General features: G+C 59.9%; 51 protein-coding genes and 2 pseudogenes (2 of these 53 cut by a window edge). 21 read left to right on the top strand and 32 right to left on the bottom strand.

Features of this window, described 5'->3' with window-relative positions; genetic code table 11:
• The 7 genes from F8N43_RS07020 to F8N43_RS06990 form a co-directional block, all read right to left on the bottom strand.
• A protein-coding gene (locus tag F8N43_RS07020; RefSeq protein ID WP_150653467.1) for an NAD(P)-dependent oxidoreductase crosses the window boundary here: on the bottom strand, positions 1-770 show its 5' portion. The gene continues 208 nt to the left of window position 1, outside the view; the window shows 770 of its 978 coding nt (coding positions 1-770); its start codon is at positions 768-770; the stop codon falls past the left edge of the window.
• Positions 771-784: 14 nt separating this feature from the next.
• On the bottom strand, positions 785-2,080 hold the full coding sequence (locus F8N43_RS07015; RefSeq protein ID WP_150629814.1) for an MFS transporter: 1,296 nt from the start codon (positions 2,078-2,080) through the stop codon (positions 785-787).
• 86 nt (positions 2,081-2,166) lie between these two features.
• Positions 2,167-3,171: a sugar kinase gene (locus F8N43_RS07010; RefSeq protein WP_150629812.1), complete on the bottom strand. Its 1,005-nt coding sequence runs from the start codon at positions 3,169-3,171 to the stop codon at positions 2,167-2,169.
• A complete protein-coding gene (locus F8N43_RS07005) occupies positions 3,164-3,946 on the bottom strand; it encodes a sugar phosphate isomerase/epimerase family protein (protein ID WP_150653466.1) in 783 nt (260 codons plus the stop codon). The genes F8N43_RS07010 and F8N43_RS07005 overlap by 8 nt, the downstream gene beginning before the upstream one ends.
• 163 nt (positions 3,947-4,109) lie before the next feature.
• Positions 4,110-5,135, bottom strand: a complete 1,026-nt coding sequence (locus tag F8N43_RS07000; RefSeq protein WP_150629808.1) for a LacI family DNA-binding transcriptional regulator — start codon at positions 5,133-5,135, stop codon at positions 4,110-4,112.
• Between the two features lie 138 nt (positions 5,136-5,273).
• Entirely contained in the window at positions 5,274-5,882 is a 609-nt protein-coding gene (locus tag F8N43_RS06995; protein ID WP_150653465.1) for a LysE family translocator, read from the bottom strand.
• A 52-nt stretch (positions 5,883-5,934) separates the two neighbouring features.
• Positions 5,935-6,774: an AraC family transcriptional regulator gene (locus F8N43_RS06990; protein WP_150653464.1), complete on the bottom strand. Its 840-nt coding sequence runs from the start codon at positions 6,772-6,774 to the stop codon at positions 5,935-5,937.
• Between the two features lie 213 nt (positions 6,775-6,987).
• On the opposite strand from F8N43_RS06990, the gene F8N43_RS06985 reads away from it, so the two are divergent.
• Positions 6,988-8,925 (top strand): fibronectin type III domain-containing protein, encoded by a 1,938-nt coding sequence (locus F8N43_RS06985; protein WP_150653463.1) that lies wholly within the window; start codon positions 6,988-6,990, stop codon positions 8,923-8,925.
• 38 nt (positions 8,926-8,963) lie between these two features.
• On the opposite strand, the gene F8N43_RS06980 is transcribed toward F8N43_RS06985, so the two are convergent.
• The 3 genes from F8N43_RS06980 to F8N43_RS06970 form a co-directional block, all read right to left on the bottom strand.
• Positions 8,964-9,605 carry a DUF1345 domain-containing protein gene (locus tag F8N43_RS06980; protein WP_150629800.1) on the bottom strand — a complete coding sequence of 214 codons (642 nt, stop codon included), beginning with the start codon at positions 9,603-9,605 and terminating at the stop codon, positions 8,964-8,966.
• A 130-nt stretch (positions 9,606-9,735) separates the two neighbouring features.
• Positions 9,736-12,828 (bottom strand): efflux RND transporter permease subunit, encoded by a 3,093-nt coding sequence (locus F8N43_RS06975; RefSeq protein ID WP_150653462.1) that lies wholly within the window; start codon positions 12,826-12,828, stop codon positions 9,736-9,738.
• A 15-nt stretch (positions 12,829-12,843) separates the two neighbouring features.
• On the bottom strand, positions 12,844-14,001 hold the full coding sequence (locus F8N43_RS06970) for an efflux RND transporter periplasmic adaptor subunit (protein WP_150653461.1): 1,158 nt from the start codon (positions 13,999-14,001) through the stop codon (positions 12,844-12,846).
• A 294-nt stretch (positions 14,002-14,295) separates the two neighbouring features.
• Between F8N43_RS06970 and F8N43_RS06965 the strand changes: the two genes are divergently transcribed.
• Together F8N43_RS06965 and F8N43_RS06960 are read left to right on the top strand one after the other, a co-directional pair.
• Entirely contained in the window at positions 14,296-14,997 is a 702-nt protein-coding gene (locus F8N43_RS06965) for a response regulator transcription factor (RefSeq protein ID WP_109631796.1), read from the top strand.
• A 4-nt stretch (positions 14,998-15,001) separates the two neighbouring features.
• Complete coding sequence (locus F8N43_RS06960) at positions 15,002-16,303, top strand: ATP-binding protein (protein ID WP_150629794.1); 1,302 nt, start codon at positions 15,002-15,004, stop codon at positions 16,301-16,303.
• A gap of 528 nt (positions 16,304-16,831) precedes the next feature.
• On the opposite strand, the pseudogene F8N43_RS29480 reads toward F8N43_RS06960, so the two are convergent.
• A pseudogene (locus F8N43_RS29480) lies at positions 16,832-17,372 on the bottom strand (RHS repeat-associated core domain-containing protein); the annotation flags it as partial.
• A 221-nt stretch (positions 17,373-17,593) separates the two neighbouring features.
• Between F8N43_RS29480 and F8N43_RS06950 the strand changes: the two are divergent.
• Complete coding sequence (locus tag F8N43_RS06950; protein WP_150653460.1) at positions 17,594-17,872, top strand: hypothetical protein; 279 nt, start codon at positions 17,594-17,596, stop codon at positions 17,870-17,872.
• Between the two features lie 122 nt (positions 17,873-17,994).
• Here the strand turns inward: F8N43_RS06950 and F8N43_RS06945 are convergent, their stop codons facing one another.
• Genes F8N43_RS06945 through F8N43_RS06935 form a run of 3 tightly spaced genes read right to left on the bottom strand, consistent with a single transcriptional unit; the run spans position 17,995 to position 19,833 of the window.
• The gene (locus F8N43_RS06945; protein ID WP_150629790.1) at positions 17,995-18,762 is read right to left on the bottom strand and encodes an anti-sigma factor family protein; all 768 of its coding nucleotides are present in this window, start codon (positions 18,760-18,762) and stop codon (positions 17,995-17,997) included.
• Positions 18,759-19,256 carry an RNA polymerase sigma factor gene (locus F8N43_RS06940; protein ID WP_191630117.1) on the bottom strand — a complete coding sequence of 166 codons (498 nt, stop codon included), beginning with the start codon at positions 19,254-19,256 and terminating at the stop codon, positions 18,759-18,761. Before F8N43_RS06940 ends, F8N43_RS06945 begins: the two co-directional genes overlap by 4 nt.
• 46 nt (positions 19,257-19,302) lie before the next feature.
• Positions 19,303-19,833 (bottom strand): tetratricopeptide repeat protein, encoded by a 531-nt coding sequence (locus tag F8N43_RS06935; protein ID WP_150629788.1) that lies wholly within the window; start codon positions 19,831-19,833, stop codon positions 19,303-19,305.
• A 173-nt stretch (positions 19,834-20,006) separates the two neighbouring features.
• Here F8N43_RS06935 and F8N43_RS06930 point away from each other — a divergent pair.
• A pseudogene (locus F8N43_RS06930) lies at positions 20,007-20,255 on the top strand (SAM-dependent methyltransferase); the annotation flags it as partial.
• A gap of 106 nt (positions 20,256-20,361) precedes the next feature.
• Here F8N43_RS06930 and F8N43_RS06925 read toward each other — a convergent pair.
• The 6 genes from F8N43_RS06925 to F8N43_RS06900 form a co-directional block, all read right to left on the bottom strand.
• Positions 20,362-21,315 (bottom strand): D-2-hydroxyacid dehydrogenase family protein, encoded by a 954-nt coding sequence (locus F8N43_RS06925; RefSeq protein ID WP_150629786.1) that lies wholly within the window; start codon positions 21,313-21,315, stop codon positions 20,362-20,364.
• 13 nt (positions 21,316-21,328) lie between these two features.
• Positions 21,329-22,351, bottom strand: coding sequence for an alpha/beta fold hydrolase (locus F8N43_RS06920; protein ID WP_150639017.1), 1,023 nt, complete (start codon positions 22,349-22,351; stop codon positions 21,329-21,331).
• 84 nt (positions 22,352-22,435) lie between these two features.
• Entirely contained in the window at positions 22,436-22,870 is a 435-nt protein-coding gene (locus F8N43_RS06915) for a YqaA family protein (RefSeq protein ID WP_150629782.1), read from the bottom strand.
• On the bottom strand, positions 22,870-23,319 hold the full coding sequence (locus tag F8N43_RS06910; protein WP_150629780.1) for a DUF411 domain-containing protein: 450 nt from the start codon (positions 23,317-23,319) through the stop codon (positions 22,870-22,872). The genes F8N43_RS06915 and F8N43_RS06910 overlap by 1 nt, the downstream gene beginning before the upstream one ends.
• 218 nt (positions 23,320-23,537) lie before the next feature.
• Positions 23,538-25,529 carry a methyl-accepting chemotaxis protein gene (locus F8N43_RS06905; protein WP_150629778.1) on the bottom strand — a complete coding sequence of 664 codons (1,992 nt, stop codon included), beginning with the start codon at positions 25,527-25,529 and terminating at the stop codon, positions 23,538-23,540.
• A gap of 180 nt (positions 25,530-25,709) precedes the next feature.
• Complete coding sequence (locus F8N43_RS06900; protein WP_150629776.1) at positions 25,710-26,705, bottom strand: aldo/keto reductase; 996 nt, start codon at positions 26,703-26,705, stop codon at positions 25,710-25,712.
• Positions 26,706-26,823: 118 nt separating this feature from the next.
• Here F8N43_RS06900 and F8N43_RS06895 point away from each other — a divergent pair, with 118 nt between their 5' ends.
• Together F8N43_RS06895 and F8N43_RS06885 are read left to right on the top strand one after the other, a co-directional pair.
• Positions 26,824-27,750 carry a LysR family transcriptional regulator gene (locus tag F8N43_RS06895; RefSeq protein WP_150639015.1) on the top strand — a complete coding sequence of 309 codons (927 nt, stop codon included), beginning with the start codon at positions 26,824-26,826 and terminating at the stop codon, positions 27,748-27,750.
• 333 nt (positions 27,751-28,083) lie between these two features.
• Positions 28,084-28,272: a hypothetical protein gene (locus F8N43_RS06885; RefSeq protein WP_059405111.1), complete on the top strand. Its 189-nt coding sequence runs from the start codon at positions 28,084-28,086 to the stop codon at positions 28,270-28,272.
• Between the two features lie 19 nt (positions 28,273-28,291).
• On the opposite strand, the gene F8N43_RS06880 is transcribed toward F8N43_RS06885, so the two are convergent.
• Complete coding sequence (locus F8N43_RS06880; protein WP_150653458.1) at positions 28,292-28,663, bottom strand: fe2+ zn2+ uptake regulation protein; 372 nt, start codon at positions 28,661-28,663, stop codon at positions 28,292-28,294.
• Positions 28,664-28,890: 227 nt separating this feature from the next.
• On the opposite strand from F8N43_RS06880, the gene F8N43_RS06875 reads away from it, so the two are divergent.
• Positions 28,891-31,236 (top strand): acylase, encoded by a 2,346-nt coding sequence (locus F8N43_RS06875; protein ID WP_150653457.1) that lies wholly within the window; start codon positions 28,891-28,893, stop codon positions 31,234-31,236.
• 55 nt (positions 31,237-31,291) lie between these two features.
• On the opposite strand, the gene F8N43_RS06870 is transcribed toward F8N43_RS06875, so the two are convergent.
• Together F8N43_RS06870 and F8N43_RS06865 are read right to left on the bottom strand one after the other, a co-directional pair.
• Positions 31,292-32,293, bottom strand: coding sequence for a FecR family protein (locus F8N43_RS06870; protein ID WP_150629768.1), 1,002 nt, complete (start codon positions 32,291-32,293; stop codon positions 31,292-31,294).
• Positions 32,294-32,390: 97 nt separating this feature from the next.
• A complete protein-coding gene (locus tag F8N43_RS06865; RefSeq protein WP_150653456.1) occupies positions 32,391-37,247 on the bottom strand; it encodes a dermonecrotic toxin domain-containing protein in 4,857 nt (1,618 codons plus the stop codon).
• Between the two features lie 183 nt (positions 37,248-37,430).
• Between F8N43_RS06865 and F8N43_RS06860 the strand changes: the two genes are divergently transcribed.
• Positions 37,431-38,471, top strand: coding sequence for an Ldh family oxidoreductase (locus F8N43_RS06860; RefSeq protein ID WP_150629764.1), 1,041 nt, complete (start codon positions 37,431-37,433; stop codon positions 38,469-38,471).
• Positions 38,472-38,561: 90 nt separating this feature from the next.
• Here F8N43_RS06860 and F8N43_RS06855 read toward each other — a convergent pair whose 3' ends face one another.
• Positions 38,562-38,879: a DUF883 family protein gene (locus F8N43_RS06855; RefSeq protein WP_150629763.1), complete on the bottom strand. Its 318-nt coding sequence runs from the start codon at positions 38,877-38,879 to the stop codon at positions 38,562-38,564.
• Between the two features lie 165 nt (positions 38,880-39,044).
• On the opposite strand from F8N43_RS06855, the gene F8N43_RS06850 reads away from it, so the two are divergent.
• A complete protein-coding gene (locus F8N43_RS06850; RefSeq protein WP_007937833.1) occupies positions 39,045-39,296 on the top strand; it encodes a hypothetical protein in 252 nt (83 codons plus the stop codon).
• A 9-nt stretch (positions 39,297-39,305) separates the two neighbouring features.
• Here the strand turns inward: F8N43_RS06850 and F8N43_RS06845 are convergent, their stop codons facing one another.
• Positions 39,306-40,214 (bottom strand): LysR substrate-binding domain-containing protein, encoded by a 909-nt coding sequence (locus F8N43_RS06845; protein WP_150653455.1) that lies wholly within the window; start codon positions 40,212-40,214, stop codon positions 39,306-39,308.
• Positions 40,215-40,298: 84 nt separating this feature from the next.
• Here F8N43_RS06845 and F8N43_RS06840 point away from each other — a divergent pair, with 84 nt between their 5' ends.
• Complete coding sequence (locus tag F8N43_RS06840; protein WP_150653454.1) at positions 40,299-41,222, top strand: carbon-nitrogen hydrolase family protein; 924 nt, start codon at positions 40,299-40,301, stop codon at positions 41,220-41,222.
• A 12-nt stretch (positions 41,223-41,234) separates the two neighbouring features.
• Here F8N43_RS06840 and F8N43_RS06835 read toward each other — a convergent pair whose 3' ends face one another.
• The 3 genes from F8N43_RS06835 to F8N43_RS06825 form a co-directional block, all read right to left on the bottom strand.
• The gene (locus tag F8N43_RS06835; protein ID WP_150629757.1) at positions 41,235-41,708 is read right to left on the bottom strand and encodes an LEA type 2 family protein; all 474 of its coding nucleotides are present in this window, start codon (positions 41,706-41,708) and stop codon (positions 41,235-41,237) included.
• Between the two features lie 57 nt (positions 41,709-41,765).
• Positions 41,766-43,238: a nucleobase:cation symporter-2 family protein gene (locus F8N43_RS06830; RefSeq protein WP_150653453.1), complete on the bottom strand. Its 1,473-nt coding sequence runs from the start codon at positions 43,236-43,238 to the stop codon at positions 41,766-41,768.
• A gap of 103 nt (positions 43,239-43,341) precedes the next feature.
• Positions 43,342-44,235 carry a LysR family transcriptional regulator gene (locus tag F8N43_RS06825; protein WP_150629753.1) on the bottom strand — a complete coding sequence of 298 codons (894 nt, stop codon included), beginning with the start codon at positions 44,233-44,235 and terminating at the stop codon, positions 43,342-43,344.
• 101 nt (positions 44,236-44,336) lie between these two features.
• Between F8N43_RS06825 and F8N43_RS06820 the strand changes: the two genes are divergently transcribed.
• Both F8N43_RS06820 and speB read left to right on the top strand, forming a co-directional pair.
• Entirely contained in the window at positions 44,337-45,428 is a 1,092-nt protein-coding gene (locus F8N43_RS06820) for a polyamine ABC transporter substrate-binding protein (protein ID WP_150653452.1), read from the top strand.
• 21 nt (positions 45,429-45,449) lie between these two features.
• The gene (speB, locus tag F8N43_RS06815; RefSeq protein WP_150653451.1) at positions 45,450-46,409 is read left to right on the top strand and encodes an agmatinase; all 960 of its coding nucleotides are present in this window, start codon (positions 45,450-45,452) and stop codon (positions 46,407-46,409) included.
• Between the two features lie 114 nt (positions 46,410-46,523).
• Here the strand turns inward: speB and F8N43_RS06805 are convergent, their stop codons facing one another.
• Positions 46,524-47,576 (bottom strand): aldo/keto reductase, encoded by a 1,053-nt coding sequence (locus F8N43_RS06805; RefSeq protein WP_150629745.1) that lies wholly within the window; start codon positions 47,574-47,576, stop codon positions 46,524-46,526.
• A 202-nt stretch (positions 47,577-47,778) separates the two neighbouring features.
• Between F8N43_RS06805 and F8N43_RS06800 the strand changes: the two genes are divergently transcribed.
• The 5 genes from F8N43_RS06800 to F8N43_RS06780 all read left to right on the top strand — a co-directional run bounded on the left by F8N43_RS06800 (position 47,779) and on the right by F8N43_RS06780 (position 51,258).
• The gene (locus F8N43_RS06800; RefSeq protein ID WP_150629743.1) at positions 47,779-48,495 is read left to right on the top strand and encodes a helix-turn-helix transcriptional regulator; all 717 of its coding nucleotides are present in this window, start codon (positions 47,779-47,781) and stop codon (positions 48,493-48,495) included.
• Between the two features lie 52 nt (positions 48,496-48,547).
• Complete coding sequence (locus tag F8N43_RS06795) at positions 48,548-48,889, top strand: nuclear transport factor 2 family protein (RefSeq protein ID WP_150629741.1); 342 nt, start codon at positions 48,548-48,550, stop codon at positions 48,887-48,889.
• Between the two features lie 30 nt (positions 48,890-48,919).
• A complete protein-coding gene (zapE, locus tag F8N43_RS06790; protein WP_150653450.1) occupies positions 48,920-50,038 on the top strand; it encodes a cell division protein ZapE in 1,119 nt (372 codons plus the stop codon).
• An 18-nt stretch (positions 50,039-50,056) separates the two neighbouring features.
• On the top strand, positions 50,057-50,638 hold the full coding sequence (locus F8N43_RS06785; protein ID WP_150639010.1) for a DinB family protein: 582 nt from the start codon (positions 50,057-50,059) through the stop codon (positions 50,636-50,638).
• A 128-nt stretch (positions 50,639-50,766) separates the two neighbouring features.
• On the top strand, positions 50,767-51,258 hold the full coding sequence (locus F8N43_RS06780) for a GNAT family N-acetyltransferase (RefSeq protein WP_150629735.1): 492 nt from the start codon (positions 50,767-50,769) through the stop codon (positions 51,256-51,258).
• A 106-nt stretch (positions 51,259-51,364) separates the two neighbouring features.
• Here the strand turns inward: F8N43_RS06780 and F8N43_RS06775 are convergent, their stop codons facing one another.
• From F8N43_RS06775 to F8N43_RS06765, 3 genes are all read right to left on the bottom strand, one after another.
• Complete coding sequence (locus F8N43_RS06775) at positions 51,365-51,565, bottom strand: hypothetical protein (RefSeq protein WP_150629733.1); 201 nt, start codon at positions 51,563-51,565, stop codon at positions 51,365-51,367.
• A gap of 180 nt (positions 51,566-51,745) precedes the next feature.
• Positions 51,746-53,485, bottom strand: coding sequence for a phosphoethanolamine transferase CptA (locus tag F8N43_RS06770; protein WP_150629731.1), 1,740 nt, complete (start codon positions 53,483-53,485; stop codon positions 51,746-51,748).
• A gap of 197 nt (positions 53,486-53,682) precedes the next feature.
• Positions 53,683-53,865 carry a DUF6026 family protein gene (locus tag F8N43_RS06765; protein WP_150629729.1) on the bottom strand — a complete coding sequence of 61 codons (183 nt, stop codon included), beginning with the start codon at positions 53,863-53,865 and terminating at the stop codon, positions 53,683-53,685.
• Between the two features lie 270 nt (positions 53,866-54,135).
• Here F8N43_RS06765 and gnd point away from each other — a divergent pair, with 270 nt between their 5' ends.
• The 3 genes in view from gnd to F8N43_RS06750 are tightly spaced (each overlapping or abutting the next) and all read left to right on the top strand, a layout consistent with a single transcriptional unit that may run on beyond the window.
• Positions 54,136-55,116: a phosphogluconate dehydrogenase (NAD(+)-dependent, decarboxylating) gene (gene gnd / locus F8N43_RS06760; protein WP_150639007.1), complete on the top strand. Its 981-nt coding sequence runs from the start codon at positions 54,136-54,138 to the stop codon at positions 55,114-55,116.
• Positions 55,113-56,636, top strand: coding sequence for a glucose-6-phosphate dehydrogenase (gene zwf / locus F8N43_RS06755; RefSeq protein ID WP_150629725.1), 1,524 nt, complete (start codon positions 55,113-55,115; stop codon positions 56,634-56,636). The genes gnd and zwf overlap by 4 nt, the downstream gene beginning before the upstream one ends.
• Positions 56,633-57,223: the 5' portion of an HAD family hydrolase gene (locus tag F8N43_RS06750; protein WP_150639006.1), read on the top strand. It continues 231 nt past the right edge of the window; 591 of the gene's 822 nt are visible here — the first part of the coding sequence; its start codon is at positions 56,633-56,635; the stop codon falls past the right edge of the window. Before zwf ends, F8N43_RS06750 begins: the two co-directional genes overlap by 4 nt.

The raw sequence follows: 57,223 nt of genomic DNA, 5'->3' as shown, positions 1-57,223 counted from the left end.
GCGCGAATCTGCCCTGAGCGCAATGCCTCGATCAGGGCGGCTTCGTCCACCACTTTGCCCCGTGAAATATTGATGAAGATGGTTTCCGCACGCATCAGCGCAAACTGTTCTGCGCCGATCAATCCCTCGGTTTCGGCGGTCAGCGGCAACGTCAGACAGACGAAATCGGCCTGCTGCAACAGCTCCGGCAGGCTGCGGTACTGCGCATTGAAGCGCTGCTCCACCGCCGGTTTCGGCGAGTGGCTGTGATAGATCACCGGCATGCCAAAACCGAAATGTCCGCGCTGGGCCAACGCTTCGCCGATCCGCCCCATGCCGATGATGCCCAGGGTTTTGCCGTGCACATCGCTGCCGAACTGCGCGGGGCCGATGTTGCGGTTCCACAGGCCGGCGCGAACCATGTTCGCCAGCTCCACCACGCGTCGGGAGGACGCGAGGATCAGCGCAAAACCGGTGTCGGCGGTGGTTTCGGTGAGCACGTCCGGGGTGTTGCTGAGCAGGATTCGTCGCTCGGTCAGGTAGTCAATGTCGTAGTTGTCGACGCCCACCGAGACGCTGGCGATAGCCTGCAGATTCGGCGCCAGATCCAGTAGACCCGCGTCCAGTTTCAGACTGGCGCCGAGCAAACCGTGAGCGCGGGGCAGGGCCTCGCGCAGTTGCGCCAGGCCGTCGGCGTCGAGGTTGTCGATCAGCGTCACTTCGGTCTGCTCATGCAGGCGAGCCATCAGCAACGGAGAGAGTTTCTTGTACAGAACAACCTGTTTTTTCATGGTCTTCATCTCAATCAGGAAGGTGTGGCAGCGCGCGTCAAAGCAACCGTGGGCCGCTCCCGGTCGCTGGCGCCGGGCTTGAGGCAAATCGTCAGTACCACCGAGAGCATCAACGCGCCGCTCATCAACAGGTACGACGCGCCCGGCGAACCGGTGGAGCTGTTCAGGTAACCGACCAGATAGGAACCGCCAAACGAACCGAGCGCGCCCATGCTGTTGATCAACGCCATGGCGCCACCGGCGACGTTGGCCGGAAGGATTTCCGGAATGATCGCGAAGAACGGCCCGTAAGGTGCGTACATGCAAGCGCCGGCAATCACCAGCAGGGTGTACGACCACCAGAAATGTTCAGCGCCCAGCGCGTACGATCCGTAGAACGCAATCGAGGCGATCAACAGCGGCGGCCAGACAAAGCGTTTACGTTTTTGCAGTTTGTCCGAACCCCAAGACACCAGCAGCATGCCGATCACCGCCGCCAGATACGGCAGCGCCGACAGCCAGCCGGCTTCGATCATGTCCATTTGTGCACCGGCCTTGAGGATCGATGGCAGCCACAATACGAACCCGTAGACGCCGATGCTCCAGCAGAAAAACTGCAAGGCCAGGATGATCACTTTCGGCGAGCGGAAGGCTTCGGCGTAGTTCTTTACCGCCTTGATGCCCACTTGTTCCGCGGCGAGGGCGCTTTCCAGATCATGCTTTTCCTGATCGCTGAGCCACTTGGCCTGGGCCGGACGATCATCCGCCAGACGCCACCAGATAAACGCCCAGAGCACCGCCGGCAAGCCTTCGATGATGAACATCCAGCGCCAGCTGTAATGCTGCACCAGATACCCGGACACCACCGACATCCAGAGCATGGTCACCGGGTTGCCGAGGATCAGGAAGGTGTTGGCCCGCGAGCGTTCGGCACGGGTGAACCAGTGGCACAGATAGATCAGCATCGCTGGCATCACCGCCGCTTCGACCACACCCAGCATGAAGCGAATGACGATCAGCCAGTAGGCGTTGGAGACAATCCCGGTCAGCGTCGCCAGGCCGCCCCAGAGGATCAGGCTGACGAAAATCAGTTTCTTTACGCTGTGCTTTTGCGCGTAGATCGCGCCGGGCACCTGGAAGAAAAAGTAACCGAGGAAGAACAGTGCACCGAGCATCGATGACAGACCCGGCGTGATCATCAGGTCGGCGGCCATTCCGGAGGCCGCGGCGAAGCCGTAGTTGGCGCGATCCAGGTACGCCAGACTGTAGGTGATGAACACGATGGGCATGATGTACCACCAGCGGCGGGTGGCGAGCGTTGCAGTTTTCATGATGGTGCTCCTGAGCTTGTTGTTTTTGTCGCAGCAGGTAACGGGTTTAAATCTTCAGTGACTGTGCTGGCCTCATCGCTAGCAGGCTAGCTCCCACATTGGATCGATAGGCGACACAAATCCCCTGTGGGAGCTAGCCTGCTAGCGATAGCCACTTCGAATTCGGCGGACATTTCGGATCGAGTGGGCAACCCCTCCATATCCCCGCGACTTTGCACCGCACGGCTACCAATCCAGTTGGCGCGTTTCACGGCGTCGGCAACGCTGTGGTTTTCCAGCAGCGCACTAATCACGCCGACGGCAAAACCGTCGCCGGCACCGACGGTGTCGACCACCGTTTCCACGGGTACGCCTGCCACGAAGCCTTCATCCAGATGCGTGCGGTAATACGCACCGTGCGGGCCGAGCTTGATCGCCACGGCTTCGGCGCCCTGGTCGAGGTAGAACGCCGCGATATCGGCGGGGTCTTCGAAGCCGGTGAGCAAACGACCTTCGCTCAAACCCGGCAGCACCCAGTGGGCGAGGGCGGCGAGGCGGTTGATCTCCGTAATCATCTGTTGCGTGCTGGCCCACAGGCTCGGGCGCAGATTCGGGTCGAAGGACACACTGCGTCCGGCCTCGCGCATGCGTGTCATCAGTTCGAAGGACATTTGTCGCGCCGTTTCCGACAGCGCGGGAGGAATGCCAGTGGCGTGCAAATGCCGCGCCTTGAGCAGTTCGGCAATGATCGACTGCGGCGACAAATGGCTCGCCGCCGAGCCGCGGCGGAAATACTCGACCCTGGGATCGTCGCCATCGTCAGTGCGCGACTTGAGCTGGAACCCGGTCGGATGGGCCGTATCGATGGCGACGTTGCTGCAATCGATGCCTTCCTTTTTCAGGGTGTCGATCACGAACCGGCCCAAGGAATCGTCGCCGACCCGGCTCAGCCAGGCCACATTGAATCCCAGCCGCGACAAACCGATGGCGACGTTGCTGTCGGCCCCGGCAATGCGCTTGTGGAAGTGGTCGATGGTGGCCAGCTCGCCGTTCTGATCGGCGACGAACATCGCCATGGTTTCGCCGAACGACAGAATATCGATCTCAGACATGAGCGCACTCCAGGCGTGTTTGTCCCAAGTGGGCGAGGGCGGCGACGTGCTCGGTGGTGAGCTGTACCAGATCGTCGCCTTGCAACGGATATTCCGCGGCCCGCATCACCCCTTGGGTCATGTGCCGCAGCAGTTGTTCCCACAGATGCAGGTCGCTGGCGGCGGGTGCAATGGCGACCAGTTTGCCGTCGACCCGGCGTGACACGGCCTTGCAGTGCACGTAACCGACGTGGCGTCCGAGCAGGCGCGCGGCGCTGCTGGCGGACTGGTCCTGCCAGTGCCAGTTGCCGATGTCGAAGGTCATTTTGATCGGCAGATTGTGCTGCTCGACGGCTGCGAAAAAACGCTGGAACGGTTCGATGCGACCACCGTGCAGGGTCTGATCGTTTTCCACCAGCAACTGCACAGCTGTTTTACCGAGCACTTGGGCGAGGGTCTGCAGATCACAGGTGTCGTTGAAATAACCGAGGGACACCTTCAACCATTTGGCGCCGAAGGCCTGGGCACGTTGCAGGGCAGTGATCAGTTGCGGATTGGGCTTCGACTGGCCGGCCAGCCACAGTTCCATCGGCGAGGAGTACACGCTTTCGAGGCCTTGCGCATGGGTCGCTTCGGCCAGTTGTGCAGGGTCTTCGGCGGTGAGCAGTTCTTCGCGCCATTCAATGTGGGTGGCGCCCGCAGCGGCGAGGATATCGATGAAACTGCCTTGGCCGCGTTGGCGGACGAGGTCGGCGCCGTAGCTGGAGAGGCTGATGGAAACGGGTGGTTTTTGCATTGTTCTGAGCCTCTGAAACCGGTTTCATTTTTGTTCAAAAAAAAGGGCATGAAGATGTGTGGTGATCTGTCGGGCCTCATCGCCAGCAGGCTGGCTCCCACAGTGGCGCGGTGTTCGCAAATCCAATGTGGGAGCTAGCCTGCTAGCGATGAGGCCATCACATTCACTGGAGATTCCCTCTGGTCGATCCACGAACAATCAACTGCGCTGAAAAATCCAGGGTCCGCACCGGCCCGTCATCCCCGCGCAAGCGCTTGAGCAAGCATTCGAACGCGCTCGCACCCATCTCGGCCGTCGGTTGGGCGAGGGCGGTGATGCCACTGCCCACCAGCGGGTACCAATCCAGATCATCGAGGGCGATCAGGCCGACGTCCTCGAACAAGTTGCACTGCAATTCGCGCAACGCATGGGTCGCGGCCAACGCCGCAATCCCGTTCGCGCAGAACAACGCCTTCGGGCCGGGGCCGGGGGTATCGAGAAACGTTTTCAGATGGGTGGTCAGGTCACTGCCGGTTTCGCTCAGCGTCCCGCGCAACGCCGCGCGCCGGGCGATCTGCGCCTTGAAACTGCTGACCCGCTCGATCCGCGAGCTGGTGCCATCAAACGGTTCGGTGACCAGCAGCACATCGCGGTAACCGCGTTCCTCAAGGTGGGTGAGGGCTATCTCGACGGCTGCCGGGTTGTCCAGTCCGACCATGTCACTGTCGAGGTGCTCGACCTTGCGGTCCACCAGCACCAGCGGCATCTCCCGATGGAGTGCCTGCAATTCGTCGCGGTGGTGGCCGAGGGTGTTCACAATCAGCCCTTCGATGTTGTACGAGCGCAGCAAGGCGAGGTGCTGGCATTCCTGCTCGTCATCGCGGTCGGTGTTGCACACCACCAGGCTGTAGCCGTGTTGACGGCAGGCGGTTTCCACCCCGTGCATCACGGCTATCGAATAAGGGTTACGAATGTCGGCGACCAGCATGCCGATCAGGCGGGTTCGTCCACGCTTCAGGCCGCGAGCCATCTGGTTCGGGCGATAGCCCAGTTCGGCAATCGATTGTTCGATGCGCAACGCAATCGCATCGGACAGCAAGGCGCGATCCTCGCCGATGAACCGCGACACGCTGGCCTTGGAAACTCTGGCATGTTCAGCGACATCAAGCATGGTCACGCGGCTGCGCTGGGCGGCGGAGAAATCGTTCACGGGCTGAAACCTTCTTATTGGATTTATAAGGTCCGTGCGTTTGAGATCGCACTGAAACCGGTTTCAGAAGACACCAAAAACAAATACGCCGTCAAGTCCCGTGTCGTCGATTGTCCGACAATGGCCGACGAATGGGATTTAGGCCCAAAGACTCAACCAGGCCGACCCCAGCAGCAACAGGGCCATGCAGCGATTGAAACGTTGCATCGCCCGAGGAGAACGCAACCAGCGCGTGGAACCCGCGCCGAGCAACGCCCAGACCGCAAGGCAGGGCATGGAAATCAGAAAGAATGCCAGCGACAAAACCATCACATGGCCCAGGCGCTGTTCGCCGCCCCCGGCAAATACACTGACGACCGCCAGCGCCATCATCCAGGTTTTCGGGTTGATCAGTTGCAGGCCGGCGGCGCCTATCAGACCGAGACGGGCATCGGTACTTTGGCTGGTGATAGCGGCTGCCGGGGCGCTGAAGATCTGCCAGGCGAGGTAACTCAGCCAGGCTACGCCGACCCACTGCATCGCGGTTTGCACGGCGGGTAATGCGCTCAACCACGACCCGGCACCGCTGCCGACCAACAACACAAGGGTCGCGGCACTGGCACACGCGCCGAAGATGATCGGCACGGCGGCCCCCAAGCCGTATCGGGCACTGTTGCTCAACACCAGAATGTTGGTCGGCCCGGGCGTGATCGACGCCACGAACGCAAACAACAGGAAGGGCAGTAACGTCGGGAAAGTGGACAGCATCGCAGGCAAACTCCGGTAAAGATCATTGAAATCGATCTTTACAATGCCACGCTCAACTGTCTGGAAGATTTGAGCAGCGCTTGCGATACAGCGCGGGTGTCAGGCCGTAGGCCCGCACGAACCAGCGGCCCAGATGACTCTGATCGGCAAATCCCAGCGTCATGGCCACCGTTGCCGGTTGCTCGCCTCGGGCCAGCATTCTGCGGGCCGTGGCCAGGCGCAATTGCACCAGATAGGCGTGAGGGGCGATGCCGTAAGCGGCCTTGAACGCGCGGGTCAGACGGAAGCGGTCGACGCCCGTTGCGGCGGCCAATTGATCGAGGCCGATGTCCTCGTTGGCATGGGCGTGCAAATACTCCCGAGCCTTTTGCGCCACCAACGGCAATCGCGGGTCTTCGCCACAACGGGCGCGCCAGTGCAGGTGGGCGGTGAGGCGTTCGAGCAAGCCATCGAGGGCGGTCTGGCGGACGATTTTCAGCTCGCCCTCATGCAGCGCCTGAAACGCCATGCGGGTGGCGTGGGCCAGGCGCACGTCGGTGGCCAGGGTGTTGGCGAAGCTCAATTGACTGTTGTCGGGCGCGTTGTCGAAAACGGCACTGAGTTCGCGCTGCAACCACTGCGGATCGAGGTACAGCATGCGGTAGGTGAACCCGTCGACCGTCGGCGCCTCGCCGTCGTGAATGTCACCGGGCTCGAGCAAAAACACCTTGCCCGGCGTGCTTTGGTGCCTGGCCCGCCGGCAGTTGAATTGCTGAACCCCTTGTTCGGTGACCCCCACCAGATAGCTGTCATGCCAGTGCGGATCGTAGGCGTGGCCTTCAAAATGCGCGCGCAGCGTCTCGATGCCGGTGTCGGCGTCCCGGGCCAGGTCGATCCAGTTGTGAGTCGTCATGCTGCACCTGTGAGACGGATTGCCGGGTTATTTAACGCCCGTGGCGCGGGTGATGCCTAGAACGTTTGTGCACGAAGCGCCCAACGTTGACACCTCGAACACGCCCGCTTTAGCACAACCCAACCTGTCGCACCACTATCAGGGTTGATAGTGGCGCGAGCGACAGGCATCAGTTTCACTGTGTTGAACTTACCTTGCGCGAGCAGGCACTCCATGAGCAGTGACGACGCATCCGGCAGCCCAACCGAAACGCTGACTAAATCGGTCTCTGGCTCTGAGGTGCGAATTTGCGCTCCCGGTGGTGTACGAGGACTGCGCCAACCACCCAACGCTGCCCAATTGACTTGGGACGAACCCTACGCAACGTGCCATTTGTGTCCGGATGCCATTGGCTATGATGTTTACGGAGAAGGCATTGCTACACAACATGTGGTTCGGCCACCTTGTGAAATAACGGGATTGAAAACAAATATCGAATACCTGATTTACGTCACCGCAAAAGCTGGCGGGAACAATGTTTCGATACCCAGCGCCTATCGTTTCTTCAAGACTAAACCCAACGCACCTGGCCCCCCTCAGCTGAGCGATATTACTTATTCATCCGCGACGTTGACCTGGACACCGTCGACTGACAGTGGCGAGATAAAACGCTATAGAATTTATCTAAATGGATTCCTGGTTGGTCAGACGAGGGAGACTCGTTTCAATCTGAACCATTTGAAATCAAGTTTCGGCTTTTTAGTGCAGGTCTGTGCCGTCAACGAGGTGGGTGTGTCCGATCCCGCGTGGGTCACCTTCAGGAGCTTACTGGCTCCGCCGAAAAATCTGAGGCTGCGGCATAATTCTGGGACCTGCAGACTTACCTGGAGTCCGCTTTTTTTGGTCGCGCCCACTCATGAGGGGACGGTTAACGGAAGGCCCTTCACCGCCGGGCCTCTCGGCTATAGCTTCAGTCTTGCTGAACTTTCTCCAGGGCCAGCCCCGCATCACTTTCACTTCACGGTTTTTGCCAGACTCGGTGGGCAAGTCTCCGAAACAGCAACGTTTACCACGACCTTGGATGACGTTGTTCCGCCCACCAGACCTGGAAAGCCTGTCGTTAGCAATATTACTCATGATTCGGCGCAATTGACGTGGGCGCCTGCAAGCGACAATACGGGAGTTACCGGTTATAGAGTAGTAGTCAATGGCATACGTGTCACTACCACAGCGAACACTCATTACCTTTATAAAACCTCGAGTAACGGCAACTACAAGTGTGTCTATATTCGCGCAGAAGACAAAGATGGGAACCTTTCCATACCCAGCGATCGAACAGTGTTCAGAACCACCGGGCCAGTGGATACACCTTTACCCTCGCCAGTAGCGATCATCACAAGCCTGACATCCACGACAGCCAGACTGGATTGGTCATTTGTGGAGGGGAGCGGCTTACCGCCGGTAGGGGTAATGATTATGATTGATGGCAGTCACTATGAAACGTCGATGATTACCAATACTGCGGTGCTGCGGGATCTTATTCCGGGGTTTGAATACATTATTGAAATGTTTGCTTTTGATTCAGTTACACAGATGTCTGAGCCGACAGTGATTCATTATGAGCCAAAGGACACTACGCCTCCCAGCATGCCGGGGAGTTTAAGGGAAATAGATTCGACATCTGATTCAGTTACGTTGAGTTGGGACGTTTCGGGAGATGATGTTGGCATACTTGAATACGCTATTTATAGCAATCAGGAGTACTTCGATAGCACAGCGCTTACTACTTATGTGGCGGTTAACCTACTGCCCGGCACCTATGCCTTTGAAGTGTGCGCCATGGATGCATCTGGAAATGTCTCCGAGCCAGCTTCTATAAACGTTAGCGTTGGAGGCGAGTTAGTAAGCGCGCCGTCCAACTTTCGGTTTACCCAGGCCACAGGGACGCTGCCTATACCAACCCTTAAATGGGATGCCCCCGCTAATATGGATAATGTTGTTCGATATGACATCGTCTTGACCGGACCCATGGGAACCGCTCTTCCATACAATACAGCTCGGACATTTCTGCAGCCTCTCCTGCTTCCGCGCACCCGATACGATGTCAGTATTACAGCTCTTAATGAAATCGGAAGTTCATTGCCGCTGATTGCAGAGATAACCACGAAGTAAAGGGTTGCGCTTACGGGTGTCGAAAGGTCAGCGCACTTTCATCCAAACAACCCCGCAGCAATATTGATTGAAAACCCGAGAATTGCCGTATTGAACAGAAAACCGATCAACGACTGCGCCAGCACGATCTTGCGCAAATCGCGGGTCGCCACGCCGACGTCAGAGGTCTGCACCGCCGCGCTGATGGTGAACGAGAAATACAGGAAGTCCCAGTAGTTGGGGGTGGTCAGGCCTTCGGCGAAGCGCAGTGCCGGGGCTTTGCCTTCCCAGGTGTAGAACAGGCGTGCGTAGTGCACGCTGAAAATCACGCCGATCAACAACCATGAGCCGATCACGGTCAACGCGGTGAAGCCGTAGTGCAGCAGCTTGGGCGTGGTTTCCAGGGCCTTGCTGCCGGCCAGTTCGAAGGTGATGGTCGCCAGGCTGGCAATCGCGGCGATGCATACCACCAGCAGCACCAGCCCGGCATTCTCGTCTTCGACTTCGGCAATGCGTTTCACATCCGGCGCTTTGGCGCGCGCGGCGAGCCAAAGCATCAGCACCAGATATGACCAGACCCCGGCGTTCCAGCCGAACAGGATTTTACTGATGATTGAATCGGCCGGAGCCAGAATGCCCACCGCCACGCCAAGAGTGGCGGCGGCGGACAGGCGAGGGTGGGTGCGGGCGAGGAAGGGCATGGAGGCTCGATGCATCAAGACGTTGCAAACACCTTAGCCCAGCGCGCTGCGTTGTGACCAATCCTGAAACCAACGAAGAGCTTTGTGGGGAGCGAGCAGGCTCGCTCCCACAGGGGATGGGTGGTGTGGGCTAGAGATGCCGTTTGCGGACGAGCTTCATCACCACCACAAAAAACACCGGCACAAACACCACCGCCAGTGTCGCGGTGATCATTCCGCCAATCACGCCGGTGCCAATGGCTTGCTGGCTCGCGGAGCTGGCGCCCGTGGCGATTGCCAGGGGCACGACGCCGAGGATGAACGCCAGGGACGTCATGACGATCGGCCGCAAGCGCAGGCGTGCGGCTTGCAGCGTGGCGTCAATCAGGTCGTGGCCTTCGTCGTACAGGCTCTTGGCGAACTCGATGATCAGGATCGCGTTCTTCGCCGACAGGCCGATGATGGTGATCAGCCCGACCTTGAAGAACACGTCGTTGGGCATCCCGCGCAAGGTCACGGCCAATACCGCACCGAGCACGCCCAGCGGCACCACCAGCAGCACCGAGGTCGGAATCGACCAGCTCTCATACAACGCCGCCAGGCACAGGAACACGATCAACAGCGACAACCCGAGCAGGATCGGTGCCTGACTGCCGGACAGTCGTTCCTGCAAAGACAGGCCGGTCCATTCCTGGCCCAGGCCTGCCGACCCTTGCGCGACCAACCGTTCGATTTCCGCCATGGCTTCACCGGTGCTGTGACCCGGCGTCGGCTCACCGGAGATACTGATCGCCGGATAGCCGTTGTAACGGGTCAATTGCGCCGGGCCCTGGGTCCATTTTGCCTGGACGAAGGCGGACAACGGCACCATTTTCCCGTTGCTGTTGCGCACGTGGATCTTCAGCAGATCGGCGACCTGACTGCGTTGATCGCCTTCGGCCTGAACCACCACCCGCTGCATCCGCCCCTGATTGGGGAAGTCGTTGATGTACGCCGAACCGACCGCGGTAGACAGCACGCTGCCAATGTCAGCAAAGGAAACCCCCAGCGCATTTGCCTGTTTACGGTCGACGATCAGTTGCACCTGCGGCGCTTCGGCCAAGGCACTTTCGCGCACGTTCATCAGGATCGGACTTTTCTCGGCGGCCGCCAGCAACGCGGTGCGCGCCTGCATCAGCGTGGCATGCCCGAGGCCGCCACGGTCCTGCAAGCGGAACTCGAAACCGCTGGAGGTGCCGAGGCCGTCCACCGGCGGCGGCAGGACCGCGAACGCCACGGCATCCTTGATCTGGCTCAGTGCGATGTTGGCGCGGTCGGCAATCGAACTGGCCGAATCGTCGCTGCCGCGATCCGACCAGTCTTTCAACGTGGTAAACGCCAGCGCCGCGTTTTGCCCGCTGCCGGAGAAGCTGAAGCCGAGAATCACCGTGCTGTCACCGACGCCCGGTTCGCTGGCGTTGTGCGCTTCGATCTGCTCGACCACCTGCACCGTGCGATTCTTGCTCGCGCCGGGCGGCAGCTGAATGTCGGTGATGGTGTAACCCTGATCCTCCACCGGTAGGAACGAAGAGGGCAGACGACTGAAGCTCAGCCCCAGAGCGACCAGCAGCACGCCGTAGATCAGCAGGTAGCGGCCGCTGCGTTTCAGCGCATAGGCGACCCAGCCCTGATAGCGCTCGGTCAGTTGCTCGAAGCGCCGGTTGAACCAGCCGAAGAAACCGCCCTTGGCGTGATGCTCGCCCTTGGCAATCGGTTTGAGCAGCGTGGCGCAAAGCGCCGGGGTCAAGGTCAGCGCGAGGAAGGCCGAAAACAGAATCGAGGTGGCCATCGACAGCGAGAATTGCCGGTAAATCACCCCGACCGAGCCCTGCATGAACGCCATCGGAATGAACACCGCCACCAGCACCAGCGTGATGCCGATGATCGCACCGGTGATCTGCTTCATCGCCTTGCGGGTCGCCTCTTTGGGCGACAGGCCTTCGGTGACCATGATCCGCTCGACGTTCTCCACCACGACGATGGCGTCGTCCACCAGAATGCCGATGGCCAGCACCATGCCGAACATGGTCAGCACGTTGATCGAGAACCCCAGCGCGAGCATGGTCGCAAAAGTGCCCATCAATGCCACCGGCACAACGAGGGTCGGAATCAGCGTGTAGCGGATGTTTTGCAGGAACAGGAACATCACCGCGAACACCAGCACCATCGCCTCGACCAGGGTGTAAACCACTTTGGTAATCGACACTTTGACGAAGGGCGAGGTGTCGTACGGAATCTTGTATTCCACATTGGCCGGGAAGTAGCGCGCCAGTTCATCCATCTTCGCCCGCACCAGCGTCGCGGTGCTCAGGGCGTTGGCGCCGGGCGACAACTGCACGCCGACGGCGGTGGACGGCTTGCCGTTCAGGCGCGTGCCGAACTGATATTCCTGGCTGCCGATCTCGACCCGCGCCACATCACCGATGCGCACCGTGGAGCCGTCGGCATTGGCCTTGAGCACGATGTCGGCGAACTCTTCCGGGGTCGACAGCTGGCCTTTGACCAGAATGGTCGCGGTGATTTCCTGGGTGGTGCGGGTCGGCAGATCACCGATGCTGCCGGCCGAGACTTGGGCGTTCTGCGCAACGATGGCGGCGTTGACGTCTGCCGGTGTCAGGTTGAAACCGATCAGTTTCTGCGGGTCGATCCAGATCCGCATCGCCCGTTCGGCGCCATACAACTGGGCCTTGCCGACGCCGTCCAGGCGCTTGATCTCGTTCATCACGTTACGCGCCAGATAATCGCTGAGCGCCACGTCGTCGAGCTTGCCGTCAGTGGAAGTCAAGGTGATCAGCAGGAGGAAACCGGCGGAGACTTTCTCCACCTGCAAACCTTGCTGATTGACCGCTTGCGGCAGGCGCGACTCGACGACTTTCAGGCGATTCTGCACATCCACCTGGGCCATTTCCGGGTTGGTGCCCGGCTGGAAAGTCGCCTTGATCGTGGCGCTGCCGAGGCTGCTTTGCGACTCGAAATACAACAGATGATCGGCGCCGTTGAGCTCTTCCTCGATCAGGCTGACCACGCTTTCGTCCACGGTTTGCGCCGAGGCGCCCGGGTACACGGCATAAATTTCGATCTGCGGCGGCGCGACATCGGGGTACTGCGCCACCGGCAACTGCGGAATGGCCAGGGCGCCGGCCAGCAGAATGAACAGGGCAACCACCCAGGCGAACACCGGGCGATCAATAAAGAACTGCGGCATAGAAAAGCGTCCTGCTTACTGACCAGAAGCCTGGGCAAGTGGAAGAGGGGAGTCGTCGATCTGCACTTTCTCGCCGGGCTTGGCGTGTTGCAGGCCTTCAATGACGATGCGGTCGCCAGACTTGAGGCCTGCGGTGACGATCCAGCGATCGTTTTGCACGACGCCCAGTTCGACCGGTTGCTGGCCGACCCGTTGATCCGCGTCGAGCATCAGCACCTGCGCAACGCCCGCGCTGTCACGCTGGATGGCGCGTTGCGGCACGCTGATGCCTTGCTGATTCACGGCTTGTTCCAGGCGCACCCGCACGAAGCTGCCGGGCAGCAAATCGAGGTCCGGGTTGGGAAACTCGCTGCGCAGGATGATCTGGCCGGTGCCCGGGTCGACGGTGATGTCGGTGAACAGCAGCTTGCCCGGCAGCGGATAGAGGCTGCCGTCGTCCTGAATCAGCGTGGCTTTGGCCTGCCCCTGACCAACCTCCTTCAACTGACCGGAACGGAAGGCGCGGCGCAGGTCGTTGAGTTCGCGGGTCGATTGGGTGAGGTCGGCATGAATCGGATTCAACTGCTGGATCAGGGCCAGCGGTGTGCTTTCGTTCTGCCCGACCAACGCGCCTTCGGTGACCAGTGCACGGCCGATGCGTCCGGAAATGGGCGCGGTGACGGTGGCGTAACCGAGATTCAATTTCGCTCGATCCACGGCGGCCTTGTTGGCCGCGACGTCAGCGGCGGTTTGCCGCACGGCGGCCCGGGCGTTGTCGTAGTCCTGGCCGCTGATGGCGTTGCCTTCTATCAACTGGGCGTAGCGCTGCTCTTGCAGTCGGGCCTGGAAGGCGTTGGCTTCGGCCTTGCGCAGCGAAGCTTCGGCGCTGTCCAGGTCAGCCTTGAACGGTGCCGGATCGATGCGAAACAGCACGTCGCCTTTTTTCACGTCGCTGCCTTCGTGAAAAACACGCTGCAATACCACTCCGGCGACACGGGCGCGCACTTCGGCAATGCGTGGCGCGGCAATCCGCCCGCTCAACTCGCTGGTGATCGACAGGGGGCGGGCTGTGAGGGTCTCGATGCGTACGGTGGCCAACGGCGCCTGTTCTTCAGCGTTCGAGGACTTGTCACACGCGCTCAGCGTCAACGCCAGGGCAAGCAGGCTGAGCTTGGCAAGCAGGTTCTTTGACATGTAAATCCCCCAATAATGAACTCCCGCATCCTACGGGGAGCCGACGAGGGTAGCGGTGAAGCTTTGTTGGTGCTGTGTGAAATTGTGTAAGGGTTTTACTCAGGCATGGGTGAGGGCGTATATCCTTCACGGCTTGATTCCTTCAGCGCCTGTCATGCCGCCATCGCCAGCAGGCTGGCTCCCACAGTTGATAGGGGATGTTCACAAAATCTGTGCTCACATCAAACCCCTGCGGGAGCTAGCCTGCTGGCGATGGCGGCACAACAGGCGCCACTGCACTTTCTGGAAACACCCATGCCCAACATCCTCCTGGTCGAAGACGACACCGCGCTCTCCGAACTGATTGCCAGCTACCTGGAACGTAACGGCTATTGCGTCAGCGTGATCAGCCGCGGCGACCACGTGCGCGAGCGCGCGCGGGTCAATCCCCCCGACCTGGTGATCCTCGACCTGATGCTGCCGGGGCTCGACGGCCTGCAGGTCTGCCGCTTGCTGCGGGCGGATTCGGCGACGCTGCCGATCCTGATGCTCACCGCCCGCGACGACAGCCACGACCAGGTACTGGGCCTGGAAATGGGCGCCGACGACTACGTGACCAAACCCTGCGAACCGCGTGTATTGCTGGCCCGCGTGCGCACACTATTGCGCCGCAGCAGCCTCAGCGAACCGCAGACCGCCAACGACCGCATTCTCATGGGAAACCTGTGCATCGACCTGTCCGAGCGCACCGTGACCTGGCGCGAGCAACTGGTCGAGCTGTCTAGCGGTGAATACAACCTGCTGGTGGTGCTGGCCCGGCATGCCGGCGAAGTGCTGAGCCGCGACCAGATCCTGCAACGCCTGCGCGGCATCGAATTCAACGGCACCGACCGCTCGGTTGACGTGGCGATTTCCAAGTTGCGACGCAAATTCGATGACCACGCCGGCGAGGCGCGCAAGATCAAGACCGTGTGGGGCAAGGGTTACCTGTTCAGCCGTTCCGAGTGGGAATGCTGAAGCGATGTTCAGGATCCTCTTTCGCCTGTACCTGGTGACGATCATCTCGTACAGCGCCGCGATCTATCTGGTGCCGGACGTCGTGATCAAGGTCTTCCAGGAGCGCTTTGTCACCTACAACCTCGATTACTCGCGCGGCTTGCAGTCGCTGATCGTCAAGCAGTTTCACGCCGTGCCCGAAGCGCAGTGGCCGGCCTTGGCTGCCGAGTTGGACAAGGCATTCAATCCGCTGCACATCGTCCTGAGCCGCAATGACGATGACGGTTTGACCCTGGCGGAACAGAAGCGTCTCCAGCGTGGCGAGAACGTCGTGCGCATCGGCGATTGGGGCTGGCGCACGCTGGCGGTGGCGCCGCTGAACGCGCAAGTTGTCGTGCAAATGGTCGTGCCGCCGGACCCGCTGGACGTCAATTTGCTGTACTGGAGCATCAACGTGCTGATCGGCGCGACCCTGCTCGCGTGCCTGTTGCTGTGGCTGCGCCCGCACTGGCGCGACCTGGAGCGGCTCAAAGGCACGGCTGAGCGCTTCGGCAAAGGTCATTTGAGCGAGCGCACCCGGATCCCCGGCCACTCCAACATCGGTAGCCTGGCCAACGTGTTCGACACCATGGCTGGCGACATCGAAAAACTGCTCAACCAGCAGCGGGATTTGCTTAACGCCGTTTCCCACGAACTGCGCACACCGCTGACCCGACTGGATTTCGGCCTGGCCCTCGCGCTGTCCGATGATTTGCCTGCCTCCAGTCGGGAGCGGTTGCAAGGGCTGGTTGCACACATTCGTGAACTCGATGAGCTGGTGCTGGAGCTGCTGTCTTACAGCCGCCTGCAAAACCCGGCGAAAGTGCCGGAACAGGTCGAGGTGGCGCTGGATGAATTCATCGACAGCATTTTGGGCAGTGTCGACGAGGAGCTGGAAAACCCGGACATCGTCATCGACGTGCTGCTCCACGGCCAGCTCGAACGCTTCACGCTAGACCCACGCCTGGCTGCCCGCGCGATTCAGAACCTGCTGCGCAACGCAATGCGCTATTGCGAGAAGCGCATTCAGATCGGGGTGCAGGTCTGTGCGAAGGGCTGTGAAATCTGGGTCGATGACGATGGCATCGGCATTCCCGATGACGAGCGCGAGCGGATTTTCGAACCGTTCTATCGATTGGATCGCAGTCGGGATCGGGCGACGGGCGGGTTTGGTCTGGGGCTGGCGATCAGTCGTCGGGCGCTGGAGGCGCAGGGCGGAACGTTGACGGTCGAGGCCTCGCCGCTGGGCGGGGCCCGGTTTCGGTTGTGGTTGCCGTCGCTGGTTTGAACACGTCCCGCTGACCTTGCGGTGATTTCATCGCGACCGGGTGCGAATAGAATTGCCGACTGGTGCCAAATCCGATGCGCCGCTGGGTCTGGTGGTCGGCGTACCATTTGGCCCTTCAAATACAGGACTACCGTTGGGTCGTTCGCCAAGGCGGTGTTGGGGCAGATTCGGATCTCGTGCTTCGGTTCGAAACGCAGGTGGGCGCTGGCTGAATCTGTTAAGGCCACGGTCGACCGGGGCAGGCGGGTTATAGGCGGGGGGCGAGCTCGGATTGCCTTGAGGAAGACTGTTCATTTGGATTGTGATTGAGGTGTTACCCCTCGGCTGGACGCTTCCACTCATCTGCGGTTGGCGGGCTTTTCTTAAGGGCGCTAACTTACTGCCAAGAGCAATGCCGCCTGCCAGCCCTGAAATCCCCGAAAGTATCAACCCCAGCGTCTCATCCTCTACATATAGTGATCCAGCAAAAGTACCCACTGCAACAACGGCGGAAACGTTGAAAATGCTGAAAACATTCGACAAGATAGATAATTTTCCGTTCGGATCACTCCGATTAACCGGATCCCCCCCGCAATACGCATAGGCATTCTTCCCACCGTCGCTGAACGGACTCAAGCTGTCCGGACTGTTGAACCGCATCAATACCGGGTTGAACTGCCGATAACCATTACCCAAATGATAATGCCCGGTCAGCGGATCAGGCCGTTCGCCATTGAACGCGAGCAGGCTGAGCAAGCCGTTTTCCGGAGGGCGGAGGGCGGTGGCCGTAGGGTGTGAGGGCGAGAGGGTGAGGCTCAGCAGCGTCGAGTGCGTTTATCACGGAACGTTGTTTGTCGGTCGCCAGAAGGGTGGTGTCGATCTTGCCGTTCTGGCGCAGTTGTTGCGCCAATAGCTGGTCGTCGTGCTGGAAGATGCTGCGGTGAACCGCGCCTTGAATTTCGTTAGCCAGGCGCGTTTTGCAGTAAAAACGCTGGAGCCTGCCTGTTGCGGACGGGGCGCAATCAACCTGACGGTCCAGCGGATCATAACCATAGCGACACAGCACGGTACTACTCGAGGAAAGTGGCATCGAAGCAGCTCCATGCACAATTGGACAACTGGGGCCTTAGTGTCGGACATCCGTCAATCGTTGACCACTATCAGAACTGCTAGGGCTTTTACTGACAAAAGGCCCCGTTTTGTCGCAGTCATGGGCTGAAACTGTAAAACCTGACAGTAGTCATCCTCGCCACTTAAGCGTTTCATTGTCTCTTCGCAGTCCGACTTCGGCGGCAGGGCAGGAGGGCCGGCATGGGTGATCAAATAACCAAAAGAAACGGTGAGGGCACGATCAACGCGATCAGGACAGTCTGGGTTGATACAACGTCGACGAAGTTCGCCATGGTCACCCCTGATGATGGTTTTCGTTCCAGGCTGGCAATCCGCGTAGGGCCCAATACCACGGCGGGTGGCGATGACTATATTCTCGTCGGTGACAAAGTGAAATACACCGTGCTGATGGGACCGGCAGGAGAATGTGCAGGCGCTAAGGACCTGGTGAAATTCACAGCAGGCGCCTCGGTCAATTGATGAATTCTGATGTAGCAGCTGCCGAGCCTGCAAGGCTGCGTTCGGCTGCGCAGCAGTCGTAAATTCAGGCAGCGGAATTTATCAGGCCGACCGCAGAGGCACGCTCCGCAGCTGCTACGGATCTACGCGTTGATTCGACTCCGTAGCAGCTTGGCCATGTCCTCCAACTCCGCCGCCGGGTTATGCCCGATCAGCATCCATGCATGTTCCATGTCTGCCCAATAGACGATGTTCATTCCATGCCGGCGTTCCCGGGCGAAATCCCGGCTGCCGCTGTTGGAGTGGGTGACGCACAGCGCCATCGGGCCGTGGACCGGGTCCAGATAGGTGATCTGGGCGATGGCCACGCCATCGTATTCGAGGATCTGCGCACGCTTGAACTCGGGGCGCGGCAAGGTCAGTTGCGCGGGCATGAGGTTCAGGCCCAGGCGCGTATCGATGGTCCGCAGTTGCATGCGTTGGGCGGCTTCGTCTCTGGGCAAATGTTCCAGGGTTTGCGGCACGTAGAGGGACATATAGTCGGCGACTAATCCGCGCCAATTGTTTTCCTCCCGACTCGATTGCCAGCCGAGGAATAACCGGTCCGCCAGCACGCCGCTGACCACCAGGCTGGCGGCCGCCGCGAGGAACCAGCGCCGGTTCATCCCAGGGCGTTCAGGCGAGGGCAAGGTGTCGAGCATGGATTGCAAGCGATCCACCGGAGCTTGCCGAGTCAATTCCTCGAAGGCCACGTTGAACGGCAGGCTGCTGCGAGCCAGCCATTGCAGGCGCAGGTTGAGCATCGAATCCTGGGCAATGGCCGCGTCGATGCGGGCGCGTTGTTCGGTGTCGAGCTGGTCGTCGAGGTAGGCGACCAACTGCTCATCCGAAGGTATCGCGTGATCGTTCATCGACGTTCTCCAGTGTTAGGGTTCGGCACGGCCTGCAACGGCGGATACTCGGCCAGTTTCCCCCGGGCGGCGGCGAGGCGGCTCATGACCGTGCCGATGGGCACCTGCAGGACCTCGGCGACTTCGCGGTAGGACAAGCCCTCGACGTAGGCCAGAAACACGGTTTCGCGCTGGGCCTCGGGCAACGCATCGACGCGCCGGATCACCTGCGCCGCGAGGACGTGGGTCTGCGCCGCGTATTCACCGTCAAACGACAAGGCATGGTCGGCATCCACAAGCCCCTGACCCTGACGCACCCGTCGCGAGCGCACTTCGTTGAGCCAGATCGAATGCAGAATGCTCAACAGCCAGTGGTCCATGCGGCTGCCGGGGACAAATTGCCCGGCACGTTCCAGCGCCCGGACGCAGGTGGCTTGCACCAGGTCTTCGGCGACATGCCGCTGCCGGGACAGCAGCAGGCCGTAGCGCCATAAACGCGCCAGGTGCTGGCCCAGCTCTGCCCGTATTGCCTGATCGCTGGCGATGGCGACCTCCGTCCCGTCAGGTTTTCGATGAATCGTGAATGGCTTCGGCCAAGTCCTGGTATTCCTCGCAGGTGCTGCCACAGATCGATTTTATCTGTTGCAACTGCTCTTGGGCGAGGTCCAGTCGACCCTTGACCACATAAGCCTCCCCGAGGTACTCGCGAACTTGCGCGTATTGCGGATCGAGCTTCACCGATTGCAGGTAATAACCAATGCCTTCGTCGGTGCGCCCCAGTTTGCGCGTGGCGTATCCGCGATAGTTGAGCGCCTTGGCGGTGTTGGGCTGTTTCAGGGTGTCGAGCAGTGCCAGGGCTTCTTCGTAGCGACCGTCTTTGGCCAGCCGATAGGCGTAATCAGTGCGGTCGGCATCGGGCACCAGGCTGCTGGTCTGCCTCACGCACTTTTGCGACCTGGTGTCGAAAACCTGGCCTTTTGGACAATTGGGTTTGGCCGGCGCGTCATCCTCACCATTGGCTAATGCGAGGGAAGCGGACAACGCAAAGGCAAGCAGTAGCTGGACGGTAAAAACAGCAAGACGGGTATTCATGGATGATCTCCACAGGTTTATTCGTTTCAGTTCAACCACGCCACGGCCGGAATCACGATGGCCAACGCCATTTGTTCGGCCCGGCGAAACAGGAAACCCGATACGATCAGGCTCAACAACAAGGCATGCAACGTGAACACCGCAGGGTGAACAATTATTCATTTCTTTCTGCCGAAACCGGCGTGAGTTGGGTGCCGAAACAGGATGCGATCGTCACTGCGCTGGAGGGAGACATCCCGCGTTTCTACAATGGAGCCGGGCGCCGGGCGTTTTCGCATGCGGCATTCGGACCGTTGCAAGAGCAGCAATTCAACCATGGACACACGGGCTCGCCGGAATTGCCGCCGAGCCCGAATTGCGGGGCAAAGCCGTGGTTACGGTGCCTTGCGACGGCGGCGTTTGTGGCGGTGAACGTCAGTTAGATCGGTGGTGCGGCTATCGCTAGCAGGCTAGCTCCCACAGTGGATCTCCAGTGTTCACGAAATCCCTGTGGGAGCTAGCCTGCTAGCGATGAACGATGACGCGATATCAGCTTAGAAGGCGAATCGGCGTTCCAGCAGACCAGGCCTGAATGTCCTCGATCATCTGCGAAAAGAACTGATGGTAATTCTGCTGGCTGACGTACCCGACATGCGGCGTTGCCAGCACATTCGCCAGCGTCCTGAACGGGTGATGAGCCGGTAAGGGTTCTTGCTCGAACACATCCAGCGCCGCACCGGCCAGGCGCTGTTTCTGCAGTGCCTTGATCAGCGCCGCCTCATCGACAATCGGGCCGCGAGCCGTGTTGACCAGCAGTGCGGTGGGTTTCATCCAGTCCAGTGCCTGCGCGTCGACCAATCCGCGGCTGCGGTCGCTGAGCACCAGATGCACCGACAACACGTCGGCCTGTTCGAACAGTTCCTGCTTGCTGACGTAGGTTACGCCCACTTCGGCGGCGCGTTCGGCCGTGAGGTTTTCGCTCCAGGCGATCACCCGCATGCCAAACACCTGGCCGAACTGGGCGACTCGCTGGCCGATGCTGCCCAAACCGAGAATCGCCAGGGTCTTGCCGTGCAGGTCTCCACCCAACCCCTGTTGCCAATGCCCTGCGCGCAGGGCGTTGGCTTCCGCGACCAGATTGCGGGTGGCGGCCATGATCAGCGCCCAGGTCAGTTCCGGCGCGGCGTGTTTGTAACTGTCGCTGCCGCTGACCTGAATGCCGAGCGCGGCAGCGGCTTTCAGGTCGAGGGCGGCGTTGCGCATGCCACCGGTGACCAGCAGCTTGAGTGCCGGTAGCCGACGCAGCAGGTCCTCATCGAACCGGGTGCGCTCACGCATCACGCAAATCACTTCAAACCCGGCCAGCCGAGTTGCCAGCGTTGCGTTATCGGCCGGGTAGTCATGGATGAAACTCACCTGCCCGATGGCCTCCAGCACCGACCAGTCCACCACCTGCCGCGCCACATCCTGCCAGTCATCGAGTACCGCAATCTGCACAGCCATCCGCCTTACCTCATCAATGAACGGGGTTGGTGTTGTTCAGCCAGGCGAGCAGGGCCTGGTGGAATTTTGCCGGTTCTTCCATTTGTGGCGCGTGGCCCATGCCGGGGAATTCGACCAGCGTCGAGTGAGGAATCAATTTCGCCACCTGTTTGCCGAGTACGTCGTAGTGCCCGATTTTCGCTTTGACCTCGGGCGAGGCGATGTCCTTGTTGATGGCCGTGGAGTCGGAAGTGCCGATCAGCAGCAGCGTCGGCACCTTCAGGTCCTTGAACTCGTAGTACACCGGTTGGGTGAAGATCATGTCGTAGATCAGCGCCGAGTTCCACGCCACCTGGCTCTTGCCCGGGCCTTTGGCCATGCCCGAGTACATGTCTACCCAACGGTCGAATTCGGGTTTCCAGCGGCCGTCGTAATAGGTGCTGCGCTGATAGTCGTGAATGCCTTGTGCCGTCACCTTGAGCTCACGCTCGTACCATTGATCAACCGTGCGATACGGTACGCCGAGGGCTTTCCAGTCTTCAAGGCCGATGGGGTTGACCAGTGCCAGTTGCTCGACCTGCTCGGGATACTGCAGCGCATAGCGGGTAGCGAGCATGCCGCCCGTGGAATGCCCGAGCAGGCTGGCTTTCTGGATACCGAGGGCCTTGAGCAGTTGTTGGGTGTTGGCCGCGAGTTGCTGGAAGCTGTACTGATAATGGTCCGGTTTGCTGGAGGTGCAGAACCCGATCTGGTCCGGCGCGATGACCCGGTAACCGGCGTCGCTCAAGGCCTTGATCGAAGCATCCCAGGTTGCGCCGCAGAAATTCTTGCCGTGCATCAGCACGATGCTGCGCCCGTTGGCCTTGCCGTGGGCCGCGACGTCCATGTAGCCCATTTGCAGGGACTTGCCCTGGGACTCGAAAGCGAAATGCTTGACCGTATAGGGGTACTCGAAGCCTTGCAGTTCAGGGCCATACGCCGGACCTTCGGCAGCGATCGCCGGCAGTGCGGCGGTCAGCAGCAGACAGGGTAGCCAGCGGGAGCGTGCGAGGGACATGGGTAGACTCCAGAGGAAATCGGCGATGCTGGATCGGCATGATTAGGGCGACATTAAACACAGGCAATCGCGGCGGGTGATGGTTCAACCGATCCAGCCCAACGTCGCCACGGCCAGTACGCCGTAACGGGCGCCTTTGGCGAGCGTCACGATCAGCAGGAAGCGCCCCAGCGGTTCGCGCATGACGCCGGCCACCAGGGTCAGCGGATCGCCGATGACGGGCACCCAACTCAACAACAGTGACCAATGACCGTAGCGCTGATAGTGGATGCGGGCCTTGTCCAGATGACGTGGGTTGACCGGAAACCAGCGCCGGTCGCGGAACCGCTCGATACCGCGTCCCAGCCACCAGTTCAGCAGCGAGCCGAGCACATTGCCCAGCGTCGCAACGGCCAGCAGCGACCAGAGCCCATACTGCTCGCTGAGCAACAGCCCCACCAGCACCGCTTCGGACTGCAACGGCAGCAGGGTCGCCGCACCGAATGCAGCGAAAAACAGCGCGATGTACGCAGCAGACATCAATGGGCGGCGGGGTAGTCCGCCACCACCACGTCAGCGCCGTCCCTTTTCAGGCCGATCACCTGATAAGCGTCGCTCATGCCGTCCATTTCCATGCCGGGCGAACCCATTGGCATGCCGGGCGCGGCCACACCCAGCAGGTCGTCACGCTTGCTCAAGGCCAGCACCTGATCGGCCGGGACATGACCTTCGACGAATTTGCCATTGATCAAACCGGTGTGGCAGGACGCCAGACGTGGCGGCACGCCGTGCTGTTGCTTGAATTCGCTCATGTTGGCTTCGACGTGATCCTCGACCTTGAAGCCATTGGCCTCCAGGTGGCTGATCCATTTTTTGCAGCAACCGCAGTTGGCGTCGCGGTGGACTTCGATGGGGATGAGGTCGGCAGCCTGGGCCAGGGAAGAAATGAACAGGGCGCTCAGGGCGACCAGACGCAGGTGGGTTCTCATGGAGGGGTCTCGACTCGGATGGCGGTCAAAAAAAGGCATTTTGACTAGTTTAGCCGGCAACGAGGCAAGAGATTGTTTCGAAGTGATACGGGATTAAGGACAGCACCTGTGGGAGCGGGCTTGCCCGCGATGAGGTCAGCGTAGCCAACAATGATATCGACTGTTACACCGTCATCGCGGGCAAGCCCGCTCCCACAGGTTCTACATGAGCAGCGAGATTATCGGACTTTGAAACGCCCCATAATCGCGCTGACGCGTGAATTGGCTTCCAGCAACTGCCGCGTATTGAGCTCACTGGCCTGACCGCTTTTCACCAGTTCATCCACCATGTGGCGGATCTGCACCATGCTGCGGTTGATCTCTTCAGTCACCGCACTTTGCTGTTCGGCGGCGGTGGCGATCTGGGTGCTGAGGCTGTTGATGTGGCTGACGGAGCCGGCCATTTCGTCCAGTCCGGTATTGACCCGCGCGGTGGCGTCGGCTGCTGACTGGCAGCTGGCCTGGGTGTTTTCCATGGCGCTGACCGATGAACTGACGCCTTGGGTCAGGCGCGTGAGCATCTCGTTGATTTCCGAGGTGCTGGCCTGGGTGCGAGCGGCGAGGGCGCGGACTTCGTCGGCCACCACCGCAAAACCGCGACCTTGCTCACCGGCACGTGCCGCTTCAATCGCCGCGTTAAGGGCCAGCAGGTTGGTTTGCCCGGCGATGGCGCCGATTACCCCGAGGATTTCAGTGATGCGCTGGGCGTCCTGTTGCATGCTTTCGACTTTATGGGTGGCGCTGGCCACTTCGTCGATCAACGCAATCACACTGCTGGACGCTTCACCCACCACGACCCGCGAACGGTCGGCATTTTCGTTGGCGCGTTGAGTGAAAGCGGCGGTTTCGGCCGCGTTCTGCGCCACGCTTTCGGCGGTCGAACTCATTTCGGTAATGGCGGTGACGGTCTGATCGGTTTCCGAGGCGTGGCGCACCAGAATCTGGCTGGTGTGGGCGGAGGTGCGTTGCAGGTTATCCAGGCTGGACGCCATGGCGCCCGTGGCCTGGGTGACTTCGCCGATCATGTTTTGCAGGTAAGCGATGAAGGCGTTGACCGAGTGGCCGATGGCGCCCAGTTCGTCTTCGGCGCGAATGGTGATGCGTTTGGTCAGGTCGGCGTCACCGGCGGACAATGCATCGATATTGGCCTTCAGGGCTTTCATGCGCTGGATCAGTTGGCGGATCGCATAGATTTGCAACAGCACCAACAGGATCACCATCGGGATTTGCAGCAGGCTCAGCGTGCTGAGCACGTCGTCACGCTGCGCGGTGATCAACTGGGTCGGCAGGGCGGTGGCGAGAAACCACGGCGTGCCTTCGATGGGGCGCATGAAGAAGGTGCTGGCTTCGCCGTTGTTGTCGAACTCGACACGCTGCGCCTGATCACGCTTTTGCAAGCCGGCCTTCACTTGGCTGGCGAAGGGTGAGTTGCCAGCCAGTTCGCTGATGTTCTTCAGCACGATCGGCCCGCTGATGCGCGAGCTGTTGCTGATGATCTTGCCGTCGGCCTCGACGATCAGCATTTCGGCGCCGAGGTCTTTTTCCTTGCGCGCCACCAGGTCGTTGAAGAAGCCCAGGGTTACGTCGATGGTGGAGACGCCGTACGCCGCGCCGTTTTTCTGGATGGCCATGGCGCAGTTGGTGCGCGGTTCGGCGCTGGCGTCATCTTTATAGGCTGCGGCCCAGGCGCATTGCCCGCGTGGGGTTTGCATGCCGCCCTTGTACCAGGTCTGGTCGTAATAGTTGGGCGCCGCGTCGCTATTCCAGAAGGTGTTGACCGTCAGTTTGCCCGAGGCATCGCGATGCCAGAAGGTGCTGAACTTGTTGCGCCCGGCTTCACGCTGGCCGGGCAGGGGCCAGATACCGCCGCCGAAGACTTTCAGTTCGCCGTACTGATCGACCAGGCCTGGCAGGACCGTGTCGATGGCGGCGCTGTCGAGCAGGGGGATGGTTTGCGTGATGCTGCGTTGTTGCGCCTGAACCTTGTTCAGTTCGCCCTGGATTTGCTCGGCGACTTCGGCGATGCGATTGAGCGCGACTTGTTCTTCGGTATGGCGCAGTTTTGGCGCGACCAGTTGACTGATGCCAACCACGGTGAGAATGAACAGCAGCAGAATGAACAGGACCAGAAACAGCGTGTAGCGAGCCTGAATAGTGCGGAATGCGGGCATGGAGCCGGGTCCTTTTTAGCAGCGATCTTATTGTGGGTATCGGTATGAAATTCGGCGCTTCAAAGGGGCTATCGGCTGGCTGGGGACGAGCTTTAGGTACGTTCGTGCAAGAACGGCGGGAGGTGACGGACGGCTCGATTGCGCTGGCCCGTTCAGGCATTTGAACGGGCCAGACGCTGGTTAACGGTCGAGCAACTCCAGGACTTCTTCCGGGTAGCGCAAGCCGACAGGGGCATTCGCCGGGAAGATCGCTTCCAGCGCGTGCAACGCTTCGCGGCCAAGTTTTACCTCCAGCGCTGCCACGTTTTCTTCCAGGTATTTACGCTGTTTGGTCCCGGGGATCGGGATCACGTAATCACCCTGGGCCAGCACCCATGCCAGCGCGAGTTGACCCGCCGTCACGCCTTTTTCTGCCGCCAGGTCCTGTACTTGCTGCACCAGCAACAGATTTTTCGCGAAGTTGTCACCCTGAAAACGCGGGCTGAACCGACGGTAGTCGTCTGCCGCAAAATCGTCCGGGCTTTTCAGTGCACCGGTCAGAAAACCCCGGCCCAGCGGGCTGTAAGGGACAAAGGCAATGCCCAGCCGCTGGCACGCGGCCAGGCAGCCATTGTCTTCCTGATCCCGGCTCCACAAGGAGTATTCGCTTTGTAGCGCGCTGATCGGATGAACCTGGTGCGCCCGCTCCAGCGTTGCCGCCGAGGCTTCGCTCAAGCCCAGGTATCGCACTTTGCCGGCCTTGACCAGTTCGGCCATGGCGCCGACGGTTTCCTCGATGGCCACTTGCGGGTCGACGCGGTGCTGGTAGTACAAGTCGAGGGTTTCGACACCGAGCCGTTTGAGGGTGCCGTCGATGGAGGTACGGATATATTCCGGACGTCCGTCGACCCCGCGTGCGGTCGGGTTCGAAGGATCGCGAACAATGCCGAACTTGCTCGCCAGAAACACTTGATCGCGCTTGCCGGCGATGGCTTTGCCGATCAGTTCTTCATTGGTGTGCGGGCCGTACATGTCGGCGGTGTCGAGCAGGTTAATGCCCAATTCGAGCGCGCGATGCAGGGTGGCTGTGGCTTCGCGGGTGTCGGTGCCTGTGGTGTAGAAATCGGACATGCCCATGCAGCCCAGACCGATCGCGCTGACTTGCGGACCGTTCTTACCCAATTGACGTGTTTGCATGAAATCAGCTCCCTGTGAATGTGAATCCCATTGTTAACCTCGACAGAATCCAGATAAACCGGCTAAAACTGCTATCACTATTAGTAATTTCTAAATAATCAGTCAGCCCGAGAGCACAATGGATCGATTCAACGCCATGCGCGTATTCACACGGATCGTCGAGCTGGGGGGCTTTGCCAAAGCGGCAGACAGCCTGCAATTGCCCCGCGCCTCCGTGACTATTCTGATCAAACAGCTGGAGGCGCATCTGGGCGTGCAGTTGCTGCAACGCACCACCCGGCAAATCAGCCTGACGCTCGACGGCGCGGCCTACTACCCGCGTTGCGTGCGTTTGCTGGCGGATCTTGAGGAAACTGAAGCGGTGTTTTCTGCCGCACGCCACAACCCCAAGGGTTTGCTGCGCGTGGAAATGCCGGCGGGGGTGGGGCGCCTGATCGTGATCCCTGCTTTACCGCAGTTCACGGCGCGCTATCCGCTGATCGAGCTGGAAATCGGTTTGAATGACCGGCCGGTGGACCTGATTCGCGAGGGGGTCGATTGCGTACTGCGCGGCGGTTTGGCACTGGACGATTCTCTGGTAGCGCGGCCACTGCTCATGCTCGATCAGATCACCTGCGCCAGCGCGGGTTATCTGCAACACCACGGGACGCCGCAGTGCCTGGCCGATCTGGAGGGGCATGAAATGGTGGAGTACGTTTCCAGTCACAGCGGCAAACGTTTCGGACTGGAGTTTGTAGTCGATGGCCAGATACAGCCGATCAATCTGCCCAAACATGTGGCGGTCAACAGCGCCGATGGATATCTGGCGGCGTGTGAGGCAGGGTACGGATTGGTCCAGGCCCCGTACTATCACGTGGCCAGGCAGTTGAAGGATGGCCGTTTGATCGAGGTGCTGAGGGAGGTGCCGCCACCGGGGATGCCGTTGACGGCGCTCTATCCTCCTCACCGTCAACTATCGCGGCGGGTGCGGGTGTTTGTCGACTGGATGGTTGAGCTGTGTGCGCAGCCGGGAAATGACTTTCGCAGAGAGCATTCAGGTCACTGAAAAAGACCTAGCGATGTGGGTAGTATCCCGGCCCGCCTCGGTCATAGTGGTGGCCGCCGTGCCATCCGCCGTGGGGGAAAATAATGCAGCCGCTCAGGGAAAGGATGGCCAGCAGGGGAATCAGCAGTGTGATTCGACGGAACATTTCAAAATCCTCATGGTTATCGCCGCTATGAAGCCAAAAGGCTTCATCGGCTGTAACATGAGACCCCGTTTGCAGCGCCCCATTCCCGGAAAACGGTAGTGGCTTGGCATGCATTCGGATACAAACCGGATACATCTTTAAGGTTCGCGTTCGCTTACGTTTAAGCTTTTTGTTTAAGGAAAAGGGCCATGACCCAGTCGCAACGTTTGAAATACTCGATTCTGATTTCCCTGGTGGTGCTGGGAATCATGTTTGGCCTTTCGTATTTGCAGAATACCGGCGTCATCAGCGAAAAACTGTTCCAGTACATCGCCATTGGCGTGGCGGTGATCGTGGTGGTGGTCAATGGCGTGATGCGTCGCAAGGTCAAGCCCTGAACGACGCGCCGGGGTCAGGTTATTCGCCGTGCAATGCGGCGAATGCCTGCGGGTGCAAGCGGTAGCTTTTGTCCGGGTTCAGGGTGATCACGCCTTCGCTGCACAAACGTTTCAACACTTCGCGCACACTGAGAAAGGACAGCGGAATATCCAGGTCCAGCAGGTGGCTGTGGACGCCGCGCACACCGAGGCTGCGATCGCTTTCGGCGGCGGTCAGCAAGGCGTCGATGACTTTCAGGCGGATCAGGCTGGTGCGCAGGCCGAAGCTCTTGAGCAGAACCCGAATCCGTTCGTTGCCGTGACGTTCGGTTCGCTGATTGAACAGGCCCGAGCCCATGGAGGAGCCCATTGGCGCAGGGCTACCGTCCGTTGGCAGTTGCGAGTTGTACATGCAAAATCTCCTTTTCAGAGCCTGAACCGGATAAATGTGTTGGGTGCTCTTACTCAATAAGACGTACGAGCTACTCAAATCATGAAGGCTCAGATGTAGAAATTTTGTCGCCATCACGTCACAAGCGTGTAAATCCCCGCAGAAACGCCCTCCAGCGCTCTAAATTTTTCTCGTGAATTTCGTTCCTACATGACGGCAGCACTATGCCTATTGGATCAGGAGCGAGCGTGATTATGACCAGGCAGTTAACCCGATTGAGCCTTGCCGCCGTGTTGGTGGGCTTGAGTCTTGCGGCAAACGCGCGCAGCCAGCCGGATTCGGCGGCGGCCGATATCCGCCGGACCAGCTTCGGCGTGCCGCATATCCGCGCCGACAACGAACGTGGCCTCGGCTATGGCATCGGCTACGCCTACGCCCAGGACAATCTGTGCCTGTTGGCCAATGAAATCACCACGGTGAACGGCGAGCGTTCACGCTATTTCGGCCCGGAGCAGTTCACGGTCGAAGAGCGCGAAAACCAGGTCAGCGACGTGTTTTTCAGCTGGCTGAACACCCCGCAAGCCGTCGCCGCTTTCTGGCAGGCGCAAACCCCGGAAGTCCGCGACCTCATCGAGGGTTACGTGGCGGGGTACAACCGCTCGCTGACAGAGCGTCGCGCGCAAGGTTTGCCGCAGCAATGCCAGGGCGACTGGGTGCGCGAGATTACCGCCCAGGACCTGGTCAAGTTGACCCGGCGCCTGCTGGTCGAAGGCGGCGTCGGGCAGTTTGCCGAAGCACTGGCCGGTGCCACGCCGCCCAAAGCCGTCGCGCAGAACACCGCGGCCTCGGCGCAGTTTCAGGTGGCTGCTGCGCGCATTCAACGCTTCGCACTGGATCGCGGCAGCAACGCGGTCGCGGTGGGCAGTGAGCGTTCGTTCAATGGCCGTGGCATGTTGCTGGCCAATCCGCATTTCCCGTGGGTCGGCGGGATGCGCTTCTATCAGATGCACCTGACCATCCCCGGCAAACTCGATGTGATGGGCGCCGCGTTACCGGGTCTGCCGATGATCAACATTGGCTTCAACCAGCACCTGGCCTGGACCCACACCGTGGACTCGTCCAAGCATTTCACCCTGTATCGCCTGCAACTCGATCCGCAGGATTCGACCCGTTACCTGCTCGACGGCAAGTCGTTGCCGATGAAGCAGCAGACCGTGACGGTGAAGGTGAAGCAACCTGACGGGCAGACCCGCGAGGTCTCTCATGTGGTCTACAGTTCGCCGTTCGGCCCGGTTGTGCAATGGCCGGGGAAACTGGACTGGGATAACCAGTTCGCCTACAGCCTGCGCGACGCCAACCTCGATAACGACCGGGTTCTTCAGCAGTGGTACGCGATGAACCAAGCAGTCAGCCTCGAGGAATTGCAGGCGTCGGTCCACAAGATCCAGGGCATCCCGTGGGTCAACACCCTGGCGGCGGACGATCAGGGGCAGACGCTGTACATGAACCTGTCGGTGGTGCCGAACGTCAGTGCCGACAAACTGGCCGCGTGCAGCGATCCACGGATCGGATTGGAGCTGATCGTACTCGACGGTGCCAACAGTGCCTGTGCCTGGGATATCGACCCGACGGCGGCGCAAAAAGGCATCTATGCGTCGGACAAGTTGCCGCAATTGTTGCGCAAGGACTTTGTGCAGCACTCAAACGATTCGGCATGGATGGCCAACCCGGCACAACCGCTCACCGGTTTCTCGCCATTGATCAGCCAGGACGGCCAGCCGTTGGGCCTGCGTTCACGCTTTGCCCTGGATCGCCTGGGCACCCTGAACAAGGCCGGACCGATTGCTGCGGCTGATCTGCAACGGATGGTGATGGACGATCAGGTGTACCAGGCGACTCAAGTGATGCCGGACCTGTTGCAGTTCTGCGCGGCGGACCTTGGGGCCGATGCGCCAACGCTCATGCCGCTGTGTGCCAGTCTGAAGGCTTGGGACCGTAGCGCGAATCTGGACAGCGGCTTGGGGTTTGTCCACTTCCAGAACGTCATGGAAGCGCTACAGGAAACGCCGGATGTCTGGCGTGTGGTGTTTGATCCGAAAGACCCGCAATACACACCGCGCGGCCTGGCGGTCGATCGCCCGGAAGTCGCCAAGGCGGTGCGCGAGGCGATGCTGGCGTCGGTGGCATCGGTCAACACGTCGGGGCTCAAGACGGACAGTCGCTGGGGCGATATCCAGGTCGTCAGCAGCGGTGGCCGGCAGACGCCGATTCACGGCGGGCCAGGCACGCTGGGCGTGTACAACGCGATTCAGAGCGTGCCGAGAAGCGACGGAAAACGCGAAGTGGTCAGTGGCACCAGTTATTTGCAAGTGGTGACCTTCGACGACAAAGGACCTCAGGCCAAAGGGCTGCTGGCGTTCTCGTTGTCCAGCGACCCGGCCTCCAAACATGCCAACGACCAGACGCTGGCCTTCTCGAAGAAACAGTTGAGCGTGTTGCCATTCACCGAGCAACAGATCACTTCGGACCCGCAGTACCAGGCACAGACGATTCGCGAGCAGGATGACAAAGCCGCGAAGGTGGCCAAACAGTAAATCGAGCAGTGTTTGAGTGCACAAAGAAGGCCGCACCCCGCAAGGGTTGCGGCCTTCAGCTTTTAGGTGGTTGCTGCGGCATGGAGTTTAGGACTGGATTGCCGTCCCTGTTGCGGGTCAGGTAGACCGGCAACACCTTGGGCAACGTCGCCACAAGGTTGTTGAGTTCCTTGATGTTGTAGATGCCACCGAGGCGGATTGAGCCGGTGCTGCTATCGGCGACCATCACCGGGGTGTTCAGATAACGATTGATCAATGGCAGGGCTTCGGACAGCGCCAGGTTATCGAGCACCAGTTTGCCGTGACGCCAGGCCAGTGAGCTGTCGTTGGCGTAGGTCTGGCTGATTTGTGGTGTGAAGTCGCCTTGTTTGTAGCGCGCCTGCATCGATGGCTCAAGCCGCAGGCCATCACCCGGCAGGTCATTGTTGCTACTGACCAGTACCGAGCCTTCAATCAGATTGACGCGCACCTGATCCTCGTACATCCAGACATTGAACTGGGTGCCGGTGACCCGAATTCTGCCGTCCGCCGCCCGGACGACAAAAGGGTGGTTCGTGTCGTGACTGACGTTGAAGAAGGCTTCGCCTTTTTCCAGCCTGACGCGACGCTGATCCTTGTAATTGCTGTAGGTCAGCTCGGTGCCAAGGTTCAGTTCGACCTGACTGCCATCGCTCAATGTGACCTGACGGACCGTATTGCCGGCTTCGAAATGCTGGTACGAGTTCGGAATCCAGCCCAGGTTCCACCCGCTGTAAGCCGCCAGTGGCAACGCCAGTGCACACACGGCTGCAGCGATGCCGAACGTGCGCCAGGGCGTTGCCGGTTGTAGGCGAGCGACGGGCATGACAGCTTCGGGACGAGGCAAATCTGCCGCGACATCCCAGATCTCCAGCATGGCCTCGTATTCGAACGCATGCAGCGGATCAGCATCAAGCCACTGTTCGAATGCATGCCGTTCCTCGGCCGTGCAGTCGGTGGCGTGCAAACGCATGCACCAGTGCGCAGCGGCATCGGTGATGGCGTCATATTGGGCTTGGGAGAGAGGGCTGTCGGTCATTGACTCATCCTGATTTCCCGCATTCTAACCTTGAGGGCAGTCTGCGAGAACAGCCGTCATGGCATTTGCCCATCAAACACCTGTTTATTTTCTGCAATCAGGGTATATCGACGTGTAACCGGCGTCCGAGATGACTGATTAACCAGGCCACGCTGTCGGCATTGCCGAGTTGTACCGCCAGGCGGGTCAGGGGATTTTTTTTAAAGGTATCGCGAGCACCGCTGAGGTTTTCTGCGCGGGTCAACGTCAGAATGTGCTCTTTTACCCGATCGGTGTTTTCCCAAGTGGTACTTCCAGGGTCTTCCCACACACCGGTGTCGGGATCCCGGGTCATGAACAGCTGTGTGTAAGGGGTCTTGATCGATAATGCGGTGTCCTGAATGTCGGTCAGTGCATTCTTGAGCTCAGTGGCGGTCACGCTGGCCGTGCCGATCAGGTCAGTGAAGGGTCTGCCGGCGTCCATGTAGGAAATGTCTTCGGTTTTACAGGCAATGTGCGAAAGCTCATGCAACAGGGTCATCGCCCGGGCATGCGTGTTGATTGGGAAGGTTGTGTCGGAAAGATGGTCGCGGTAATAATCGAAACCGGGATTGAAGAATTTTTCTGCCAGATAAACTGTCTTCTTTGCGTCTTTCGGAACGATAAAGCCGAAGGTGCTTTCTGCACCTTCGACCATCCTGCCTACGACAAATCGATTGGATTTGGTCTTTCTCAAAGTTGGGTCTAACAACGCGGTAAACAGGTCGCCCACGACTTTTTCCAGTTTCTCGACATGCGCGGGCAACACTTGCGGCACATCTATGAAACGCTTGATGAGTTGATGCACAGGGGTTTCTGTGTCATCGGATGTTTTCAGCAATTGCAGGTTTCGAAAGCTGTTCCAGGCATAGGTCGTTGCCAGGTCCAGCGCTTCGTCGATCTGACGAGCTTTTTGCGGAAAAAACCGTCGTATCTGCGGCATTCCCCGGGCGTCAATGTTCATGTCCTTCCAGGCAATTACCGCCGCTTGCAGCCGATTCACGAAGCTGAATTGCGGCGTCGGTGTATTCCGGTCGAGCACCCATTGTTTCGATGGGTTTTGACGCAGATAAGGGCCGAGTGTCTGTGTATCGGCAATGCGCCAGCGGCTGCCGCGTTTTGTCACCGGAAACACTTTGCCTTCAACCGGCCCGTAAAGCTGTTTCGACGTCGGATGCGCGTAGAGCCCGGGCGTTGAGTCGGGCTTCAGCGAATTCAGGTCGACATGCAGGCTTTCATGACGCTGCAAGCCTGTGCGCTCGTGGGCGGTGACCTTGATGTCCTGCCATTTGCAGGTGGCGTCGGGGTTTGCTGGTGCCGGTGCGACTGGCATAGAAGTCGCTGGCGCGTGGGTGTCCAGCGATTGGCGCAATGAAGCGAGTTGTGCGATCCCGCTAATGAATTCCCTGATGGCCGCGCCCCATTTGTGCGTCTGCAGGTCTTCGGCGGATTGCTTGATGTCCCGGTAACTTTTCCACACCGTGACGGGGTAGGCGAGTTTGCCCATGAAAAACGAGTACGCCTCGTGCAGGTCTTCGCCCAGTACGTGCTTGATGGTTGCCCACTCACTCTGCTTCTTGTCATCGGACTGACAACCGAGCAATCGGCCGAGCAACGCGGCATTGTCACGGAACAATTGCCCGAAGAGGTGCCCCTTGACGGGATTGGACGCCAGTGTGACCTCGGCATCGTTATTGCCTGCGGCTTGCGACGCGGCTCTTGTTACCCGGTTAGTGCGCGTCGCCATGCGGGTCTCCAGCATGATCCGGTCAGGATTCTCCAGGTTCATCAGGACCCAGTCGAGCAGTCCGCCGCGCGTCTTCAGTTCTGCCAGCAGCTGTGTTTCGCTTTCGTATTCTTTTATCCCATGCCGAGGACTGTGAGGTGCGAGGAGCACCTGCGGCGACGTGCTATCGACCGATGAACCGATCAGATAGACGCCGGGTACCTTGACTGTTTGCCCGCTCCTGACGCCGAGGAACTCCAGGGGCCGGATGATTGCGTGGGCACCGTTGACTGCCGCACGGGCGATGGCGTCGGGCATGTCCATGACCTGGCGAATCAGATCAAACCCGGTTTCGCTCAGGCGCTCCTGCAGTTTCTCCACATGGGCGTGGTGCATCAGTTGCCAGGGCAGCTGTGTGTAAAAACGCTGCCTGCGGTCCGCGTTCGCCGAGGTGTCTGCCAGGGCGGCGCTCACTATCTTCTGTTGATGCTCACCCGGTTTCAGATCGCGTATCAGGTCTTTGAGGTAGCGTTCGTCCATGCCCTCTGGAATGACTGTGTTATCCAGCGACGTCAGTGTGAGATAGACAGCGTCCAGGTCCTTTAGGTGAGTCAAGGCAAAGTCGGTCAGGGTTTGGGTGCTGGACGCAGACCTCGGGCTCGCTCTGATCTCGACCTGGACCTTGTCCGGATCAATGTTGAAGTCGTCTGCCTTGAGTTGTTTTTCCAGTTCATGGTGGGCGGTGCGCTGCAATGAGCGGATGCCGGTGAGGTAATCCTGGTCGTCTTGGACGTTGTGAAGGTATTGCTGAAGCAGTTCGCCATGCAGAATCAGCTCTTTGAGCGGCGCCTTGGCCAGCCACGCCGGCAGTTTTTGCTGGGTGGTCAGTGACTCGGCAATATCGGTCGCCCGGCGCAGTCCGGTCATCGGTTCGCGCAGGGCCACCAGATTCAGCAGACTGGCCAGCGGTTCGGGGGAGAGCGGGGTGACCAACGCCTGGGTGACACAGGCCTGGTCCAGATCGACAAAGGGCTTTTGCAAGTAATCGAGAAAATGCCCATGGACCCGTTGCAGTGGCGCCAGCGTGTAAGCCTTGCCTGGCGACCGCTCGCTCCGGCCGAGGTTTTCCAACAGCATGAAACGATGGTTCTCGTCTTTAAGGCGCCGTTCGAGCTCGTCCTTTAGCGGCGCCAGTGCCTTGAAGGCTTCAAATCCCAATGCCGGCGTCCACAGAATGGCCTTGCCCGAGTGCACCGGGTCCAGTCCGCCCCGTTCAGTGAGGACAAAACAACTGGCCAGTTTCAGCGGAGTCGCCGTGGTGCCGGCCTTCAACGCCAGGGAAAAGACCTCCGGCAAAAAACCGTTCAATGCCGCTCGCTGCAAGTGTATCGGGGTATCGAGCACGGTTTTGATGATCGCTTGTTCCGTCGCCCCCAGGGTGCGCGACACGGCGCGAAGCTTCAATTCGCTGCGCAGTGCCGTTGACAGGGTATGGGTAAAACTCGATTGCAAACCTGCCAGCGATAAATTGACGAGACTTTGCGCGTCGGTGAACGTGCGGGTCCTGGGGGGAATGGCCGGGTGTTTTTCAAGGCGTTGATCAAGTGCCTGTTCGACCGAGTTCAGCAGCGACAACTCGTGTTTGGCCAACTCGGCGCGGACGGTGGCCGGTCGGGCGTTTACGCGGCGGTCCGGGCGCGTGCTCCAGCGACCTTCGACATCAGCCAGGAGCAGGCGGTGATCGATCAATCCCCGGACGTCCAAGGCATTGTCGAGCAAGGCGTGAGGGTCCAGCGTGCCTTCGCTATCACGGTAGCGGCTCAAGGCGTGGCTGAGGTTTTGCCGTTGTTTTTCAACGACGTCGGCCATCACGCGTTCGAACACCGAGCCGATGACCGGCTCTCCCACGACCACCCGATCGTCCGGTTCCATCCCAAGAAAAGTACCGCGTTCGTCCAGCGACATGAAATTGAGCAGCGTGTCTTCATGCCCCTCGCTTTTGAGCATTTGCAGCACGATTTTTTTCACTGCGGGCAGATTGCTGGTGGCCTCGATGCCTCGGGACGGGCTGTATAGAAAACTCAGGGTGCTGGTGCCCCCGATCATCAGGGTCGAGGCAAGCTCGGCGAAATGTTTGAACAGGGTGGTGACCCGCACTTTTTCGATGTGAAGGGGATTGCCCGTGGCAGGGGCGAGGCTGACGTTCATCAGTTGCAGATATTCCTGCGTCGTTAAAGTGCCCTGCTGGCGTTGATGTAAAAGCCGCGTGTGAAACGTGTCGCGTATGCCGTCGGTGAAAAAATTCAGGCGCGACAGGCCATTGCTCATGGGCGTGTTCCAGAACGTCTCAAGCAGGCTGTGCAGGTGAGGCGTAAAACTTTGCGCGACTTCTTTTACGGCGCTTTCCCATGTCTGGTTGTCGGTATCGCTGCTGACGCTGTGCTCGGGATGGGTAAACACCCTGGAGTCGCCCGTCGGCCACTGGTTCGAAAGGTAAAAATGCAGGAGGGCCTCGCTCAGTGATATCGAGGACATCGTATGGGCCGTTTCGTGGTCATCGAACGCGGAACCCGTACTGACAAAACTCTTCAGCCGAGTCAGGCGTTGGTCCAGTTTGGGGAACGGTTTGTACAACGCGTGCTTGAGTGTGTCCTCCAGCATCGATTGCAAGGTGGGCATCTTGACCAGTTCGTCCGCCATCGCCTTGATGTTTTGCTCCTGCTGTTGCTTCAGGACGAATTCCTGGTCTTCGAACACCGCCCCTTCGATGTCAGTGGTGGAGATGTCGAGTGCCGTGGCAGCGGCCAAAGGCAGGCGTTGTTCGATGGAGAGAAAACGCAACAACTCACGTTTTCCAGTGGCCTGCGCCAACCACTCCTTGAGTTTGCTTTTGAGGTCGTCCATGTCGGCGAATTTGATCAAGCCCTTCCACGGTGTGTAGAGCGTGACCTCGCCATCGTTGGGCCGGCTCATGGCAAAAGCGCCGGCCAACGGGATGCCGGCCTTGCCTGGCAACGACAACAGCAGCCGGTAGGCCTGCATCGGTTTCACCTGTGTTTTGCGGGCTGACTGGGTCGGTAGATAAACGGCCTTCAGCCAGTTCAGATCATCCAGGCTAAAGGTCAGCGCGTGTTCTCGCTCGCCGGATTGCCTGGCAGCGGATGCGCGTTCCGCTTCGTCAAAAAAATACGGCAGTGCAGGTGTTGTCATGATGTTTCCTCGAAGGGCTGCGACGGTGTTCAGCGCAGGTCGTTGGGTCGAGGGGCAACAATAGGGGCCGGGAAAAGGCGGGGGGCGGTACATATTGCTTGCGCGAGAGACTTGACAGGACGCCGGTAAAAAAGCGCTTAATCGACCTGTCGCCCGTCTCTAAAAATAAAACTGGAGCTTCAGATGACCGCTTCGCCTGAAATGGCAGTCAGTTCGGCCAACTCAACCCTGGATTTTGATTCTCTCGTCCTTTTGCTCGAACGCATTTTCGTTCGTCACGGCACCTCTGCCGAAGTCGCCAGGACACTGGCCCTCAACTGCGCCGGTGCCGAACGCGATGGCGCCCACAGTCATGGCGTGTTCCGCATTCCCGGTTATGTGTCGACGCTGGAGAGTGGCTGGGTCAATGGCCAGGCCGTGCCGGTGGTAGAGGACGTGGCTTCGGGTTTTGTCCGGGTCGACGCCGGCAACGGCTTCGCCCAACCGGCGCTCGCCGCCGCTCGCCCCTTGCTGGTGGAAAAGGCCCGCAGTGCCGGAATTGCAGTGTTGGCGATCCGCAACTCCCACCATTTTGCGGCGCTGTGGCCGGACGTCGAACCGTTCGCCTACGAAGGGCTGGTGGCGTTGAGCGTGGTCAACAGCATGACCTGCGTGGTGCCGCACGGTGCCGATCGCCCGCTGTTCGGCACCAACCCGATTGCTTTCGCCGCCCCGCGCGCGGACGGTGATCCGATTGTCTTCGACCTGGCCACCAGTGCCATCGCCCATGGCGATGTGCAAATCGCCGCCCGCAAAGGTGAGCGTTTACCCGCAGGCATGGGCGTGGACAGCCTCGGTCAACCGACCCAGGACCCGAAAGCGATTCTTGAAGGCGGGGCGTTGTTGCCGTTTGGCGGGCATAAAGGTTCGGCGCTGTCGATGATGGTGGAGCTGTTGGCGGCGGCGTTGACCGGCGGCAATTTCTCTTTCGAATTCGACTGGAAAAATCACCCCGGCGCCAAAACACCGTGGACTGGCCAATTGTTGATCGTGATCGACCCGAGCAAGGCCGCCGGGCAAAACTTCGCCGAACGCAGCCAGGAACTGGTGCGGCAGATGCACGGTGTGGGACTTAAACGGTTGCCAGGTGATCGACGCCACCATCAGCGGGCCAAATCCAGCGCGGATGGCATTCCGCTCGATGCGCAGACATTGGCGAACCTGCGAGAGTTGGCAGGGATTTAGCGTCGAAACACGGATTCTGCAGGAGCCGGCATGCCGGCTCCTGCAGTGAAATGCGTTTAGCCAGTGTTCTCGTAAATTAAACGGGACCGGTTAACGACGACCCAGCAACAACCCGACAACCAACCCGAACCCGGCGGAAATGGCCACGGTCTGCCATGGATGCCCGCCAATATAGGTTTCTGTGGCTTCGACCGCGGGCAGGGTCCGGTCACGAACGCTGGTAACCGAATCCCGTGCCTGCTGGAGTTTCTGGGCGATTTGCCCACGGAGCGTCTCGGCTTCCTCACCGACCAGTGAGGCACTGCTTTTCAGCAGTTTTTCCGACTCTTCGATCAGCGCCTGAAGCTCGCTGAACGCTTGATCCTTGATTTGGTCTTCGGCGACTTGTGCGGTGGTTTTGCGGGCCATTGGGTTACTCCTTGCAGGTGAATGGGCAGTGAACAATGGAGTCTGCGACGATTGAAAAAGTTGCAGCGATTTTGCCTGTGGAGGCCATCCAGTCGAAAAATCCTGCGCAGGACATTTCTTCCTACAGTGTAAGATGTCGCCTATTTACGCAGCAGGTAACTCCCCATGAGCTTCAATCTGGCCGACAAACCCCTTGCCGAGCGCGCAGCGCTTGAAGATGAGAAATCCCGTCTGTTCGAACTCTGGCAGAACAACCTGGGTAAAGCCAAAGGTGAGGCCGCACGCTTGTTCGGCGAGCGCGCCAAGCGCAAAGGCAAATGGGCCGAATGGGTCCGTTCCGAACTCGACGGCATGTCGCCTCCGGAATTTGCCAACATGGTGCGCAGTGAAGTCAATCGCTTGATGGCAGCCAAGTAAGGCTGAACCTTACGCAAAAATCGCGACAATTGCCTCACGCACTTTCAACACCACCGGGTCGAGTTGCGTGCTGGTGCGCCAGCCCAGTTCGATCGGGTAACGCGGCAACGCCAAAGGGCAGGGCAGCAGCGCCAGCCCGGTGAGCGCTGCAAGGCTTCGAGCGGCATGCGCCGGAATGGTTGCCACCGCCTGACTGCCCTTGAGCAGATGCGGCAACGCTGCGAAATGCGTGGTCGAAGCGCATACCCGTCGGCTCCGTCCCAACGCGGCCAGCCCTTCGTCGGTGATCCCGATAAAGCCACCCGATGACACCAGAATATGTTCACGGGTGACGAATTCCTCAAGGTCTATGGTTTTCTGTCCCGCGACCAGACTGGTTGGGTCAACCAGACACAAGTAATCGCCTTCCCCCAGTACCTGACGGCTGAGCAACCGTTCGGCGAACCCGCCGGCCGTGATCGCCAGATCGATGCTGCGTTCCATCAACGCCTGCGCGACGATCTGACTGTGAGTCTGGCGGAAGATCAGCCGCAGCTTTGGTGCGGTGCGAGCAATCTCCTCGATCAAACGGCGCCCGTAGGCGATTTCGAAATCATCTGACAAACCGACCGTGACCGAACGGCCTTCGTAGTGATGGGCGGCCGGATCGACCATCGCCAGACTTTGCCGGCATTTGTTCAGTGCGTCGCTGACCACCGGTTTCAACTGATTGGCCTTGAGCGTCGGCGCCAGGCCTCGGCCGGTGCGCACAAACAATTGATCGCCGTACACCTCGCGCAGCCGGCGCAATGCCGCGCTGACCGCCGACTGCGTGACGCCCAGACGCAATGCCGCACGGCTGGCGCTGGACTCTTCATGCAAGGCTTCGAAGACTTTGAGCAGGTTGAGATCGACGGTGGCGATATTCATGGCGTTCATATCATTCAGCAGCGAACGGGGCTTTATTCATGATCCGGTAGCGCCTGAAAATGAGCAACACCCGATTCGAATGGAGTTATTGAGATGCCCAAGTCAATCGTTGCTGCACTGCAAATCGGCGCACTGCCCGGCGGCAAGGCCGACACCCTGGAGCAGATCCTCTCGTACGAAAACGCGATCCTTGAAGCCGGCGCGGCGCTGGTGGTCATGCCCGAAGCAGTGCTCGGCGGTTACCCGAAAGGCGAGGGGTTCGGCACGCAACTGGGTTATCGACTGCCGGAAGGTCGAGAAGCATTTGCCCGGTATTTCGCCAACGCCATCGACGTGCCTGGCGCAGAAACCGAAGCGCTGGCCGGGTTGTCGGCGCGCACCGGGGCCAACCTGGTTATTGGCGTCATCGAGCGCGCCGGCAGCACCTTGTATTGCACCGCGTTGTATTTCGATCCGCAGGCTGGACTGGTCGCCAAGCACCGAAAACTGATGCCCACGGGCACCGAACGGTTGATCTGGGGCAAGGGCGATGGCTCGACGTTGCCGGTGATCGACAGCCAGGTCGGGCGGATCGGTGCGGTGGTGTGCTGGGAAAACATGATGCCGTTGCTGCGCACCGCGATGTACGCCAAAGGTGTGGAGGTGTGGTGCGCACCAACGGTGGACGAGCGGGAGATGTGGCAGGTCAGCATGCGCCACATCGCCCATGAAGGTCGCTGCTTTGTGGTCAGTGCCTGTCAGGTTCAGGATTCACCGCAAGCCCTGGGCGTGGAGATTGCGAACTGGCCGGCGGACCGACCTCTGATTGCCGGCGGCAGCGTCATCGTCGGCCCGATGGGCGATATTCTGGCTGGCCCGCTACGCGGCGAGCGTGGACTACTCACCGCTGAAATCGACACTGACGACCTGATCCGCGCGCGCTACGACTTCGACGTCGTCGGCCATTACGCGCGCCCGGATGTGTTCGAGTTGACCGTGGATGAGCGGGCCAAACCCGGCGTTCGGTTCAACGCATGACCAAAGCTGAAGTCACCAAGTGCCGACTGTCGACCCCGGCAAGCTGAGCCTGCCACTGTCGGTGAATCGCATCGTGCCGAACAAGCCTCCGGCCAGTTTGCCGCGCAAGACATAAGGCAGGTTGTTCAGCGTTTGGGTCTGGCTCAGGCCCAGTGTCTGGCGCAGCACCGAGAACGCCGAAACACTTACAGGAACGGTCAGCACTGTCTCGGAAAAGCGCGCAATCGAGCCCGACTGATCACTGACGCCGGAGGCGAGGGGCTGGCCGTTGACTGACAGGTCCAATGCCACGCCGTTGTAGGTGATCGCGGTTTCATTGGGATTCTGCACGCGGATTTTTACCGCGAAACGCACTTCCATGTCCTGGCTTTGCAAGGGTTCGAAACCGACCACGTTGATGTTCAGCGGGTCGCGATTGGGCAGCAGGGCGCAGGCGCTCAGCGAGAGCAAAAGGAGGGAAAGGACAACGGCGTGGACGCGGCGCATGGACATGCTCTCTTGAAGAAAAAGGCCGAACCACCAGTGGCTCGGCCTTGAGCCTGTCTAGCGGTTCAACTGTGCGACAACGGCGGGCGTGGCGGGTTCACCTTTGGCCGGCACATCCGGGTTTTCCATGACCTGGAGGATCGAGGCTTCCGGATCGAAATCATCTTCTTCCAGCTCGATGAATTCTTCGGGCAGGAAGATGTTCAGCACGATAGCGCACAAGGCACCGACGGTGATCGGCGATTCGAAGATGTTATGCAGCGCCTTGGGCAACTCGCGCAACACCTCTGGCACGGCCGCCACGCCCAGGCCCATGCCGAGGGAAATCGCCACGATCAGCATGTTGCGCCGATGCAGGCCGGCTTCGGCGAGGATCTTGATGCCGGCCACCGCCACGGTGCCGAACATCACCAGTTCAGCGCCACCGAGCACCGGTTTGGGCATCAGTTGCAGCACCGCGCCGATCATCGGGAACAACCCCAGCACCACCAACAGACCGGCAATGAAAAACGCCACGTAGCGGCTGGCCACGCCGGTCAGTTGAATCACGCCGTTGTTCTGCGCGAAGGTCACCATCGGCATGCTATTGAACACCGCCGCCATGGCCGAATTGAGACCGTCCGCCAGCAGACCGGACTTGATCCGGCGGATGTAGATCGGGCCTTTGACCGGCTGCCGGGAAATCATCGAGTTGGCCGTCAGATCACCGGCGGCCTCCAGCGGCGACACCAGGAAAATCACCGCGACCGGGACGAACGCGACCCAGTCGAAGTTGAAACCGTACTTGAACGGCACCGGCACGCTCATCAGCGGTACGTCAGGCATGCTGCCGAAATCCACGTGGCCCATGAGCCAGGCGACGACATAACCGAAGGTCAGGCCGATCACGATCGCCCCGAGGCGCAGGAACGGCACGTCCACCCGGTTCAAGACCACGATGGTGCCCAGCACCAGCGCCGCCAATGCCAGATGACTGGCCGCGCCGAGGTCCGTCGCGCCGAAACCGCCGGCGATATCGGTCATGGCGACTTTGATCAGCGACAGCCCCATCAGCGTGATGATCGTCCCGGTCACCACTGGCGTGATCAGCATCCGCAGTTTGCCGATGAACTGGCTCAGCACCACTTCAATAAACGCGGCGAAAAAGCACACGCCAAAGATCGTCGAGAGGATTTCATCGGTGCCGCCACCGCGAGCCTTGACCATGAAACCGGCGCTGAGGATCACGCTGATGAACGAAAAGCTGGTGCCTTGCAGGCACAGCAAACCGGAACCGATCGGGCCGAACTTCCGCGCCTGGACGAAGGTGCCCAGGCCCGAGACAAACAGCGCCATGCTGATCAGGTAGGGGATTTCGCTTTGCAGACCGAGGGCGCTGCCCATGATCAGGGTCGGGGTGATGATGCCGACGAAACTGGCGAGTACGTGTTGCAGGGCGGCGAAGACGGTAGCGGTCAGATGCGGGCGGTCGTCGAGGCCGTAGATCAGGTCGCTGTGGCGCGGGGCAGGGGCTTTTTCAGAGGCGGTCATGGTGGTTTGCGTGCCGAAGGGCGGGCCGGGTCAGAAAATGGAGGCGCAGGATGCCAGAAAATTCATCGACTTACACAATCCCACAGGGGGATTACGGAGACCTCTAAGCAAATGCCGCAAGCAAATCCTCTTCAAACGCCTTTTGCGCATCCCCCGGCACTTGCGCCCGGTGGCGGGCCAGATGAAACGCCACGTCGAAACTCATGTCGCTGCGGCGCACGGCCCTGAGCAATCCTTTGTCTTCCCAACTGCGGGCAAAGTGGCTGGGCAGATAACCGACATGCTTGCCGGAAAGGATGAAGGCGAGGGTGCCTTCGACCTGTTCCGAACGCGCCGAACACCGCTTGCCCTGGAAGGGCTCGTCGCTGCGCAGGAAACGGTAAGGGTGATCCACCCGGTCGCACGCCTGCAACGCTTGATCGTCCGGTGCATCGTCGGTGAACAACGGATGGCCGGAGGCGCAGTACAAGTGCTGGGTTTCCGTGAACAGTTCGCGGTAGTCAAACGCGCTTTGCACCTGTGAGAAATAGCCGATCGCCAGGTCCAGCCGTTGTTGCAGCAGCAAGCGCTCCATCTCACCAGGCATGGCGCTGATCAGCTCGATACGCACCGACTCATCGCGCTCGCGAAAACGCCGGATCGCCTCGGCCACCCGTTGCAGCACCGATTGATCCACCGCTTCGGACAGCCCCAGGCGCACCTCGCCGATCAGCCGGCCGGCCACGCCATTGGATTGATGACGGAACGCCTCGATGGACTCGAACAGTCCGCGCGTCGCGGTCAGCAGTTGTTCGCCTTTGGGGGTGATCCTGAATCCGCTCTTGCCGCGACTGCACAGCCGATAGCCGAGCCGGGTTTCGAGCCTGGCCATTTGCTGGCTGATGCTCGATTGGCTCAGGCCCAGCTCACCCTGGGCCGCGCTGAAACCGCCGCATTCCACCACGCTGACGAACAGACGCAGCAATTGCAGATCCACATCGTGAAGCTGGCCGAGCATCAAACATTACTCCGCAATAAAGTCAGGGTAACTGACTTGGTATTTTTCCAATGTATCCGACGACGCATGCTGCGGCCACTTCCTCTGGTCAGGTGTTCGTCATGGCTCCCTCATTCAAGCTGTGTTTACCCGCGTTGTTCCTTTCCATGGCGGTGTCGGCTCAGGCCGAGGAAAAGGTCGTCAATCTCTACAGTTGGGCCGATTACGTGGCTCCGGAAACCTTGCAGCGCTTCGAGCAGGAAACCGGCATTCACGTGCGCTACGACACCTTTGACTCCTCGGAAGTCCTGGAAACCAAGCTGCTCACTGGCGGCAGTGGTTATGACGTGGTGGTGCCGTCGTCCAGCGTGCTGGCGCGCGGGTTGGCGGCCGGTGCGCTGAAGGCGATTCCCCACGAAGGCCTCAAGGGCTACGCCAACCTCGATCCGGACTTGCTGGGAAAACTCGCCGCGGTCGATCCCGGCAACCGTTATGGCGTGCCTTATACCTGGGGCACGCTGGGGCTCGGGATGAATGTGGAGGCGGTGAAGAAACGCTTGCCGGATGTGCCGCTCGACAGCCTCGATCTGCTGTTTAAACCGGAATACGCCAGCAAGCTGAAAGAGTGCGGCGTGGCGATCATCGATTCGCCGCAGGAGGTGATCGGTCTGGCGCTGCACTATCTGGGTAAAGATCCCTACAGCACCGACAAGTCCGATCTGTCAGCCGCCGAGGCATTGTTGCATCAGCTACAGCCGAATGTGCTGTACGTCGCCAGCGGTCGGCAGATCAACGATCTGGCAAACGGCAGCGTCTGCCTGGCCTTGACCTACAACGGTGACGCCAGCATGGCGGCCGATCAGGCGCGCAAGGCCAACAAACCGTATGAAGTGGCGTACCGGATTCCGAAGGAGGGCACGCTGGTCTGGCAGGACAACCTGGCGATTCCCAAGGATGCACCGCACCCCGAAGCTGCCCGCGCTTTCATAGAATTCATGTTGCGCCCCGAATCCGTGGCGGCGCTGACCAATACGCTGTTCTTTGCCACCGCCAACCAGGCCGCCACACCGCTGGTGGATGAGGCGGTGCGCACCGATCCGGACATTTTCCCCCTCGCCGATGTGCGCGAACGGCTGTACGCCGACCGCAGCATGAGCCTCAAGGACATGCGTCAGCGCACCCGTTTGTGGACCACTTTCCGTAGCCGCCAGTAATTCAATAAGAAGGAGCACCTGATGGACGTCCCAGTGCAAAACGATCAGGCCATGACCCGCGACAGTCTCTACGGGACTGCCGCCGAAAGTACCTACGCCGGTATCACCAGTTTCATGCGTCGTCGTTACAGCCGCGACTTGCGCGGCGTCGACGTGGCGGTCAGTGGTGTGCCGTTTGATACCGCCACCAGCAACCGCCCCGGCGCGCGTTTCGGACCTCGCGGCATTCGCGCGGCGTCCACCGGGATCGCTTGGGAACGCCATTGGCCATGGACGTTCGACCCGTTCGATCATCTGGCGGTGATCGACTACGGCGATTGCGACTTCGATTACGGTTCGCCGCAGTCGGTGCCGGAAAGTATTGAAGCCCATGCCGAGCGCATTCTGAATGCCGGTTGCGCCATGCTGACGTTCGGCGGCGATCACTTCATCAGTTACCCGCTGCTCAAGGCGCACGCCCGTAAACATGGAGCGCTGTCGCTTATCCATTTCGACGCGCACAGCGACACCTGGCCGGATGAAGAGGGCAAGCGCGTCGATCACGGCACGATGTTCTGGCACGCGGCCAAGGAAGGTCTGGTGGACCCGTCGCGCTCGGTGCAGATCGGCTTGCGCACCACTAATGACGATCATCAGGGGTTTCAGGTGCTGGATGCCCGGCAGGTGCATCGTCGAGGGGTGGACGCGATTGTCGAGGCCATTCGGGCAAGGGTCGGCGACAACCCGGTGTACCTGACGTTCGACATCGATTGCCTCGATCCAGCGTTCGCACCCGGCACCGGCACGCCAGTGTGTGGCGGTTTGAGTACGGTGCAAGCGCTGGAAATCCTCGGCGGTTTGCGCGGGATCAATCTGGTGGGGATGGACGTGGTGGAAGTGGCGCCGGCCTACGACAGTGCGGACATTACCTCACTGGCAGCGGCGACGTTGGCGATGGAGATGCTGTGTTTGTATGCGGCTAAACATAAGGTGGATCGGTAATCCACAAACCAATGTGGGAGCGAGCCTGCTCGCGATAGCGGACTGACATTCAACATCTTTGTTGACTGACGGGGCCCCATCGCGAGCGGGCTCGCTCCCACAATTGTATCTGCGTCAGGCCACCGGGATTATCGGCAGATCCAGAGTTTCGCCACCGCTAAACCGCGCAACAGAACCGGCAATGGACTCATGCGGTACACCCTTGGCCACTTCGCTGACGCCATCCAGTCGCGACACCTGATCGGCACTCAACTGCACGTTCAAAGCGCCCAATGTCGCATCCAGTTGCTCACGCGTGCGTGAACCCAGAATCGGAATCAACGCCGTGGTCGAGCGTTTGGCTTTGTCCCGCAGCCAGGCAATGGCCACGTGCGTCGGGCTGGCGCCTAGCTCCGCCGCGACCGCGAGCAAGGTGTCGAGCAGGGCGGTTTCGCGGGCACTTTTCTCGGCGTGCACCAGCATGCCCAGTTTGGCGGCACGGTTGTTCTCGTCACCGGAGCGGTATTTGCCGGTGAGGAACCCGCCACCCAGCGGCGACCACAAGGTCGCGGCCAGCCCTAACGCTTCGGCCATCGGCAGTTGTTCACGTTCAGCCGTACGCTCGGCGAGGCTGTACTCGGCCTGAATGGCGGCAATCGGCGCAAAACCGCGCACTTCAGCCAACAGATCGGCACGGGCGATGCGCCACGCCGGGAAATTCGACAGGCCGGCGTAATGAATCTTGCCGGCGCGCACCAGATCATCAAAACCACGAAGGATTTCTTCCATGGGCGTGACGCCGTCGCTCATGTGCGCCCAGAACAGGTCGATGTGATCGGTCTTGAGCCGTGTCAGGCTTTCTTCCACGGCGCGAACCATGTTCTTGCGATTGTTGCCGGTGTGGGAAATGCCTGCGGCCGGCGTAGTCCCCAGCGTGTATTTGGTGGCGATGACCAGACGATCGCGCTCGGTGGCGATGAACTCGCTGAGCATGGCTTCCGACTGACCACCCTGATAGCCGTTGGCGGTGTCGATGAAATTGCCGCCGGCCTCCAAGTAGCCATCAAAAATGCGCTTGGCTTCATCGCGTTCGGCGCCATGGCCCCAACCGGTACCAAAGTTGCCGGCACCCAGCGCCAATTCCGCAACACGCAAGCCGGTTTTTCGGCCGAACACTTTGTAATGCATGGGATGACTCCTGAAGGAAGACGCTGTGACTGAGTATAGATGTCGTAAAACATGTATTTAAGATGATGCCAATAATGTATTGGGTCAAGACGCTTTTTCATGAGGAGCAAAAAGGCCGACCATCGGGCTCATCGCCACTGCCACTTTCTGACAGGGGCCTCTGCTAATCTCCGACATCTTTTCCGCACAGAGCCTGCCGATCGTGTCTCGTACAACGCGTTTACTGACCTTGTTGCAAGTGCTTCGCGGCAAAAGCCGCCCGGTCACGGCGGCGACACTTGCCCGCGAGCTCGAGATTTCCGAGCGTACGCTCTACCGCGACATCGCGGAACTCACCGCACTCGGCGCGCCGATCTACGGCGAGGCGGGCATCGGTTACGTGTTGCGCAGCGGTTTGTTCCTGCCGCCTCTGATGCTCAACGCCGACGAAACCGAAGCCATCGTGCTGGGGTTGCGTTACGTGGATCAGCGCGGCGATGAGGTATTGAGCAAAGCGGCCGCGAACGCGTTGGCCAAGATCGCTGCGGTGCTGGCGCCCGAAGCGCTGGACGCCTTGCACAATCCAACCGTGCTGCCGGGCCCGCCCGGTTACGGCTTTGCGCCCAACGCCGTGCCGCTGACGGTGTTTCGCCAGGCGATCCGCGATCAGGCCAAGTTGCACATCGACTATGCAGACGCCCAACAAGTCCCGAGTCAGCGACTGATCTGGCCGTTGGCCCTGGGGTTTCTCAACGAGGTGCGAATCATCGTCGCCTGGTGTGAGTTGCGCGGCGCCTATCGGACGTTCCGCACCGACCGGATCTCAGCGGCGAACGAGCAGGGCGAGCGTTATCCGGGGCGGCGCAGCGACCTGTTGCGCACCTGGCGCAAACAGATGCAACTGGATGAATCGGGGCGTTTCACTCCTGACAAGAACTGACACAGGGGTGTTCTAGCATGGCGTCAGAACCAACCCACAAGGAGCTGTCACCATGTCCCATCCTGCCTCTGCACTGGCGCCCGCCATCGCCGCTTACATTGCTGCCGCCAATACCGGCGACACGTCGAGGGTCGCCAGTTTTTTCGCTGAGGACGCCAATGTGTTCGATGAAGGTCAGCACCGGATTGGCACCCAGGCCATCGCCCAATGGATGCAAGACACCGGCCGGCGTTACCAGCCCAAGGTCGAAGTGCTCGACGTGCAACAGCGCACCGGCAAGGTGCTGGTGCACAACCTGATCTCCGGGACGTTTCCCGGTAGCCCGCTGGAGTTGCGTTACATGTTTCGCCTGAACGAACAGGGCAAGATCGCCCGGCTGGACATTTCACTGTAGACGTCGCGTTGCGATGGCATACTGCCGCGCATGAATCTCGACTCCCCGTTAAGCGCCTGGCAACACGCCATTGAACAGAAGGGCTTCGTCCAGGACGAAGCCCAGGAACATGCCGTCTGGGCGCTGCAAAAATGCTACGAAGCGCTGCATGAAGGTCGCACCCCGGTCATGGGTGTGTACCTGTGGGGCCCGGTCGGGCGCGGCAAAACCTGGCTGATGGATCAGTTTTACCAAAGCCTGCAGGTCCCGGCCCGGCGCCAGCACTTTCACCATTTTATGGGGTGGGTGCATCAACGCTCGTTTCAACTGACCGGCACCGCCGATCCGCTCAAAGCCCTGGCCCGCGAGCTGAGCGAAGCAGTACGCGTGCTCTGTTTCGACGAGCTGTTCGTCAACGATATTGGCGACGCAATCATTCTCGGGCGCTTGTTTCAGGTGATGTTCGAGGAGGGCGTGGTGGTGGTTTGCACGTCCAACCAGCCGCCAGACATGCTTTACGCCGATGGCTTCAATCGCGACCGCTTCGTGCCCGCCATCGAGGCAATCAAGCGTCACATGCAGGTGATTGCGGTGGATGGCGGCGAAGATCATCGCCTGCATCCCGGCGCCGGTTTGCAGCGCTATTGGGTCGCCGCGCCCGGACAGCCCAGTGCGCTGGGGGAGGTGTTCAAGGCACTGAGCGCCGGTCAGTCGGTGTCCAGTGAGCCGATCGAGGTTGGCTACCGTTCACTGAACGTGGTGCAGGCCAGTGCAACGGTGCTCTGGTGCCGATACGCCGACCTCTGCGAACAACCCTTTGCCGCCATGGATTTCATGGCGCTGTGCGACACCTTCAAGGCTATTCTGTTAACTGACGTGCCCAACCTCAGCGCGCAAAAACGCGCCGGTCGCATTGCCCGTGGCACCGAAGACGGGGTCGAGCGGGTAGTGGCGGGGGATCGCGAATTGCCGCAATTGTCGGTGCACGACGACGGTGTGCGGCGCTTCATCGCGTTGGTGGACGAATGCTATGACCGCAAAGTGCCGTTGTACCTCGAAGCTCAGGTGCCGATGGAGTCGCTCTACACCGACGGCTATCTGGAATTTCCGTTCCGCCGCACGCTCAGTCGCCTGCAGGAAATGCAGCTGCAACGTTTCGCCGACGCTTGAACCCAAGGAGCCGCGAACATGATTCAGCCCTTGTCCCATCATTTGCTGACCATGGCTTATCAGAACGCCTGGGCCAATCATCGACTGGCCAAGGCCTGGAGCCAATTGAGCGCGCTGGAGCTGACGGCGCCCCGCGTCAGCTTTTTCCCCAGCCTGCGGGCAACCCTTAACCACATCCTGACCTGCGACTGGTTTTACGTGGATGCGCTGGAACGGGAATTACGCGGCGATGTTCCGCATCCTGAGTGCACTGTGTTTTTCAACAAAGACGAGCCGTTCACCGCCGCCGCAGATCTTCAGCGCGAACAGGCCCATGTGGATCGCCGGTTGATCGCTTACTGCGAGCAGATGCGCGACGCCGACCTGGGCAAGATCGTGACCATCGCCCGAGACACACCGCAACACGACAGCCGATTACGCCTGCTGTCCCATCTGTTTGAGCATCAGATTCATCATCGTGGGCAGGTGCACGCGATGCTCAGCGGTACGTCGGTTGAACCGCCACAACTGGACGAGTTTTTCTGTACCGGGGAATCGGGTTTGAGGGCTGCGGATTTCGCCGAACTGGGGTGGACCGAAGCGTTGATCTGGGGGCATTGAAAGCTGCTTTTCCCCTGCAGGAGCGAGCACGCTCGCGATGGACGTCAACGATAACGCAGGCTTGCTTTTTAAACGCGGTGCTTTCAGGCTCATCGCGAGCAAGCTCGCTCCCACAATCGAGGATGGAAATGGAATCCGCAGAAATTCTTGTGCTTCAGGCCAGTTACACCAATCCGGTGCATGCCGAGGCTGTGCGTCTGGTGTTGAATCATTACGCCGAGGACCCGATGGGGGGTGGTCATTCCTTGCCTGCCGAGGTGCTGGAGCACCTGCCAGAGGAGCTGGCCAAGCGTCCTCATGCGTTCAGCGTGCTGGCCTTCGTTGGTGGCGAGCCGGCAGGGCTGGTCAATTGCTTTGAAGGGTTTTCGACGTTCGCCTGTCGACCGCTGATCAACGTGCATGACGTGGTGGTAGTGAAACAGTTTCGTGGGTTGGGCCTGAGCCAGAGGATGCTGCAAAAGGTCGAGGAAATCGCCCGCCAGCGCGGCTGCTGCAAAATCACCCTGGAAGTGTTGGAAGGCAATGCCGTGGCGCAGTCGTCCTACGCCAAATTCGGCTTTTCCGCCGGCATGTTCGATCCGGCGCACGGCCAGATGCTGTTCTGGATCAAACCCCTTTAACCTCGCAATCTGTTTTTCGTAGGAGCCAGCTTGCTGGCGATGGCCATTTTGATGACGCCATCGCCGGCAAGCTGGCTCCTGCATATCCGAGTTTTCCTGATTCGGCTTAAAGTTTGTAATGTTCCGTCACTTGCGCCGTTTGATCGTCCGGAACCCGTACCTCAGCGGTTTGCTGACGTTGATTTTCCTGTTGGCTGAGCCTCAGGCTTTCGTAGTAATAGCGCATGCGTTCTGCGCCACCTTCGGCAAACGCGCTGACCGAAACGAACGTCATCAGGCCAGCAACGATCAAGGGTGTACGTTTCATGGTTCGCCTCCCACAACGGATATCGGGTGCCTTTCATCCATGAAGCAATGTTGAAAGGCAATAGTTGGCCGATTCCGTTAAACGAGAATTAACTGCGTACGGGATTTTTGATTGTTGCGGCTGACCGCGTGCGAGCGGATGGCGCAAGAAAAAGGGGCCGGAACCGGCCCCTGGACGGGATTACTTCTGAACGATTTCCGCCGGATTCGGCTTCGGTTTGATCAGGCTGAAGTCGATCAGCGCCTTCTGCTCACGCTCATAGGGATTGCCGATCATCAAGGGACGCGGCTTGAAACTGTCGCTGACCAGGCTCTTGCTGCGATCGAGTTCATCGAAATTCAGGCCCGCGAGATCGGCCCAGGTATGGATCAGGTGCGAGCTGCTGTACGGCCGCCCCAGATCTTTGGCAAAGCTCCAGTCATGGCTCTCACGCCATTTCGGTGAAGCCCAGGCCATGAACGGAATGGTGTACATCGGCGCTGTCGGCTTGGCCTCGTTGCGACCCAGTGTGCTGTGGCCGGGGGAGTCGAAAACGTCTTCGCCGTGGTCGGACAGGTACAGCAGGAAACCGTTCGGATCGGACTTGGCGTAGTCCTTGATCAGGCTCGATACCACGAAATCGTTGTACAGCACCGCGTTGTCATAGCTGTTGTAGGTCGGCAGCTGATCGTCACGCACGCCGTCCGGAACGCCTTTGCGATCCTTGAACTTGTCGAACGTCGAGGGATAGCGGTACTGGTAGCTCATGTGCGTGCCGAGCAAGTGCACGACGATCAACTTGCGCGGCGCTGCGTCGGCCAGGGCCTTGTTGAACGGCGCGATCACATCGCCATCGTATTGCGCGGCGTTCTGGTTGCGATTGTTGTTGAGGTACACCTGCTCATCGGCCTGTTCGGAGAACGTCGTGAGCATGGTGTTGCGCTTGGTCATGGTCTGCTGATTGGTGATCCAGAAGGTTTTGTAGCCGGCCTGTTTCATCATGCTGACCAGCGACGGCGTGGACAGGTACAGCTCCGGGTTCTCTTCGTCGGCGAAGGTCAATACCTGCTGCAACGCCTCGATGGTGTAGGGGCGCGGGGTAATGACGTTGTCGAAGACCGCCAGTTGATCCTTGAGTTTGTCCAGCTCCGGGGTGGTTTCCCGAGGATAGCCGTACAGGCTCATGCGCTGACGGTTAGTGGACTCGCCGATCACCAGCACCAGGGTGGCCGGTTGATTGGCCGTTGAATCCTTGAAATTGTGCAAAGGCGGGATTTTGCTGGCGCTGTCGAGCATGTCCTGCATGCCGGCCAGGGTGTCGAGGTAGCGGTGATAGGCCACGGCCATCTGCCATGGGACAGCAGGCTCGATGCGGGTTTCGAACTTCTCGAAACCACTGGCGAAACTGCCGGTGCGCAGGGTCTGTTTGACCAGCGGATAACCGATCACCGCCACCAGAATGGCGGTCGCCGCCACCAGTGCGCGGCCACGAGGCATGTACACCGGACGCAGACGAGTCCAAAGGAAGTACGCGAACAGCGTGTGTGCGAGGAACGCCGCGATCATCCACCAGGCGAAATACTGGGTCATGTACTCGCCCGCTTCAGAGATGTTCGACTCGAACATGATGAAGATGACGCTCTGGGAAAATTCCTGCTGATAAATGAAAAAATACCCGAGGCTGGCCATGGAGCAGGCCCACAGCACCACGCCGATCAGTGCGGCCATAACACGCGTCTGACGGGGAAACAGCAGCATCGGCGCCAGCCAGATAGCGCTCATGATAAAGGCCTGGCGGAACCCGCTAAACCCGGAAGTGCCCGTCAATTGGATCAGTAGTTGGGTAATGCCGGAAAAATACCAGAAGAACAGGAACAGCCAGAAAAACCCTGCCCAATCAAACCTGCCCGCAGTCGAACTGCTGCGTTTATACAAAGCCATTGCTTGCTCCAGCCAGAAGTCACTTCCACCGCCGGGACGTGAAAATCGCCGACGAACAGGCGCCGCGCGGATACCGGACGGCCATAACGGGCCGGAGTATCAACAAGGACGTGTGAAAGTTTTGTGAGCTGCGAGTGCGGGCGAATCATGTGGCGTATCGGAAACAGCGAGGCTGCTTCCGATTCAGGCGGGGGAGATCAGGCGTGGGGAGCGCGCAGGGTGACGGGCGTTGACTGAACCTGGATTCCTTGCGTCAGCAGGCGCAATTGCTCGACTTCCTGCTTGAGCTGGTCGCGCTCGTCTTTCAACTGGCGCAGTTCGTCGCGACGGATCGTGACGTAAAGGGTTTGTGCTGGCCGTGCTGCTTGTACTGTGCCCATTGCTCACCTCGCAAATGGCTGTCTCAACTGTAAATCCGCCCCGACATCGGTGCTTATTTACTATCGGCGCTGATTTTGATTTCTTTTGCCCCGGAAGGGAACTTTTTTATTTTTTACGGTCGTTGTGTCTTCGACACGATTCCGGACGTTATCAGTCAGGATCGGGCACAATGCCCGGAAACTTCACGCCAACGCTCTGGACTAACCCACATTAGTCGCGTTGGGCTATAACCTTTGACACACTTTATTTGTAGTAGGGAGCATCAGCACATGCAACTCGGGATTATTGGACTGGGCCGCATGGGCGGCAATATTGCACGGCGCCTGATGCTCAACGGGCATACCACCGTTGTTTACGACCGCAATACCGCCTTCGTCGATACCCTGGCCGCTGAAGGCGCCAAAGGCGTCATCGACCTGCCGGCCCTGGTCGCTGGCCTGGCCAAGCCACGAGCGGTCTGGGTCATGCTGCCGGCCGGCGTACCGACCGAAGAGACCATCGATACCCTCAGCAACCTGCTCGAACCCGGCGATACCATCATCGACGGTGGCAACACCTTCTATAAGGACGACATCCGCCGGGCAAAAACCCTGTCGGAAAAAGGCCTGCACTACGTCGACGTCGGCACCTCCGGCGGCGTCTGGGGCCTGGATCGCGGTTACTGCATGATGATCGGCGGCGAAGCCGAAGTGGTGAAACGCCTCGATCCGCTGTTCGCCAGCCTGGCCCCGGGCATGGGTGATATCCCGCGCACCAAGGACCGCAAGTCGGACGACGATCGCGCCGAGCGCGGTTACATCCACGCCGGTCCCGCAGGCTCAGGCCATTTCGTGAAGATGATCCACAACGGCATCGAGTACGGAATGATGCAGGCCTTCGCCGAAGGCTTCGACATCCTCAAGACCAAGGCCAGCACCAACCTGCCGGAAGATCAGCGCTTCGACCTCAACGTCGGCGACATCGCCGAAGTCTGGCGTCGCGGCAGCGTCGTGTCCTCCTGGCTGCTCGACCTGACGGCTGACGCCCTCGCGAGCGATCCGAAACTCGATGGTTACTCCGGTTCGGTGGCTGACAGCGGTGAAGGTCGCTGGACCATCGAAGCCGCCATGGAGCAATCGGTGCCCGTACCAGTGCTGTCGAACTCGCTGTTCTCCCGCTACCGTTCGCGCGGCCAAGGCACTTTTGGCGACAAGATTCTCTCGGCTCAGCGCTTCGGCTTCGGCGGTCACGTGGAGACTGCGAAAAAATGACCCGTTTGATCCGCAATAAATCCAAGGCAGAACCCGCACCACCGACCACGCTGTTCCTGTTCGGTGCCCACGGTGACCTGGTCAAGCGCTTGCTGATGCCGGCGCTGTACAACCTGAGTCGCGACGGTCTGCTTGGCGATGGACTGCGGATCATCGGCGTTGACCACAACGCCATCACCGATGAGGCCTTTGCCCAAAAACTCGAAGACTTCATTCGGGCGGAAGTGGCAAGCAAGGTCGGCAAAGGTGATCAAGCCCTTGACCCGGCGTTGTGGGCGAAGTTGGCCAAAGGCATCAGCTACGTCCAGGGCGACTTCCTGGATGACAGCACGTATCAGGCGCTGGCAGCGAAAATCGCCGCCAGCGGCACCGGCAACGCGGTGTTCTATCTGGCCACCGCGCCACGGTTCTTCAGCGAAGTGGTGCGTCGTCTCGGCGCCGCCGGTTTGCTGCAAGAGACGCCGCAAGCGTTCAGAAGGGTAGTGATCGAAAAACCGTTCGGCTCCGACCTGCACACCGCCGAAGCCTTGAACGCGTGCTTGCTCAAGGTCATGACGGAAAACCAGATCTACCGGATCGATCATTATCTGGGCAAGGAAACCGTACAGAACATTCTGATCAGCCGGTTTTCCAACAGCCTGTTCGAAGCGTTCTGGAACAACCATTACATCGACCACGTCCAGATCACCGCTGCGGAAACCGTCGGCGTGGAAACCCGTGGCAGTTTTTATGAGCACACCGGCGCGCTGCGAGACATGGTGCCCAATCATCTGTTCCAGTTATTGGCGATGGTAGCCATGGAACCGCCAGCCGCTTTTGGCGCTGATGCAGTGCGTGGCGAAAAGGCCAAAGTGGTGGGGGCGATCCGTCCCTGGACCACCGAAGAGGCACGGGCCAATTCGGTACGCGGCCAATACGCCGCCGGCGAAATCGACGGCAAACCATTGCCGGGTTATCGCCAGGAAAGCAACGTATCACCCGACAGCTCGACCGAAACCTATGTCGCGCTCAAAGTCATGATCGACAACTGGCGCTGGGTCGGCGTGCCGTTCTACCTGCGCACCGGAAAACGCATGAGCGTGCGCGACACCGAGATTGTCATCTGCTTCAAACCGGCGCCTTACGCGCAGTTCCGTGATACCGAGGTCGATGAGCTGCAACCGACCTATCTGCGGATACAGATTCAACCCAACGAAGGCATGTGGTTCGATCTGTTGGCCAAGCGACCTGGTCCGGCGTTGAAAATGGCCAATATCGAACTGGGTTTTGCCTACAAGGATTTCTTTGAGATGCAGCCGTCCACCGGCTACGAGACCCTGATCTACGATTGCCTGACCGGTGATCAGACGCTGTTCCAGCGCGCCGACAACATCGAGAACGGCTGGCGCGCTGTGCAGCCGTTCCTCGATGCCTGGCAGCAGGACGCAAGCGTGCAGACATACGCGGCGGGCGAAGATGGGCCGGCAGCGGCAGAAGACTTGCTGACCCGCGACGGTCGCGTCTGGCATAGCCTCGGATGAGTGACGAAACGCAACAACCCATCCGTTTTTTGCTCAGTGACATGGACGGCACGTTGTTGCTGCCCGATCACAGCCTCAGCCAGCGCACCATCGAAACGGTCCGTTCGTTGCGCGAGGCGGGCGTGCTGTTCAGCCTCGCCACGGGCCGGCCGCCGAAAGCCATGCTGCAGCAGATCGAAGCGCTGGGCGTCGACTTGCCGACGGCGGCATTCAATGGCGGCACGATCGTCAATCCCGACGGCAGTTTGCTGGTCGCGCATTATTTGCCGGCAACGGCCGCGCTGACCACGTTGACGCAGTTTGCCGATCTGCCGGACATCGAGGTGTGGGTATTCAGTGGCGGCGATTGGCTGGTGAAAGACCCAGGCGGGCCGATGGTGCCTCGGGAGCAGCATGGCCTGGGGTATCCGCCCGTTATGGTGGAGAGTTTCGAACCGTATCTGCAACGCATCGACAAGATCGTCGCGGCCAGCAACAACACGCAATTGTTGATTGAGCTGGAGGCGCAGTTGCTGCCCAGGGTCGAGGGCCAGGCGCAGGTGTCACGTTCACAGCCGGTGTACCTCGACGTGACCGCGATGCAGGCG

This window comes from Pseudomonas fluorescens (assembly GCF_902498065.1).
Lineage (GTDB): Bacteria > Pseudomonadota > Gammaproteobacteria > Pseudomonadales > Pseudomonadaceae > Aquipseudomonas > Aquipseudomonas fluorescens_BJ.
This window is presented reverse-complemented; position numbering and strand designations above follow the sequence as displayed.

Coding starts and splice junctions, on each gene's coding strand:
- F8N43_RS06905 (WP_150629778.1), bottom strand. CDS start 25,529: ATGCCCGCATTCCGCACTATTCAGGCTCGCTACACGCTGTTTCTGGTC.
- F8N43_RS06995 (WP_150653465.1), bottom strand. CDS start 5,882: ATGCTGTCCACTTTCCCGACGTTACTGCCCTTCCTGTTGTTTGCGTTC.
- F8N43_RS06870 (WP_150629768.1), bottom strand. CDS start 32,293: ATGACCGACAGCCCTCTCTCCCAAGCCCAATATGACGCCATCACCGAT.
- zapE (WP_150653450.1), top strand. CDS start 48,920: ATGAATCTCGACTCCCCGTTAAGCGCCTGGCAACACGCCATTGAACAG.
- F8N43_RS06895 (WP_150639015.1), top strand. CDS start 26,824: ATGGATCGATTCAACGCCATGCGCGTATTCACACGGATCGTCGAGCTG.
- F8N43_RS06920 (WP_150639017.1), bottom strand. CDS start 22,351: ATGTCCCTCGCACGCTCCCGCTGGCTACCCTGTCTGCTGCTGACCGCC.
- F8N43_RS06850 (WP_007937833.1), top strand. CDS start 39,045: ATGAGCTTCAATCTGGCCGACAAACCCCTTGCCGAGCGCGCAGCGCTT.
- F8N43_RS06880 (WP_150653458.1), bottom strand. CDS start 28,663: ATGTACAACTCGCAACTGCCAACGGACGGTAGCCCTGCGCCAATGGGC.
- F8N43_RS06915 (WP_150629782.1), bottom strand. CDS start 22,870: ATGTCTGCTGCGTACATCGCGCTGTTTTTCGCTGCATTCGGTGCGGCG.
- F8N43_RS07015 (WP_150629814.1), bottom strand. CDS start 2,080: ATGAAAACTGCAACGCTCGCCACCCGCCGCTGGTGGTACATCATGCCC.
- F8N43_RS06885 (WP_059405111.1), top strand. CDS start 28,084: ATGACCCAGTCGCAACGTTTGAAATACTCGATTCTGATTTCCCTGGTG.
- F8N43_RS06780 (WP_150629735.1), top strand. CDS start 50,767: ATGGAATCCGCAGAAATTCTTGTGCTTCAGGCCAGTTACACCAATCCG.
- F8N43_RS06935 (WP_150629788.1), bottom strand. CDS start 19,833: ATGAATACCCGTCTTGCTGTTTTTACCGTCCAGCTACTGCTTGCCTTT.
- F8N43_RS06990 (WP_150653464.1), bottom strand. CDS start 6,774: ATGACGACTCACAACTGGATCGACCTGGCCCGGGACGCCGACACCGGC.
- F8N43_RS07005 (WP_150653466.1), bottom strand. CDS start 3,946: ATGCAAAAACCACCCGTTTCCATCAGCCTCTCCAGCTACGGCGCCGAC.
- F8N43_RS06825 (WP_150629753.1), bottom strand. CDS start 44,235: ATGCTCGGCCAGCTTCACGATGTGGATCTGCAATTGCTGCGTCTGTTC.
- F8N43_RS06805 (WP_150629745.1), bottom strand. CDS start 47,576: ATGCATTACAAAGTGTTCGGCCGAAAAACCGGCTTGCGTGTTGCGGAA.
- F8N43_RS06795 (WP_150629741.1), top strand. CDS start 48,548: ATGTCCCATCCTGCCTCTGCACTGGCGCCCGCCATCGCCGCTTACATT.
- F8N43_RS06945 (WP_150629790.1), bottom strand. CDS start 18,762: ATGAACGATCACGCGATACCTTCGGATGAGCAGTTGGTCGCCTACCTC.
- F8N43_RS06925 (WP_150629786.1), bottom strand. CDS start 21,315: ATGGCTGTGCAGATTGCGGTACTCGATGACTGGCAGGATGTGGCGCGG.
- F8N43_RS06835 (WP_150629757.1), bottom strand. CDS start 41,708: ATGCGCCGCGTCCACGCCGTTGTCCTTTCCCTCCTTTTGCTCTCGCTG.
- F8N43_RS06840 (WP_150653454.1), top strand. CDS start 40,299: ATGCCCAAGTCAATCGTTGCTGCACTGCAAATCGGCGCACTGCCCGGC.
- F8N43_RS06950 (WP_150653460.1), top strand. CDS start 17,594: ATGGGTGATCAAATAACCAAAAGAAACGGTGAGGGCACGATCAACGCG.
- F8N43_RS06785 (WP_150639010.1), top strand. CDS start 50,057: ATGATTCAGCCCTTGTCCCATCATTTGCTGACCATGGCTTATCAGAAC.
- speB (WP_150653451.1), top strand. CDS start 45,450: ATGGACGTCCCAGTGCAAAACGATCAGGCCATGACCCGCGACAGTCTC.
- F8N43_RS06845 (WP_150653455.1), bottom strand. CDS start 40,214: ATGAACGCCATGAATATCGCCACCGTCGATCTCAACCTGCTCAAAGTC.
- F8N43_RS06975 (WP_150653462.1), bottom strand. CDS start 12,828: ATGCCGCAGTTCTTTATTGATCGCCCGGTGTTCGCCTGGGTGGTTGCC.
- F8N43_RS06775 (WP_150629733.1), bottom strand. CDS start 51,565: ATGAAACGTACACCCTTGATCGTTGCTGGCCTGATGACGTTCGTTTCG.
- F8N43_RS06860 (WP_150629764.1), top strand. CDS start 37,431: ATGACCGCTTCGCCTGAAATGGCAGTCAGTTCGGCCAACTCAACCCTG.
- F8N43_RS06830 (WP_150653453.1), bottom strand. CDS start 43,238: ATGACCGCCTCTGAAAAAGCCCCTGCCCCGCGCCACAGCGACCTGATC.
- F8N43_RS06960 (WP_150629794.1), top strand. CDS start 15,002: ATGTTCAGGATCCTCTTTCGCCTGTACCTGGTGACGATCATCTCGTAC.
- F8N43_RS06765 (WP_150629729.1), bottom strand. CDS start 53,865: ATGGGCACAGTACAAGCAGCACGGCCAGCACAAACCCTTTACGTCACG.
- zwf (WP_150629725.1), top strand. CDS start 55,113: ATGACCCGTTTGATCCGCAATAAATCCAAGGCAGAACCCGCACCACCG.
- F8N43_RS06820 (WP_150653452.1), top strand. CDS start 44,337: ATGGCTCCCTCATTCAAGCTGTGTTTACCCGCGTTGTTCCTTTCCATG.
- F8N43_RS07010 (WP_150629812.1), bottom strand. CDS start 3,171: ATGTCTGAGATCGATATTCTGTCGTTCGGCGAAACCATGGCGATGTTC.
- F8N43_RS06970 (WP_150653461.1), bottom strand. CDS start 14,001: ATGTCAAAGAACCTGCTTGCCAAGCTCAGCCTGCTTGCCCTGGCGTTG.
- F8N43_RS06980 (WP_150629800.1), bottom strand. CDS start 9,605: ATGCCCTTCCTCGCCCGCACCCACCCTCGCCTGTCCGCCGCCGCCACT.
- F8N43_RS06985 (WP_150653463.1), top strand. CDS start 6,988: ATGAGCAGTGACGACGCATCCGGCAGCCCAACCGAAACGCTGACTAAA.
- F8N43_RS06865 (WP_150653456.1), bottom strand. CDS start 37,247: ATGACAACACCTGCACTGCCGTATTTTTTTGACGAAGCGGAACGCGCA.
- F8N43_RS06855 (WP_150629763.1), bottom strand. CDS start 38,879: ATGGCCCGCAAAACCACCGCACAAGTCGCCGAAGACCAAATCAAGGAT.
- F8N43_RS06910 (WP_150629780.1), bottom strand. CDS start 23,319: ATGAGAACCCACCTGCGTCTGGTCGCCCTGAGCGCCCTGTTCATTTCT.
- F8N43_RS06965 (WP_109631796.1), top strand. CDS start 14,296: ATGCCCAACATCCTCCTGGTCGAAGACGACACCGCGCTCTCCGAACTG.
- F8N43_RS06770 (WP_150629731.1), bottom strand. CDS start 53,485: ATGGCTTTGTATAAACGCAGCAGTTCGACTGCGGGCAGGTTTGATTGG.
- F8N43_RS06900 (WP_150629776.1), bottom strand. CDS start 26,705: ATGCAAACACGTCAATTGGGTAAGAACGGTCCGCAAGTCAGCGCGATC.
- gnd (WP_150639007.1), top strand. CDS start 54,136: ATGCAACTCGGGATTATTGGACTGGGCCGCATGGGCGGCAATATTGCA.